Source organism: Sphingomonas prati (assembly GCF_014643515.1).
Lineage (GTDB): Bacteria > Pseudomonadota > Alphaproteobacteria > Sphingomonadales > Sphingomonadaceae > Sphingomonas_R > Sphingomonas_R prati.
In genome coordinates this window covers 454,337-512,007 of record NZ_BMJP01000001.1, presented here as the reverse complement: position 1 = coordinate 512,007, position 57,671 = coordinate 454,337, and the positions used below count along the sequence as shown (strand labels likewise).

General features: G+C 62.7%; 50 protein-coding genes, 2 tRNA genes and 1 pseudogene (2 of these 53 running past the window's edge). 23 read left to right on the top strand and 30 right to left on the bottom strand.

What is annotated here, in order from left to right; genetic code table 11:
• The 9 genes and pseudogenes from IEX50_RS02265 to IEX50_RS02230 form a co-directional block, all read right to left on the bottom strand.
• Window positions 1–153 carry the beginning of a head-tail connector protein gene (locus tag IEX50_RS02265; RefSeq protein WP_157177308.1) on the bottom strand. It extends 387 nt beyond the left edge of the window, so the window shows 153 of its 540 coding nt (coding positions 1–153); its start codon is at window positions 151–153; its stop codon lies beyond the left edge, outside the window.
• Window positions 154–218: 65 nt separating this feature from the next.
• Window positions 219–515, bottom strand: coding sequence for a hypothetical protein (locus IEX50_RS02260; RefSeq protein ID WP_157177307.1), 297 nt, complete (start codon window positions 513–515; stop codon window positions 219–221).
• Window positions 516–565: 50 nt separating this feature from the next.
• Window positions 566–1,822 (bottom strand): phage major capsid protein, encoded by a 1,257-nt coding sequence (locus IEX50_RS02255; RefSeq protein ID WP_198350700.1) that lies wholly within the window; start codon window positions 1,820–1,822, stop codon window positions 566–568.
• A 10-nt stretch (window positions 1,823–1,832) separates the two neighbouring features.
• Window positions 1,833–2,696: a head maturation protease, ClpP-related gene (locus IEX50_RS02250; protein ID WP_157177306.1), complete on the bottom strand. Its 864-nt coding sequence runs from the start codon at window positions 2,694–2,696 to the stop codon at window positions 1,833–1,835.
• The gene (locus IEX50_RS17770) at window positions 2,693–3,055 is read right to left on the bottom strand and encodes a phage portal protein (RefSeq protein WP_373285271.1); all 363 of its coding nucleotides are present in this window, start codon (window positions 3,053–3,055) and stop codon (window positions 2,693–2,695) included. Before IEX50_RS17770 ends, IEX50_RS02250 begins: the two co-directional genes overlap by 4 nt.
• A 22-nt stretch (window positions 3,056–3,077) precedes the next feature.
• Window positions 3,078–3,791 (bottom strand): annotated as a pseudogene (locus IEX50_RS02245) (phage portal protein); the annotation flags it as partial.
• Between the two features lie 219 nt (window positions 3,792–4,010).
• Complete coding sequence (locus IEX50_RS02240) at window positions 4,011–5,825, bottom strand: terminase large subunit (protein WP_157177304.1); 1,815 nt, start codon at window positions 5,823–5,825, stop codon at window positions 4,011–4,013.
• The gene (locus IEX50_RS02235; RefSeq protein WP_157177303.1) at window positions 5,818–6,249 is read right to left on the bottom strand and encodes a P27 family phage terminase small subunit; all 432 of its coding nucleotides are present in this window, start codon (window positions 6,247–6,249) and stop codon (window positions 5,818–5,820) included. Before IEX50_RS02235 ends, IEX50_RS02240 begins: the two co-directional genes overlap by 8 nt.
• A gap of 123 nt (window positions 6,250–6,372) precedes the next feature.
• Entirely contained in the window at window positions 6,373–6,678 is a 306-nt protein-coding gene (locus tag IEX50_RS02230) for an HNH endonuclease (RefSeq protein ID WP_157177302.1), read from the bottom strand.
• A gap of 102 nt (window positions 6,679–6,780) precedes the next feature.
• On the opposite strand from IEX50_RS02230, the gene IEX50_RS02225 reads away from it, so the two are divergent.
• On the top strand, window positions 6,781–6,978 hold the full coding sequence (locus tag IEX50_RS02225) for a hypothetical protein (protein WP_157177301.1): 198 nt from the start codon (window positions 6,781–6,783) through the stop codon (window positions 6,976–6,978).
• Window positions 6,979–7,452: 474 nt separating this feature from the next.
• Here IEX50_RS02225 and IEX50_RS02220 read toward each other — a convergent pair whose 3' ends face one another.
• From IEX50_RS02220 to IEX50_RS02200, 5 genes are all read right to left on the bottom strand, one after another.
• Entirely contained in the window at window positions 7,453–7,698 is a 246-nt protein-coding gene (locus tag IEX50_RS02220; protein ID WP_157177300.1) for a hypothetical protein, read from the bottom strand.
• A 529-nt stretch (window positions 7,699–8,227) separates the two neighbouring features.
• Entirely contained in the window at window positions 8,228–8,809 is a 582-nt protein-coding gene (locus IEX50_RS02215; RefSeq protein WP_188699409.1) for a hypothetical protein, read from the bottom strand.
• The gene (locus tag IEX50_RS02210) at window positions 8,796–10,280 is read right to left on the bottom strand and encodes a YfjI family protein (protein WP_157177298.1); all 1,485 of its coding nucleotides are present in this window, start codon (window positions 10,278–10,280) and stop codon (window positions 8,796–8,798) included. Before IEX50_RS02210 ends, IEX50_RS02215 begins: the two co-directional genes overlap by 14 nt.
• Window positions 10,281–10,318: 38 nt before the next feature.
• Complete coding sequence (locus IEX50_RS02205) at window positions 10,319–11,308, bottom strand: DUF7146 domain-containing protein (RefSeq protein WP_229673598.1); 990 nt, start codon at window positions 11,306–11,308, stop codon at window positions 10,319–10,321.
• Window positions 11,305–11,778 (bottom strand): hypothetical protein, encoded by a 474-nt coding sequence (locus tag IEX50_RS02200; protein WP_157177297.1) that lies wholly within the window; start codon window positions 11,776–11,778, stop codon window positions 11,305–11,307. Before IEX50_RS02200 ends, IEX50_RS02205 begins: the two co-directional genes overlap by 4 nt.
• Window positions 11,779–11,831: 53 nt before the next feature.
• Between IEX50_RS02200 and IEX50_RS02195 the strand changes: the two genes are divergently transcribed.
• The 7 genes from IEX50_RS02195 (at window position 11,832) to IEX50_RS02165 (ending at window position 16,642) form a co-directional block, all read left to right on the top strand.
• The gene (locus tag IEX50_RS02195; protein ID WP_184075078.1) at window positions 11,832–12,029 is read left to right on the top strand and encodes a hypothetical protein; all 198 of its coding nucleotides are present in this window, start codon (window positions 11,832–11,834) and stop codon (window positions 12,027–12,029) included.
• A gap of 373 nt (window positions 12,030–12,402) precedes the next feature.
• The gene (locus IEX50_RS02190; RefSeq protein WP_157177295.1) at window positions 12,403–13,056 is read left to right on the top strand and encodes a helix-turn-helix domain-containing protein; all 654 of its coding nucleotides are present in this window, start codon (window positions 12,403–12,405) and stop codon (window positions 13,054–13,056) included.
• A gap of 117 nt (window positions 13,057–13,173) precedes the next feature.
• Entirely contained in the window at window positions 13,174–14,757 is a 1,584-nt protein-coding gene (locus IEX50_RS02185) for a hypothetical protein (RefSeq protein WP_157177294.1), read from the top strand.
• Window positions 14,754–15,047, top strand: coding sequence for a hypothetical protein (locus IEX50_RS02180; protein WP_157177293.1), 294 nt, complete (start codon window positions 14,754–14,756; stop codon window positions 15,045–15,047). Before IEX50_RS02185 ends, IEX50_RS02180 begins: the two co-directional genes overlap by 4 nt.
• 11 nt (window positions 15,048–15,058) lie before the next feature.
• Window positions 15,059–15,562: a hypothetical protein gene (locus IEX50_RS02175; RefSeq protein WP_157177292.1), complete on the top strand. Its 504-nt coding sequence runs from the start codon at window positions 15,059–15,061 to the stop codon at window positions 15,560–15,562.
• Window positions 15,563–16,061: 499 nt separating this feature from the next.
• Window positions 16,062–16,433 carry a hypothetical protein gene (locus tag IEX50_RS02170; protein WP_157177291.1) on the top strand — a complete coding sequence of 124 codons (372 nt, stop codon included), beginning with the start codon at window positions 16,062–16,064 and terminating at the stop codon, window positions 16,431–16,433.
• Window positions 16,430–16,642, top strand: coding sequence for a helix-turn-helix transcriptional regulator (locus IEX50_RS02165; protein ID WP_157177290.1), 213 nt, complete (start codon window positions 16,430–16,432; stop codon window positions 16,640–16,642). Before IEX50_RS02170 ends, IEX50_RS02165 begins: the two co-directional genes overlap by 4 nt.
• Window positions 16,643–17,087: 445 nt before the next feature.
• Here the strand turns inward: IEX50_RS02165 and IEX50_RS02160 are convergent, their stop codons facing one another.
• From IEX50_RS02160 to IEX50_RS02145, 4 genes are all read right to left on the bottom strand, one after another.
• On the bottom strand, window positions 17,088–17,846 hold the full coding sequence (locus IEX50_RS02160; RefSeq protein ID WP_157177289.1) for a phage antirepressor KilAC domain-containing protein: 759 nt from the start codon (window positions 17,844–17,846) through the stop codon (window positions 17,088–17,090).
• A 463-nt stretch (window positions 17,847–18,309) separates the two neighbouring features.
• Complete coding sequence (locus IEX50_RS02155) at window positions 18,310–19,071, bottom strand: metallophosphoesterase (RefSeq protein ID WP_188699408.1); 762 nt, start codon at window positions 19,069–19,071, stop codon at window positions 18,310–18,312.
• 79 nt (window positions 19,072–19,150) lie between these two features.
• Window positions 19,151–20,548 (bottom strand): tyrosine-type recombinase/integrase, encoded by a 1,398-nt coding sequence (locus IEX50_RS02150; RefSeq protein WP_157177287.1) that lies wholly within the window; start codon window positions 20,546–20,548, stop codon window positions 19,151–19,153.
• Between the two features lie 114 nt (window positions 20,549–20,662).
• Window positions 20,663–20,753: transfer RNA gene (locus tag IEX50_RS02145), tRNA-Ser, on the bottom strand.
• Between the two features lie 72 nt (window positions 20,754–20,825).
• Here IEX50_RS02145 and IEX50_RS02140 point away from each other — a divergent pair.
• Window positions 20,826–21,716, top strand: a complete 891-nt coding sequence (locus tag IEX50_RS02140) for a peptidylprolyl isomerase (RefSeq protein WP_157177286.1) — start codon at window positions 20,826–20,828, stop codon at window positions 21,714–21,716.
• A 418-nt stretch (window positions 21,717–22,134) separates the two neighbouring features.
• On the opposite strand, the gene IEX50_RS02135 is transcribed toward IEX50_RS02140, so the two are convergent.
• A complete protein-coding gene (locus IEX50_RS02135) occupies window positions 22,135–22,770 on the bottom strand; it encodes a hypothetical protein (protein WP_157177285.1) in 636 nt (211 codons plus the stop codon).
• A 241-nt stretch (window positions 22,771–23,011) separates the two neighbouring features.
• Between IEX50_RS02135 and acnA the strand changes: the two genes are divergently transcribed.
• Both acnA and IEX50_RS02125 read left to right on the top strand, forming a co-directional pair.
• Window positions 23,012–25,708 (top strand): aconitate hydratase AcnA, encoded by a 2,697-nt coding sequence (gene acnA / locus IEX50_RS02130; RefSeq protein ID WP_157177284.1) that lies wholly within the window; start codon window positions 23,012–23,014, stop codon window positions 25,706–25,708.
• Window positions 25,709–25,923: 215 nt separating this feature from the next.
• On the top strand, window positions 25,924–26,148 hold the full coding sequence (locus tag IEX50_RS02125) for a hypothetical protein (protein ID WP_157177283.1): 225 nt from the start codon (window positions 25,924–25,926) through the stop codon (window positions 26,146–26,148).
• 648 nt (window positions 26,149–26,796) lie between these two features.
• Here IEX50_RS02125 and ygfZ read toward each other — a convergent pair.
• Window positions 26,797–27,498 carry a CAF17-like 4Fe-4S cluster assembly/insertion protein YgfZ gene (gene ygfZ, locus IEX50_RS02120; protein ID WP_157177417.1) on the bottom strand — a complete coding sequence of 234 codons (702 nt, stop codon included), beginning with the start codon at window positions 27,496–27,498 and terminating at the stop codon, window positions 26,797–26,799.
• A gap of 68 nt (window positions 27,499–27,566) precedes the next feature.
• Between ygfZ and IEX50_RS02115 the strand changes: the two genes are divergently transcribed.
• A complete protein-coding gene (locus tag IEX50_RS02115) occupies window positions 27,567–28,898 on the top strand; it encodes a dihydroorotase (RefSeq protein ID WP_157177282.1) in 1,332 nt (443 codons plus the stop codon).
• Between the two features lie 133 nt (window positions 28,899–29,031).
• Here the strand turns inward: IEX50_RS02115 and IEX50_RS02110 are convergent, their stop codons facing one another.
• Window positions 29,032–29,856 (bottom strand): DUF1134 domain-containing protein, encoded by an 825-nt coding sequence (locus IEX50_RS02110; RefSeq protein WP_229673596.1) that lies wholly within the window; start codon window positions 29,854–29,856, stop codon window positions 29,032–29,034.
• Between the two features lie 161 nt (window positions 29,857–30,017).
• Here IEX50_RS02110 and IEX50_RS02105 point away from each other — a divergent pair.
• From IEX50_RS02105 to IEX50_RS17765, 6 genes are all read left to right on the top strand, one after another.
• A tRNA-Ser gene (locus tag IEX50_RS02105) sits at window positions 30,018–30,110 on the top strand.
• Between the two features lie 456 nt (window positions 30,111–30,566).
• Window positions 30,567–32,480 carry a type I restriction-modification system subunit M gene (locus tag IEX50_RS02100; RefSeq protein ID WP_229673594.1) on the top strand — a complete coding sequence of 638 codons (1,914 nt, stop codon included), beginning with the start codon at window positions 30,567–30,569 and terminating at the stop codon, window positions 32,478–32,480.
• Window positions 32,477–33,811 (top strand): restriction endonuclease subunit S, encoded by a 1,335-nt coding sequence (locus IEX50_RS02095; RefSeq protein WP_157177280.1) that lies wholly within the window; start codon window positions 32,477–32,479, stop codon window positions 33,809–33,811. Before IEX50_RS02100 ends, IEX50_RS02095 begins: the two co-directional genes overlap by 4 nt.
• On the top strand, window positions 33,808–34,743 hold the full coding sequence (locus IEX50_RS02090) for a GIY-YIG nuclease family protein (protein WP_157177279.1): 936 nt from the start codon (window positions 33,808–33,810) through the stop codon (window positions 34,741–34,743). The genes IEX50_RS02095 and IEX50_RS02090 overlap by 4 nt, the downstream gene beginning before the upstream one ends.
• Entirely contained in the window at window positions 34,740–38,024 is a 3,285-nt protein-coding gene (locus IEX50_RS02085; RefSeq protein WP_157177278.1) for a type I restriction endonuclease, read from the top strand. Before IEX50_RS02090 ends, IEX50_RS02085 begins: the two co-directional genes overlap by 4 nt.
• Complete coding sequence (locus tag IEX50_RS17765) at window positions 38,008–38,370, top strand: DUF6883 domain-containing protein (RefSeq protein ID WP_373285269.1); 363 nt, start codon at window positions 38,008–38,010, stop codon at window positions 38,368–38,370. The genes IEX50_RS02085 and IEX50_RS17765 overlap by 17 nt, the downstream gene beginning before the upstream one ends.
• Window positions 38,371–38,969: 599 nt before the next feature.
• On the opposite strand, the gene IEX50_RS17355 is transcribed toward IEX50_RS17765, so the two are convergent.
• Complete coding sequence (locus IEX50_RS17355) at window positions 38,970–39,443, bottom strand: hypothetical protein (protein ID WP_198350698.1); 474 nt, start codon at window positions 39,441–39,443, stop codon at window positions 38,970–38,972.
• Between the two features lie 60 nt (window positions 39,444–39,503).
• Window positions 39,504–41,558: a DEAD/DEAH box helicase gene (locus IEX50_RS02080; protein ID WP_198350697.1), complete on the bottom strand. Its 2,055-nt coding sequence runs from the start codon at window positions 41,556–41,558 to the stop codon at window positions 39,504–39,506.
• Window positions 41,559–41,711: 153 nt separating this feature from the next.
• Between IEX50_RS02080 and IEX50_RS02075 the strand changes: the two genes are divergently transcribed.
• Genes IEX50_RS02075 through IEX50_RS02070 form a run of 3 tightly spaced genes read left to right on the top strand, consistent with a single transcriptional unit; the run spans window position 41,712 to window position 45,431 of the window.
• A complete protein-coding gene (locus IEX50_RS02075; RefSeq protein WP_229673592.1) occupies window positions 41,712–42,983 on the top strand; it encodes an ABC-three component system protein in 1,272 nt (423 codons plus the stop codon).
• Window positions 42,898–43,500, top strand: coding sequence for a three component ABC system middle component (locus IEX50_RS17350; protein ID WP_308419281.1), 603 nt, complete (start codon window positions 42,898–42,900; stop codon window positions 43,498–43,500). Before IEX50_RS02075 ends, IEX50_RS17350 begins: the two co-directional genes overlap by 86 nt.
• Complete coding sequence (locus tag IEX50_RS02070) at window positions 43,497–45,431, top strand: DUF3732 domain-containing protein (RefSeq protein WP_157177277.1); 1,935 nt, start codon at window positions 43,497–43,499, stop codon at window positions 45,429–45,431. The genes IEX50_RS17350 and IEX50_RS02070 overlap by 4 nt, the downstream gene beginning before the upstream one ends.
• Before the next feature lie 464 nt (window positions 45,432–45,895).
• Here IEX50_RS02070 and IEX50_RS02065 read toward each other — a convergent pair whose 3' ends face one another.
• Entirely contained in the window at window positions 45,896–47,122 is a 1,227-nt protein-coding gene (locus IEX50_RS02065; RefSeq protein WP_229673763.1) for a HEPN-associated N-terminal domain-containing protein, read from the bottom strand.
• 520 nt (window positions 47,123–47,642) lie between these two features.
• Here IEX50_RS02065 and IEX50_RS02060 point away from each other — a divergent pair.
• Together IEX50_RS02060 and IEX50_RS02055 are read left to right on the top strand one after the other, a co-directional pair.
• On the top strand, window positions 47,643–48,380 hold the full coding sequence (locus IEX50_RS02060; protein ID WP_157177275.1) for a hypothetical protein: 738 nt from the start codon (window positions 47,643–47,645) through the stop codon (window positions 48,378–48,380).
• A gap of 76 nt (window positions 48,381–48,456) precedes the next feature.
• Window positions 48,457–49,851 carry an AlbA family DNA-binding domain-containing protein gene (locus IEX50_RS02055; RefSeq protein WP_157177274.1) on the top strand — a complete coding sequence of 465 codons (1,395 nt, stop codon included), beginning with the start codon at window positions 48,457–48,459 and terminating at the stop codon, window positions 49,849–49,851.
• Window positions 49,852–50,400: 549 nt separating this feature from the next.
• Here IEX50_RS02055 and IEX50_RS02050 read toward each other — a convergent pair.
• The 6 genes from IEX50_RS02050 to IEX50_RS02025 form a co-directional block, all read right to left on the bottom strand.
• Complete coding sequence (locus IEX50_RS02050) at window positions 50,401–50,646, bottom strand: helix-turn-helix domain-containing protein (RefSeq protein ID WP_157177273.1); 246 nt, start codon at window positions 50,644–50,646, stop codon at window positions 50,401–50,403.
• A 905-nt stretch (window positions 50,647–51,551) separates the two neighbouring features.
• Window positions 51,552–52,244, bottom strand: coding sequence for a rolling circle replication-associated protein (locus IEX50_RS02045; protein ID WP_157177272.1), 693 nt, complete (start codon window positions 52,242–52,244; stop codon window positions 51,552–51,554).
• Between the two features lie 176 nt (window positions 52,245–52,420).
• Window positions 52,421–52,582: a helix-turn-helix domain-containing protein gene (locus IEX50_RS02040; protein WP_157177271.1), complete on the bottom strand. Its 162-nt coding sequence runs from the start codon at window positions 52,580–52,582 to the stop codon at window positions 52,421–52,423.
• Window positions 52,583–52,658: 76 nt separating this feature from the next.
• A complete protein-coding gene (locus IEX50_RS02035; RefSeq protein WP_157177270.1) occupies window positions 52,659–53,315 on the bottom strand; it encodes a hypothetical protein in 657 nt (218 codons plus the stop codon).
• Complete coding sequence (locus IEX50_RS02030; protein WP_157177269.1) at window positions 53,312–54,502, bottom strand: tyrosine-type recombinase/integrase; 1,191 nt, start codon at window positions 54,500–54,502, stop codon at window positions 53,312–53,314. The genes IEX50_RS02035 and IEX50_RS02030 overlap by 4 nt, the downstream gene beginning before the upstream one ends.
• A 330-nt stretch (window positions 54,503–54,832) precedes the next feature.
• A protein-coding gene (locus tag IEX50_RS02025; RefSeq protein ID WP_229673590.1) for a TonB-dependent receptor crosses the window boundary here: on the bottom strand, window positions 54,833–57,671 show its 3' portion. 5 nt of this gene lie beyond the right edge of the window; 2,839 of the gene's 2,844 nt are visible here — the last part of the coding sequence; its start codon lies beyond the right edge, outside the window; its stop codon occupies window positions 54,833–54,835.

The following is a 57,671-nucleotide window of genomic DNA, read 5'->3' as shown; positions in this document are numbered from 1 at the left end:
CTCGACGACTTCACGGCGCACCAACAGGTGACCGGTGTATTTCTCGACCCATTCGCGGGCCGCAGTGATCGACTGCTCGATCAGGGCATTCTCGGCCGTGCCGCCGAGGCGCAGCTGCAGTTTCGCAAGTTCCAGCGAGACGGGCTCGGGCATAGGTCACCTCGCATCGCTGGGTTGCCCGGGGCGGGCCAGGGGGAACAACCCGCCCCGAACGTCGGTCAGGCTTCCGCCTGATCCTTGAGGTTCTTCGCGACCGCGTCTTCGCTGCCGAGGATCGGATCGTTAAAGTCGATCTGGTTCGCGATGCGGGGCTGACCCTTGCGCGGGTTGTTGTCGACGGCTGGATGATCGACATCGATGCGCGCGACGATCTCGGGTTCGATGAAGGCGCCGCTCGCCGCGACATCGGTGGCAGGCGTCAGATTGTCCTCGGTCATGCCGGTCGTATCGGACACGCCAGGAACGCCAGAGGGAGCGATGTCGGTCGTGTCGACCGTGGCTTTGGTGCTGGCCATGATAATTTCTCCGGGGGGAAGGGGCCGGCGTCCTAGCCGGCCCCGGTGTATCAGGCAGCGATGCGCAGCGCGCGCATGGCTGTCGGGTTCTTCACGCCGCCACCGACCCGCTTGGTCGTGTAGAACAGCACGAAGGGCTTGGCGGTGTACGGGTCGCGAAGGACGCGGACGCCGGTGCGGTCGATGACCTGATAGGTCTCGACCATGTCGCCGTAGAGCGCCGCGACGTTGCCGGCCGCAACGCCGGGCATGCCGGGCATATCAACGACCGGCTCACCCGCGAGGGTCGGCGGCACGCCAAGCGCAAGGCTGGGCTGCCAGAGGTAGCTACCGTCTGCCGTCTTCAGCTTGCGAAAGGCCGCCTGCGAACCGCGGTTCATGTAGAACTTGGCGTTCGCGAGGAACTCGGCTTCCAGGCTTGCCTGCAGATCGAACAGCGCGTCGCTGGTGACCTTCGTGGCGTCACCCGAGTTGAGCGCGAGGATCGCGCCGTACGGATGCTTGGCCGCATTGCTGCCGCCCGTCACGTAGGTCAGCACGCCGTCCGGCTTGTTGGACCCATCACCCGACAGGAAGGCGATCCCTTCCTGCTTGTCGAACTCGCCCGACACCTCGTCAGCGAGCCATGCCTCGATGTCGATCTCGGCATCGTCGATCAGTCCCTGCGACGCCGCTGGGTTGGCATAGAGCTCACCCATCGTGAAGCCGAGCGAGGTGAGGCCGGGGGTGACGGTCTGCGGGCGGGCGGCGGTTTCGCCGACCCAGCCGCTGCCGACCACGCCGTCGGAATAGACTTTTTTGAAGCCCGCACCGCTGATCGTGATGACCGAGCTATTCTGGCGCATCGGGGAGATCACCTTCTGGCGCTTGCTGATCGAGCGATCCCACTCGATCGGCGCCAGATAGCCGCCTTCGCCGTCGGTTTTCGTTGCCGCGGCGCGCAGTTCTTCCAGCTTCGCGGTCGGCGCGCCGCCCTTGAAGTAGGCCTGGAACTGGCCGGTATATTCCGGGTCGCGGATCTTCTCACCGTTATCATTGCCGACGGCGGCCTTCAGGTTGACGCTCTCGATCGCGGCCTGGAGCTTGTCCAGCTCGCCCTCGATCTTCGAAAGCTTCTCCGACGTAACGACGTCGGTCTTACCCGCCTTGATCTCTTCGAGCTGGTCGGTGTGCGTCTTCTTGAACGCCTCGAATGCGACACCGAGGGCTTCGATGCTGTCGGGCTTCTTGGGCTGGGCTTCCGCGCGCACGGCGATGAGGCCCCCGCCCGCCGCGGGGGTGCCGCGCAGGTTGGTCATCATGTTCATGTCTGTTCCTTCAGACGGTTAGGGCAGCAAAGAGGCGCGAGAGATCGGCCTCCGGTTCATCACCAGCGCGGGGCGTGGCAGGGTCGGCAGCGTTTCGCGTGCCCATCGCGCGATACAGGTCGCGCCGCTCGGATCGCGGCATGTCCAGTTTCGCGAGAAACGTGTCGAGCGACTCCTTGTCGCTCGGAAACTTGGTGGCCTTGGCATAGACCGGCATCTCGGCCTGCCGCTCCATCAGCACATCCGCGAGGCCGGCGTCGATCGCCTCCTGTCCGCGGAAATAGACATCCTTACCTGCGATCAGCGCCTCGAACTCCGCGACCGGGCGGCCGGACCGCGCCGCGTAGGTCTCGCACATCGCGGTATCGACGTGCGCGAGCGTCTCCCAGGCGTCACGCATCTCGGATTTCGTGCCAAGAAACAGCCCGCGCGCCTCGTGAATCATGATCTCGGCGTTCGCGGCGATCGCGATCTCGTCGCCAGCCATCGCGATGACGGAGGCCGCCGACGCGGCTATGCCCACCACTTCGACACGGACCGGTGCATCGTGTCGGCGCAGCAGGTTGTAAGCCGCGACGCCCTCGAAATAATTGCCGCCCGGCGAGTTGATCTCGACGGTGATCGGCTTGCCTGCCACCGAGCGCAGCGCGCCGGCGATACGGCTGGTCGAGATGCCGCCGCCATCGCCGTCGTCGCCGATGTAACCGAAGATCGAGATCGTCGGACGGTCGGACGCCAGCGCGGTCACCTCGACCTTCTCGAAGTCCGCGGCCAGGGCGCGGGTCTCGAACCTCCAGTCCGAACCGGAGCCGATGTTGCCGATCTCGGGCGGGCGCTGGGCGGCCATCACGGCCCGGAGACGGGTATAGATCATGTCTCGTCCTCGACTATCGTTGCGGCGCTGGTGCCGGGGCGGGGGAGGTGGTCGCCCCCGGGCTTGGGGTTTGTGTCGAAGGACTCACGCGCTTCGTTCTGCGTGACCCAGGGAAGCCCGCCGCCGGAGCCCAGCGCGCGTGCCATCACCTCGGCCTGATCCTTCATCGAGCCGCGCAGCAGCGCGCGCTCGTTGAACTTGGCGTAAAGCATGGTGCCGTTGCGGGCGCGTTTCTCGCTGACCGACAGCAGCCGCCACACGGCCTCTTCCCAGATCACGAACCACGGCAAGAGGCAGTAGACGACGAAGTAGAGGCCGAGCTGCTCGATGCCGCTGCCCCAAGCCGTCTCGTCGAACATGAGCAGGGGGCGGGGGGACGCCGGTGAAGCGCGATCCTTCCTCGGCCTGGCGCTTCATCAGTTCGACAAACTGTGTGTCTCGAGCTGATCCGGAGAACGGTTTTGCTTCGAGCCCTTCTTCCAGGACCATCCACTCGCCGGCGTTGTCCGCGCCGGAATACTGTTCCCGCATGTCCGCCTTGAGCCGGGCATAGGCATCGTCGGACAGGGCCTCTTTCGCCTGCAGTGCGCCGCCGGCCATCACGCCGCTACGCAGGAGCTTCGACATCGCGCGATCGGCCAAGTGGGCCAGCCCGATCGTGTCGGCCGCGACGTTCAGAAGGCCAAGCCCGTTCAGTCCATCGAGCGAAACCGGCGCGCGGAAGTGGAAGACGTCCTGGGGGTCGAGGTACGTCGTTCCACCGGACTTCGGCGTATGCTTGAATCGGAGCGTCGCGCCCCGGCGCTCCTTCGTCACTGTTCCGCGGTCGTACGGCACCAGCGCCTGCACCTCGCCGTTCAGCCGCACGACCTGCGCAAAGGCGTTCCCGTCGAGCACTGCCGCCAGCTGCATGTAGCTCTTGAACTCTGACGGCGACTGGAACCCGTTCGGGTCGAGCTTCAGCGTCTGGTACAACCGGTGGTCGGTCGCCTTCGACGTGGTGCCGTCCGGCGCCCGGCGAAAGAGCGAAAGGGGCAGCATGCCCATCGATCCTGCAATGAGCGACGTTGCCCGGAAAAAGACCGAGTTACGCATTGCCATGCGGTCGCTGACAGCGACGCCGGCAAGGCCCTCACGCCCGCCGCGAATGAACGATGCAAGGGCGGGATCATCACCGTCGGTTAGGCTGTGCGCCTGGTAGGCGGCGATTGGCGGCCCGCGCCGGCCACCGGCGATCTCAGCCCCGCGTGCGGTTGAACGTCGGAACGCAGCAGCTGCTCGGTATGCGTCAGGCGACATACGCAATCACCCCCCTCATACCCTGCGCACCCCGCGCGATTCGTAGACCGATTTCTTTTTCGGCTTCACGCTGGCGGTCGCGGCGCCAACGGCCATCGCCGTTGTGACCATGCCGTCGATCCGGCCCCGTGATCGCTTCTTGTCGAAGGCGCGGTTGCCCTGGCCGTCGACGTCGATCGCGGCGTTCGCCGCGCAGCTGTAGGTCACTGGTGAGTTGTCGATCAGGATCCGCTGGTCGAGGATGGCGTCCTCAGTCCGCGTGATCGAATGCGGCATGCACAGCTGCCGGTCTTCGAACATGACCCGCTTGCCCTGGGCATGCGCAACGATCTTCAGACCGCGTCCAATGGGTTTGTCAGGACCGCCGTAAAGCCAGACCTCAAGTCCGACTTCAGCGCACGCGTCCATGAAACCGGAAATGAAGGCTGGGTCGACCACCAGCTCCTGGACATTCTGTTCGGCCATCAGCTTTGCAACCTGCATGGCCACGAAGGTGTAGTCGATCGTCGAGCCCGGGGTAGCGACCAGGTAGCCATCCTCGACCCAGTCGATATACGGAGCTTTGTCGTTGTCGGCACGCTCGCGTAGCCCGTCTTTCGTCGTCCAGTACCAGCTCTTTACGGCGATTGGTTCGTCGCCGATTGGCTCCCAGGCGGCCGACAGCGCGGTAAGGTCGTTCTTCTGCGACAGATCGAGCGCCAGCCGGCAGAACCGGTTGCGCATCACCTTCTCGTCGACTGGGCCCTGCACCGCGGACCACTTTTCCTCGTCGATCCAGAAGTCGGCCGAGGCGGTGTCGATCCCGAAATACAGCCGCTTGACGCTCGACTTCGTCGACGGTCGCAACAGGGCGGAGGCTACCGTCTCGCGGATGTTCGTAATCGGAAAGGTTTCGCCGAGCGCGGGCAGGGATTTCTGCCAGCACTTCTCGTTCTCGAACACAGTCTCCCGGTCCGCCTTGTCGACCCGGGCAACGAACGCAAATGCGCTGTCGTCTCGCGCCTCGCCCTTGGCGATCGCTTGATACATTTCCGACCAAGCGGTGCCGACGTGCTGAGATGTCGCCGGCGTGTTGGTGCCCAACAGCATCAAGGCGTTGCCCGCGACCTTGTCGATCCCGCGTTTCCACGTCTGCAAGACGTTCTCGTCGGTCAGCTCATGGATCTCGTCGCCGGCAACGAAGTTGGGCCGGGGCCCCGACTTGCTCTCGCCACTGGCGATCGGCATGAAAAACGAGCCGCTGTCCGGGTGTTCGATCTTCCAGGCATTCTCGAGCTCGCCGCGGATAACGACCTCGCCCAGTGCCTCGAGGCTTTCTCCCTCGTCATGGTCCGGGATGGTGGCGCGGCACATGGCCGCGGCGTCACGAAAAAGGACGTTCGCGGTCTTCTTGTCCTCGCCGATCGCGTAGCACTGCGCGCGCGCGATGTCGCACCAGCCCATGATGTAGACGCCGATCGCGCCCATCAACGGGGACTTGGCCTGCCCCTTGCCCGTCTCGAGCCACCCAGTCCGAAAACGCCACCGGTTGGCGTCATTGCGCCAGCCGAACAGCGAGCCGACAACGAACGTGTGCCACTCCAGCGGATAGAATGGCCGGCCGGCAGATGGGCCGTCCGTCACCTGGAAGACTGACGGCAGGAACTCCAGCGCGTGCGCCGCCTCCTCCGGCCGCCAGTATATGCCGCGACGCTCGCCATCGCGGATATCGCGCAGGTGACGCTCGGCTGCATGCTTGACCAGTTCGCCGGCGGTGAACAGCTTGCCCTCGAGCGCGGCCTTTGCCCACGCCGTGGTGGGATCGGGTTCGGCGAGGAATCGGTTAGCCACGCGGTTTTAGATACCGATCGGCGCCGGTCGTGCGGCGCGCGGCCTTCACGACCTTGGCGCCGGCCCCGCGCTCACGTGGCGAGATGCACAGTTCCTTTTCGAGCGCCTGCGCCTGGCTTGCCGCGTTCGACATCGTCGTCCACCACGGATTGTACGTCAGAACCTTGGTCCGCGGTGCGGGCACCACCGGGCCGAGCTTCAGCACTGCCTTCGCGGAGATGTCGTACGTGACGTAAGCAACGACCAGTCGCTGGATCGCGTGAGTGTTGGCGACTGCCAGCTTTTCCGCGCCGCGCATCTCGCTGACGACCCGCTTCCAGTGCTCGGACGCGGCTTCGCGGTCGGCTTTTCGACCGAAATAACGCGTCCAGTTCGGTTCGGGTGGGACGCCGTCGCCGCCGTTGATTGCAATAACCTCGGCCATCACGACCCTCCCGGCGGCGCGGGCCGAAACCCTCCCCCCTCAAAAACTGCTCGCAGTGCGCATGGGGGACGGTGTCGGTGTCCTGCCGAGCGGCCCCCCAGACTTATTGGAGGGGGGTGGAGGTCAGCGACCGCGGTTCCATGGATGGTCGGCCGACGTCGGTCGACCTGACCTTGAGATGCCTCGCCCCTCAATCGGTGGGCGGTGGCCGAACTGCTCGGCCGTGACCTCGAGGTGGCACGACTTACACAAGTTGCGCGTGTTGCTGTCATCGTCCGTGCCGCCCTTGTCGAGCGGCACGATGTGATCGACCTCAACCGCCAGCGTGGTCCGTCCCCGATCGGGGCAGCGCTCACACAGGCCGTTGGTGTGAGCCAATCGGCGTCTGCGCTGGGCGACGCCGGCAGAGCCTCGCAGGCGTTCAACCATAACGTACTCCGGCCATACGGCCCTCGCATTAGCGTTTGATTAACCTTTAATCGGCAACTCTTGTCGATTGAGGTAACCAATCCTGCCGCCGAGGACTCGGGCATGGAACACGTTAAGATTGTCCCGCCGGACCCAAATGAAACCGAAGAGGACCGGCTGCGAGAAAAGCATCTTCGTGCATTCGTGGCGTGCATGGAGCGCGGCCGGCTGGACAAGCTACCCGATTATAGAATCTTAACTCCCCAGCCGCCGCTGCCGCGCGGACTAGGCTTACTCAACCTCGTTAAAAATATGGACTGATGGCCGCGTAGCTGATCACCATCGCGCTGCCTATACCGGTGTCTTTGGTCATCAAGCCTAGATTTGCGCGAATCAATTGCTGTCTATTACGGACGCCACATGACCACCCAGCCACACATCATCGAGCGCGCCTACCAGATTGCCCGCTTGGGCAAATGCAGAGATGTCGATGACATCTCGCGTACGCTGATGCGGGAAGGTTACGACGGCGTCAGCCAGCACCTCTCCGGGAAGGGATTCCGACAAACATTGCGCCATCTACTAGCCGACGCACGGTGCCCACCGGCCGGGGCTTCAACTAGCGCGGGCTAAACCCGATCGCTTCTACTGCATATCCGTAGGACAACCTCGGAAGCGTGGCTTCCGCAGGGGGATGGCGAGGGCGGTAAGGTCAGTCGACCAACCGGCTCTATGCTCGCACTCAGCCGCTTGAGCGGCGGTGCCCAACGTCACAACAACGTCAGGATAGGTGTCCTATACCTCGTTCGTCGCCAAGAGGAAAGAGGCAACTTTAACTCGCATCTTGCCTCCGAAGCATACCAGCGCGAACTTGCCGTCGCCTCCCTCGACGATGCCGGTGAGCCCCGCGAACCCGCCATCCGGCATCTGCACTTCCGACCCAACGGCAACGTGGTAGCGCTTGGCACGCCGCGTAGCGTCGGCCTCGCGATCGCGCGCACGCTGCCGCTCCTGCTGCCCCTGCTCCTCGATCGCACGCACGCTACCGATCTCCCCGTCCGCGATTAGCGGGATGCGACCAGTATGCCGGAAAATGGAGAAAGCGGGATGGGGGTTACTCGGTAGGCTAAGGCACCTACGGAGTTCCGCCAGGTGTCGGGCACGCACGAACACGAAGGTCGGCATGATCGGAAAGTCGCGCTCGCGCTTCGCCCTGCTGCGTGGGATGCGGATCAGGCGCGTCGTCGTCGGCGTCCACGCCTCAATGCCGGCTGCGGCGAGGGACCGGGTGAGGGGGAGGGTACGCGGCCCGCTAGTTCGCAGGATGCACCAGGCGGAGGCGTAGCAATCGGGGGTCATGGCCGGGTCGCCTTGTGCTGTGTAGCAGGTGTAGCAGGAGTAGCAGAGGGGCCTGCTACAGGCCCTCCAAACGAGCCTGGAATGGAATTATAACTCCCTTTTCTACAGTGAAGACAATAGCTTAGCCGCCCCAACTCTCTAGCTATAGAGGTAGGTTTTAGGCCGATCACTGTCGACGTGTAGCAAAGGTGTAGCAGGGTCATTGCTACACTTACGGACCGCTGCCGAACGAGTAGGCGGTCCAGAGCAGGGACTGTCCGGCAGGCTTGCGTGAGCGGAACCGCATAGGCGGTCCGCTGATAGGCTGGAGCGTAATGCAGTCGGTCTCGACGGCGGTAATACGGACAGGGGACTTGAGGCTGACGATCAGTGCCACCAACCCATCCCTGCTGCCGTCGGCAACCCAGGGTGTCGGATGGCACCCGAACAGGTCGTGTTGATCCCATCCGAGATCAAGCGCCTGCTGACCCCAAACGTCATCGACCTGGATGGCTTCCCAGACCAGCTCGTCCCACGTTTCCTCGACGATAAACTGGGGACGTGGGGCTTCGGCGAAGGCAGCGAGCGGGGCGCTCCATGGCCGGGTAGATGTCTCTACCCCTGCTACAGCTGCTACCTCTGCTACACCACCAGCCCGAACACGCTGAAAACCGCGGAAATCCGCGCCTTTGCCCCAGTCTGCGAAGTCGTCGAGATCTGCTACAGACGCTGCTACAGGGCTGCTACACTTGGCCGTAGAGGCCGAGTTCAGCATCGATCCGACGTCGAATGGGGCGAAATCAAGCGCGGACATTGATCTTCCACGCCTCCTTGCAGTGCTTCCCCTGGACCGTTGCGCCGGTCCCGATCACGGTGAGGTGGTCATTGCGCACCAGCAGCGCGCAGATCTCGCGCAGGTCGTCCGGTGGCAGCTTGCGCAGCTTGCCGGGACCGCTCTGCCGAATGTTCCGGAAGCCGATCTCGGGAGCGTCCCACTTGTCGCGGAGCCAGTCGGACAGGACCTGCGCATTGTCCGCCTTCTCGTCTGCCGGGGCGGTGTCAGCGAGGCGTAGAGCCTCGCCGATGTAGAAGTTCATCAGTTCGATGCCGCGAGCCATGGCAGGGGCGCTGACCGGGCCGGCGTTCATGCCGTCCTGGAACACGTGGATGATGACCGCCAGGCGTGCCGCCATCTCGGTCGACTTGCCGGCGAACCCGCGGATGCCGGCCAGCGTGCCTCCGGGCGACTGCTGCGTCTCGATATGGTTGTAGAAGGCCCAGAACAACGCGGCAGCGTCCGGATTAAACCCGACTGACCTGCGGCCAGTCAAACCATTCTGCGGGTAGGTGGGGTCGATGGGCAGCGCCGCCCTAACGACGCGCGCAAGACGCTCGTGATAGGTCAGGATCGCCTGCTCGACTTCGGGTGGCTCGACCGCGTTCACGTCGCGCAGGCGGGTTCCGGCGAGGCTGGTCGGCTGGGCGGCGAGCACGCGGCTCAGGAACCCCTGACCGCGCATCTCGGCATCGCCGAACATCTGCTGGACGTAGACCGGCTGGAACATGACGTGGAACGAGAAGGCGCGGTTCGGCATGAACCGGAAGCCTTCGCCCTTGGTGAGCGTCTTGATCGGCTGACCGTCCCACATCTCGGAATAGGCGCTGATCGTGGCCGTGCGGTTCTCGTCCGACATGCCCCAGCTGCCCAGCCACGATCCGCCCTCGTTGATGAACAGGCCGATTGATGGCCGGCCCTTCTCGAGCATGTCGATCACGCCCTGCGTGCTGCCGGGTGGAACGAGGATTGCGGGGCGCGGCGGCTCGGTAGGTGGGTTGCCCATGTCGGCAACGGCCGCTGCGACGGTAGCCGCGTCGCGTCCCTTGTTGTCCTTAGCCAGCTGTGCGGCGTCGCCTTTCCAGATGGCGTGCAGCGCGTTGTAGACCTGCTTCTGGGTCTGATACTCTTCGTTCAGCTCGAGCTCGTAATCCTTGATCGGCTGGATCGCGATGTTGTCGGACGTCGTCTTGCGGTCGCCGGAGTCGGCGACGGTCGCGAAGAACAGCGACGGTGGCTTCACCTCGCGGGTCGGCAGCTCCATCAGGACATGCGCCTGGATGGCGACCGAGACGGCCGCCAGGACGGAGTGGGCGGCGATCGCGTCCGGAACCTGGACCCGGTGCATGATCGCGCGGATCGCGCCAGCGAGGGTCGCGCCGGTGGCATCGATCGGGAAGGGGGCGGAGACGGTTGCTTCCCCGCGCAACGGGATGGGCTCGATCGTCACGCGACGCGCGGCCGCTAGTTCCTGGGCGAATGCGCCCGTCACATGCGTACCCCGCGCAGCTGGTCGTTGTAGTCTTTGAAGCCGGCGGCCGGGTACATTTCGACGACGTCGATGCCGCGATCGAGATAGACGGTGCGCGACTGCTCGACCGCGGTCCGCCCGGCCGCGTTCTTATCGCCGGCCAGCGTGATCTCGCGGACCTGCGACGGCAGATCCAGCCGCGACAGAAGTGCGGTGCCGCATGCGACCAGTACGGGGCGGTCCGGAATTTCCTGCGCCAGCGAAAGTCCGTCTTCGGGACCTTCACAGGCGATGACCTGCGTTGCGCTGCCGATGTCGTGACCTGCGGCACGGAATGCCGACCCGACGATGATGCCGAGCGACATCTTCGGCTTGGCCACGTCGAGCTTCCCGCGTCCGTCCGGCGCCAGATAAATTCGCTGGACCCCCACGACCAAGCCGGCCGCGTCCTGCAGCGCGCAGACCATCGCTGGCACGCGCGATGCGATGACATCGCCGCTCTCTTGGTCACGGTAGTTCAGTTCGGCGAACCGGACGGTGTTCGGCAGGGGGGCGGTGATGCCGCGGTAACGTATATACGCTTCTGCAGCTGTGCCTTCCGAAGGCAGGGCTCGGCGCCAGCAGTCCTGTCCGATCCGGATGCGCCGCGCCGTCGCGTCGGCCGCGTCCTGCTTGCGCTTAGTCCGCTCCTCGTCCGAGATGACGGGGAAGGTGTCGCCGGCCAGCATTTGGAAGGCATCGCGGAAAGACAGCCCTTCGCCTTTCGTCAGGAAGGTCATCGCATCGCCGACCGCACCGCAGCCCCAGCAATGGTACGTGCCCTTGTCGTCGTTCACCTCGAACGACGGCGACCGTTCTTCATGGAACGGGCACAGGCCGACCATCTCGCGCTTGCCGCGGGGTTTTAGCTTGGTCTTGCGACCGATGATCTCGGAGAGCAGGTGACGCGCTTTGGCGTCGGCAACTGCTTGCCGGAAGTCGTCCTGACCTAGGCGCCGGTGCATCATCGCGCAGCTTGCCCCTTCTCGGCCGCGATCATGTTGAGCCAGCATGCCGTCAAGGTATGGACGCGGCGGATCAGCACCTCGTGCGGCGTCAGTTCGTGCGCCTCGGTCAGGTTGTCCGCTTCGATCGCGATAATCGCCGGCAACAGCGTCGCAAGCGTCAGTGCCGCTTGGTCGTCGCCGGTGCAGACGGCGTTGGCATCTGCCCAGCGCCCGCCGACCAGACCCAGCAGCGGATCCGCGAACCGTCCGCCCCATTCCTTGCAGCCGAAGAGGAACGTCGGCAGGTCGATCGCCGCTGCGGTATTGGCATAGGCGGCCGCCCGGTCATCGGACTTGCCCAACACCCGGCCCATGTCGGCCCAGGTCGTTCCGTCCTCGATCTTGATGTCCGTCAGGATGGCGTTCTGCGCATCGACCGCGCTTGACGCGGAAAACGTGCGGCGCTGGCCGTGGATGTTCGGTGTGCTCATGCGGCAAAAGCCTTGTCATGACGAAAGACAGGAAAGCCCGGAACAACAACCGCATGACGGTCATCGCGATCGCGAACCTGATCGCCGTGCTGGTCGACACGATGCGGAGGACGGATATGCCGAACGACATCATCCACGGATTTCTCGACGGGCTGGATCGGCTGAACGGGACAACGCTCTACGGCGCGGCCGGCGCGATGCTCGACGAGGTCGTCGATATCGTCCGCGTGACGGTGCCGGTGAATGACTGAGGGGGACGTCACGATGCTTCTGTGTCCGCTTTACGTTGCCCCTGCGTCGGAGACGGAGACCCGTCGAAAGGACGCGCCATGGGGGACTGGGCAAAGAAGTCGTTCGCAGTGACCTCAGCGTTTGTGACCTCGCTAATCCTCCGCATCATTGTGCGGTTTGGGACTGATTGGCCTTTCGCGTATCTCTCCACCGTGCGTGCATGGTCACTTCCGATACGCTTAGCGAACGCCAGGTACGTGTACCCTTCACGGGCGAGATAGGATGATAGCTGCATGCGCTATTCTTATGCCGGCGCGTTGTTAGCCGCAACCGCTAATCCTTGTTCAATTCCCTGTTTTGGCTAAAACGGCTTTCCTGAGGTTAGGAAGTGCAATGCTACAGAATCGTATTCGAGAACTTCGTAAGTCGCGCGGCCTTACATTGAAGGCGCTGGCGGATAAAATTGGGGATGGAGCACACCTGTCCACGATCCAGAAGATTGAGAAAGGCACTATGGCGCTCTCCGGGGCTTGGATGCAAAAACTAGCTGGTGCCCTCGATGTGTCCTTGTCAGAAATATTCGAAGACATGGGTCGACTACGACCGGGCGATCAACCTGTACCCCTAGTCTACCTTTCGAAGCGCGTTAAACCGGAGGACGCCAAGATAGGTGAATTTATTAACGTGAACATTTACGGGGAAGGTGTGTTTGCAGTCGATAAACAGGAGTTCACCGGATTTGGAAAGACAACCCAATTCCGATCATTCGTTTGCATTGATACAAACTCGAAGCTTTTGTTTGAAGGCTGGCCTTTTGCCTATTACGCGGACGATTCGCGACCGTTTCTTGGCGTTTACAAATCTGATCCACCAAGATTTGCACCTTATCCGAATTGCGAGACTAATCTCGAATTCTATTTCGGCGTATACGACATCGTCGTAATCGGCGAGGTGCGTTGGGAAGTAAGCACGATGTGGCGCCCCCCCGAGCAGGATTTGCCTGAAGCGCTAAAAAGAGCGTTTGACGATATTAGCGAGAACGGCTAATTCTTGCTTCGTCACCTGAGCACCTTAGCGGTCGCCAGACGGTGATCGCAGGCTCGTAACGCACGCTCTCTCCGGAGGCCTCTGCTGCACCCCTGCGTCCTCGCAGGGAGATGCACCATGGCCACGCAGTTCAAGCACGCCGACTTCACGCAGACCGCCGCCCCCCGGCCCAATATTCGTGTCGCTTACACCGACGGTCTGACGACCACTGCGGTCAACCGCGCGCTGGCGGCGTCGCCGGCGGCGATCCGCGACGCCACGCTCGACGAACTGGACACCGACACGTCGTTGCGGGGGCTGCTCGCGCGGCGGAACGCGATCATCGAGCTGATGGATCACGAGGACCTGACCGACGCTCGGCAAAGCGAACTCTTCTCCGTTGTGCATGTGTGCGAAGACAAGGTCCTGAAGACCAAAGCCGGGACCGTTGATGACGCCGTGGTTAAAATGATCGCGGCCTTGCAGGTGGCGGCAGAAGGTCACGAGCTGGGGGAGGGCGAGGCGGCCCAGGCAGTTGCCGAAGCGCGCAAGCATTTCGGGATCGGTTACGTCCAGGATCATCATGGCCTGATGCCGGCCAGTCCGACCGGCGCCATCGCGGTCGCACCGTGGATCGACGCCGGCCCGCGCCTTGATGAAACACCGGGTAGTCTCGCCGCAGCCGTCCGCGACGACACTGACGGCGCGGTTCCACTGCCGCCGCTTCCGGTCGGCATCACGGACGCGATGGCGGACCTCTTCCAAGCCTACTTCGCGGCATACTTCTCACACGCAGAGGAGGCAGGGGACGAAGTGGTCGGAGCTGCCGACAACGTTCGCCTCTTCCCCGCGATGACCGTGCCCGATCTCGCGGCCAAACTGCTGGTCGCCGTGCATCACGCGCACCCGCGGTCGACCCCCGACGGCTGGCTCGCCGTGGATCCTGCGGACTTCCAATGCACACAGGCGGGAGAGATGATGCTTTCCGCGCTGACCGACGCTCTCCGCCTTGCCGAGAGTGGAGGCCCGACCGGGACTCGCACCCCGACCGATACGTCGATGCGGCGCACCTGGGATCGTAATCTTGCCGCTTATCGGGTGGCGAATGCCGCCTTCAGCGCAGCCAACGCCCCGTTCGCCTGTATGCACCCGGCAGACCCCGGCTATGCGGCAGCGGAAGCGGCAGTCGACCTTCCGATGGCCGCAGACACCGCGGCAGAAAACGTCCTGTTCGTCACGCCTGCGCCTGATCTGGCCGCGGCGCGGATCAAGTTCGGGATCGCTGTGGATGCGAATGTCCACACGGACGAGGTGCGTTCGCTTCTCGATGATCTCGAGCGGTTCGAAAGGGCTTACGCGCCATTGCAGGTGTCGGATAACGAGCAAGGGGCTTGGCCGGCCGTGTTGGCCTCGTTCGTTGCTGCCAAGACTGCCGAGCGGATCTACGACGAGACGACGTACCTTCCGGCGTTCGCGCGCTACGCGGCGAACGAGGCTGACATTCCGGGGGATATCGAAGAGCGCTCCGACGCTTTGATGAATGCCCGCTTTGCCGCCGAGGAAGCTTTGATGAGCGTCCCGGCACCTGACGCCGCAGCGTTCGCCTTCAAGTACCTGGTTGCTTACGCAGATGGACGTGAAGCCCACCAGTGGGACGCAGCGCTTGCTGCAGAGGCCGCGCGCTTTGTCCCCTACTTCCCGCGGGAGGCGGCACGGGCATGACCGAGAAATGCAATCGCTGCCGCTTCTGGCAGGTGGACGGCGCAACTGCGGTGTCGGGCAACCCGGATGAAGCTTTCGGTTCCTGCCGGCGGCATCCGCCTGTGATCGTCGACGCAATCGCCGATCTCCTTGCGGGTCTGTTGGCGGTCGGCAGCTACCAAACGAGCCGGGTACTGCCAACCGATCAGCTTGCCCAAGCGTCGAGGCAGCCCGCGACCCGCGCGGACGACTGGTGCGGCCACTTCGAACTCCCGCCGCATCGCAACCCCGCCAACCTGCCAATCTGTTGAGGATCTTAGCTATGTTATTTCGTAACTCACGCCAGACGCATCGCTATCCGGTCGCCAAGATCAAAAGCATCGGCCCGTACCTCGGAGGCACGGTAGAGTCGCGCCGGTATATGTCGGCAGTCCAGATGGACGACGGTAACGAGGTAATCATCTACGATAACGAGATACCTGAGGTATCGTACCTTGGGGTCATTCCGGCTACTCCCGGCTATTCCCTCGCCCGCTTTTTCTTGGACGAAGATCCCGTTTTCGTCAGACGGACGCCCATACTGGCGTGGTTCGCAACGCCTGATGGCAAACTCGTGCCTGCGACTGCCGAGGGGGTCTGGGACGGCGTCCAAGAGGACCAGCCGATCGAGTATCCCGACGGACGCGTGACGGACGGTTGCGACGGTGAGTATCCGAACGCTGATGAGTTCGCTCAAGCGAAACTACGGAACCAGAAGGTTCTGGCTGACATGAACCGCGCGCAGGCGTTCACCGCCGCAGCCGATAAGCCTGAGGCAGCTTCGTGATCGCCGGCATCCCCACTCAGGACGCGATCGCGGACGCCTGGGCTGAGTACAGCGCCGCCACGCAAAGACTGGTCACCATGGAACGGGAAGCTGCTCCATCCGCCGCGCGAAGGGTTGCGGCAATCAAGGCTCACCGCCTGCAGCGCGCTTTTACCCTGATGTCGGAGTTGGCGGAGATTGGGGTGAAGCTGGAACCGCCTCTGTCCCTCGTGCGGACAGCCGGAGGTCTAGGCGCAAAGGTCGGTAGCGCCGACGCTCGGCCCTGTAGGCCGCAGTCAGGCGCAATCACCAACGTTGAGCTGGTCAATAGCCGACTGGAACACCCCGTAGACCAGCTTCCAGATCAGACGGTCAGTGTAGTCTGCGATCATCGTACGAATCTCCCAAGTCCCCAAACCGTATCCGGCGCTGGTAGACACGGAGCATCACATGCGATGCTCAAAACGCTTAACGGTGATTTAACTGTAACTGATCCCGAAATGGGACGGAGTAAGACGTTATGACAATGTCCGATCGGCAGGCGGCGGGGCTGACCAGCGGGCATGGAAGGGCGGCCGGACCGACGTTCTTCAAGCTCTGGATGCCGTACCTGTTCCAGCGGGTCGACCATCCGAAGCGCAAGAACGCGTTCCTTCCGCTGAACCGCGACTATGTGCCGCTCGGCATGACGCGAGGCGAATGGATCGATTACGAGAAGGTGATGCCGACACACGGCGTCTTCTTTGCCCGCGACCCGGCCCACCTCGACGTCTGGTGGAACACGCGGGATGGCAAGCAACTCTGGCTGTACGACGACAGCGTCGCCAGCCGGCTGACGTATTTCGAGCGCTTCGAAAAGCTGATGCTTCGGCAGGTGGAGGTGATCCAATGACCGACAGCTTGGACAGGCTGCTGCCGATCGCGCGCGTCAGCGAAGTCGTCGGGCTTAGCCGTGCGATGATCTATCGGAAGATCCGCGAGGGGACCTTCCCGGCGCCCCACAAGCCGGGCGGGGTCGCGTCGCGCTGGTCGGAGACCGAACTGCGCGACTGGCGCGAAGAAGTTGCGCAGGCACGTATCGCTAGGTTGAGGGCGGCCTGAGACGACGCATACGGATTGGAAGGCGCGGGGCTCAAAAACCCGGCACCAGTTTATTTTGCTCCGGGCAAGGACTCCAGTTCGAACTCTGGCGCGCTGGTGCTGTTCCAATCTTCTAGAACTACCCCACACCCGCACTTGAAATCGTCTTGGTCCCTTGCTGCGTAATCATGCAGCGTGCGTCGGTAGATCCGGCCGCAATTCTGACATTCCGCATTGCCTCTGTCGCTCGTAGTCCAAGCTCTACCCACCATCTCTCTCCACCGGCTTATGCTTAACGAGTTTCGCTAAGTGCTCTTAAGCGCACGGGGTCGTCATCGGTTGCAAGGGCGCGCGCGACCTCCTTGAACGTTCAGATTTGGTAGGCTCGTAAGACATAGACCGTCGTTACGAGCGAAAAGGGCAGTCTGTTAGGGCCGCCCAAGTTTCTCCGCCGTCGGTGGTAAAGCTACGCTGCCATGGCGATCGGCGGGAACTCCTTCGCCAGCCGGATCAAACCCTTCGGCGTCACACGGACCTGCGTGATGGTCTTCTCTGACCCGTCCGAACGGCTGACGACCGTGGTCTTGTGTTCCAGCAACCCGCGCTGAAGCTGGATCTGGTAGGCGATGCTCTCGTTGCTACCGGCGCGGGTGTATATCCAGCCGTGCGACCGCAGGAATGCGAACAATGCTTTGGGCTGGACCTGCAACGTCTTGGCAGCGTCGGTGACACAGAGCGAGCCGTCCGAGATCGCGATGCGCTCCAAGGCCTGAACCTGGGGCCGCATCTCTTCGACCTCGCCTTGCAGTTCCAGCACCTTCTCCGTGTACGACAGGAGAATGCCGCGCATCGCCGCGGGATCGTTCAGCGCGGCCATGGGATCGACCACACCAAAACTTCCAGTTTTGCGGATCGCCGGAATGACCTCCGACGTGATCCACTTCTTGAACGCCTTAGCTTCGGGTTTCCGGCTAGTCAGAACGAGCGACCAGAGGCCGGACTCGTTGATGATAGTGAAAGCCTGAACCTGCGGGCCGGCGATACCCTCATCATTAGTGAGGGTATCCTTTTCATCATCGTCCAGCCGGGTTGCCGCCTGCGACGGGTTGCCCATGCCAAGAACGGCGCACACGTCTGCCAGCATGAACCACGGATCACCGTTCTGGTCGATCACACGAACAGGCTGGTCGCCAAAGGAAAACGGGATTAGATTGGAATTGGGCATGTCAGATATGCCTTATGTAGCCTGCGTCGGTGACGAGGCGGGTTGCCGGAAGAGGTGGACGGAAGGGATCGCTTCCAAGGGCTAGGCCCTTCCGTCCTCTCACGCGGCTGGTGGTCCCTGCCGCGGTTACCTGCCGCCGATGGCGGGGCGTTCACCGGTCCTTCGTCATCCGACGATGGTAGACACGTACTTACCGTGCTGTTGAATAGCAGCATAGTTGGCGGTTAGGACCAACCCCAAGCGCAATAAGTAGCCAGCGGCCAACCGTTCGTCGCATTGGCTGTTTTGCGTCGTCTACCAACTCGGTATTTTGCGAACTTCCTCGTTGGCGTAGATGATGCCTAATTGCACTCGTTGGTTTTACCGCCGTCAGACTCGCCAACAATGCTGAACGGTTTCGGTTTTTCGGGCAACTAGCAGACAGGGGGTGTGAAGATGTTGCCGGCCTACCGGTCCGCCAGCCTCAAGTCTGGATCACCCAGCTTTCTGTGCCTTCCAACCCAACCGCGCTCAGCCGCTCACTCGTGTAGGCGCCGGTATCAACGCCTATCCGGTTTGGCAGTATCTCGACCTCCTTGCTGGGGGTATGGCCGTGGACGATCCGTTTGCCATGCCAGCGTTTGCTCGTCAGAAACTCGTCGCGGATCCATAACTGGTCCTGCGCCGTCTGCTGCGTCAGCGCGATTCCCGGGCGTACACCGGCATGGACAAACAAATAATCACCGCATGGGTATCTAAGAGGCAAGCGGCTCATCCAGTCGATGATGCTGGGAGGCACATTGGCGAGCAGCGCGGCAAGCTGGTCTTCCTCGGTGCCCGCCAATGCTGCTTTGGTTACGCCAAACCCGCTGAGGGTCGCGGTGCCACCATGTCTCAACCACATTCGCAGCGCGGTGCGGTTGCCTTTCCACGCATCCACCATCGCGGCTTCGTGATTGCCACGCAGGCAAATGAGTCCAGGCTGCATATGCGAGGACAGTGTAGAAAGCAGCGGCGCCGCATAGGGGCCACGATCGATAATGTCCCCGAGCAGGATCACCGTCACGATCGCGCGCACACGTAATGCATTGTCGCACTCTATCTGGCGCAGCAATACGTCTAACAGGTCCGCCCGGCCATGGACGTCACCGATGGCGTAGATACGCCTGCCGTCGGGTATTGCGGGCGAGCGCATATGCTCAATGCGCAATTGTCTCGAGAACAAGCGGGACAATGTGCGCCACATCCGGCGCAGGTTATTCGATACCGTTAACCAAAGCGATCAGCGGTTTTTACAGAATTGCTCTTCCTTGTCCGGAGTCGTATTAGTTGGCGAGCGGCTTTGGATTTCCGATCGAGTACCGGATCGGCTGTCCCAGATGCACCTCCGGTGGCCACATGTCGGCCACGAGCATATCCGCCCAGGTCTGCGCCAACTCACGCCGGCGGGGCATAAAGGCGGCCCGGTTGTACGCGCTCTCGACCTTGTCCTTCGGCACGTGCGCCAGCATAAGGTCGATGACGGCGCGGTCGTCGGGATTGCCGGAATGCTTCGCCCACTCGTTCATGATCGTCGAGAACGCGGCGCGCCAGCCGTGCGGAACGTGCCGGTGGTGGTAGCCGGCACGGTTCAGCAGGTAGCCGATGGCGTTCTCCGACATCGGTTTGCGCACATGCCTTTCGTTCGGAAAGCAGAGCGGACCGGTTCCGGTCAGGCGGCGCAGGACGTCCAGCACCTCGACTGCCTGGTGGGACAGCGGGACGAGATGGTCACCGCCGGTCTCGGCCTTGCGTGCCTTCTCGCCCTTCATGCGCGCGCCGGGGATGCGCCAGAGCGGAGCGTTGATCTGCACGCGCTCGCCGGCCTTGACCGCGAACCGCGGTTCCAGATCCTCCATCTCGTCCCAGGCCGCGCCTCGTAGCTCCCCGGGGCGAACAGCCGTAAGGGCAAGAAAGCGCAACGCGAACTTCGTGACAGTGCGCGACCGCTCTGCCTCGGCATCGATCAACACCTGCCGGACGCCGGTCAGGTCGGTAATTGCAGGTTGCCGGCCTCTAAGGACGATCGGCTTCAGCGCGCCGCGTACAATCGCGGCCGGGTCGTTCTCAGCGATGCCGGACGCGATCGCGTAGACGAACACGGCGGACATGCGTTGGCGCAGTCGCTTGGCGGTCTCGACGGCGTCCCGGTCCTCGATCTTCTTCAGCACCTCCAGTACCTTCGACGCCGTGATGACTGACAGCGGCAGGTTGCCCAGCTGGGGGAAGACGTCGCGTGCCAGACTGGTGATCACGTCGCTGGCGTGGTGCGTCGACCAGCGCGGCACATTCGCTTCATACCATTGCCGCGCGATGCGCTCGAACGTGTTGCCGTCGGATAAAGTCCGAGCCTTCGCTGCGATCCGTCGCTCGACCGCAGGGTCGCGGCCATCACGCAAGAGATCCTTCGCAACATCACGGCGTTTCCGCGCCTCGACGAGTGTGAGAGCAGGGTAGGGGCCGAACGTCAGGGTCTTCTGGGCCGGCTTGCCTGACGCACCCACGCCGTAGGTGTAGTTCATCCGCCAGTGGCGTCCGCCGGTCGGAGTAACGTGGAGATAAAGCTGGTTGGAGTCGGTCAGCTTGTAGGGTTTCTCCCTGGGCTTCGCGGCCTTGATCTTAGCATCGTTCAGCACGCAACCCACATACCATGGATTGGCGTTTTGATACCATGGATTATCCATGGAAGTGAGTAGACGCCGGTAGACGACTGTCGATACCGCAGGCGTCAGAAACAGCAGAAAAGTGGCTTAAATCAAGGCCCTGTAGACGGGCATACATCGCTGGATATGGTATATTGGCGGAGCGGGAGGGATTCGAACCCTCGAAGGGCTATTAACCCTTACACACTTTCCAGGCGTGCGCCATCGACCACTCGGCCACCGCTCCGCGTCCTGGAAAGCGCGCCCTATCGGGTGATGTGCGCTTCCGCAAGCGCCATTGACATGGCATGCTTCAGAGATGATCCTGCCCTTGCTCTTCATGTTGGCGATGCAGTCGCCGGTTGTGGCCGCCCCGGCCGCTTCGGATGCCGCGAAGCCCGTGACGCCGGGGAGTGTGGTGGCGGGCGCGCCGGCGTCGGCGTGGGTGGACGTGCCAGCGGACCGCGTGCTGGTGATGGAACTGACCGGCGGGCGGCGGGTGACGATCGCGTTGTCGCCGGATTTCGCGGGGCCGCATGTTGCCAACATCGTCGCGCTAGCCCGCGCGCACTGGTGGGACGGGACGAGCATCAACCGGGTGCAGGACAATTATGTCACGCAGTGGGGCGACGCGACGGAGGCGAAGCCGCTGCCGCCCGGGATCAAGGCGCCGGTTCGTGACTATGACCGTCCGGCGGCGGGTCTGGCGTTCCGGGCGATGCCGTACCGCGACAGCTATGCCGCGGCGGTGGGGCATGTCGGCGGCTGGGCGGTGGCGGAGGACGCCGGGCGGGCGTGGTTGCCGCATTGCTACGGCATGGTCGGGGTGGGGCGGAACCCGGCGCCGGATACGGGGACGGGGGCGGAGTTGTACGTCGCGGTCGGTCATTCGCCGCGGCAGCTCGATCGTAACATCGCGGTGGTCGGACGCGTGTTGTCTGGGATGGAGGTTATGGCCGCCCTGCCGCGCGGGACGGGGGATCTGGGGTTCTACACCGATCCGGCGCAGCGCACGGGCATCGTCCGGGTGCGGTTGATGAGCGAGCTGCCGACGGGGGAACGGCAGGTCTGGCAGGTGATGGACAGCCGGTCGCCGACGTTTGCGGACTGGATCCGGGTGAAGGCGAACCGGAAGGACGATTTCTACGAGCGTCCTGCGGCCGGGCTGGATATCTGCAACGCTTTGCCGCCGGTACGGGTGCGGCCTTGAAACAGGCCCAAGCCGTGGCAGGATGGCAGGATGGCAGGATGGCAGGATGGCAGGATGGCAGGATGGTGAGTAGAGCCGGAGCGCGTTCCACACTGTCCACCTAAGGGGCGCTGTTGGCGTCTCGGCTGCGTTCGACGGGTCCCTCGACTTCGCTCGGGATGGACGGGTTGAGTAACAGCATCATGGCGTTCGGATGATCGGCTGCGACTAGGTTTGGTGAGAGCTTGTCGCTGACGTTGCGCAACGTTCTCGACAGGCTCGAACCGAACGGGATTTGCGGTTCTCCGAGTTGGTTCGGGAAGTGGTAAGCGCGGCAGGATATCATTCCGCCGCGCTACCCGATGTCCGTACCGACGCGGCACCCTGTCAGCGTACCGCGACATCCAGTGGCGGGGAGCGACACTCCCCGCCGTCATGGTCAACGCTGCCGCTGGACGCGGTTCTGGATGCGGCCCACGATGCCGTCGCGGCGACCGCCGCCGCCACCGTTGCTGAAGTTGCGCGGTGGGCGACCGCCCCCGTCGGCGCGGGGAGGGCGGGCGCCGCCGTTGTTCTGGCGGAACTGCTGGCGGTCCTGGCGGCGTTCCTGACGGAAGTCCTGCCGATCGCCGCGGCGATCCTGGCGGAACTGGTCCTGCGTCACGGTACCGTTGCGCAGCCCGCGGCGATCTTCGCGCCGTTCCTGGCGGAAGTCCTGGCGGTCATCGCGACGATCGCCGCGATAGGCCTGGCGCTGCTGCTGCCAGTAACGCTGCTGACCGCTGTTCCAACGCGAACGACGTCCGCCGCGGTCATAAACGTAGTAGCCGTTGCCCGGATAATAGTAGTTGTTATACCAGCCCGAGCCGTAGCCGCCGGCCAGACCATATCCCGGTCCGCCGTAATAGCCGTCGTTGAACCCACCGTATCCGCCGCCGTAGCCGCCATAACCACCCGCGACGCCGTAGCCTGCGTTGATACCGCCATAGCCATAATCGTCATAGGCGCAGCCGCCGAGGGCAAGCGAGGCGACCATCAACGCGCCGGCCGCAAATGTCTTTATGGAAAAAACCATGTCCGCTCCGTTCGTCTTCTATCTGTGTGATGGGCACTTCTTCGCACATCCGCGTTGAACCGCCGCTGAACTACGATTGAGCGATCGGTTGCGATATCGGTTCCGCTTTTGTCCGCGGCGGGGGCGGTACGCGGAGCGGGTGGCGAGGAAGACGCATTGACCCAGTGCGCCCCGCGCCCTTCCCCAAACGCCCCCCCCTTGCTATGCGCCCCCTCAAACGTCGCAGATCAAGGATACTTGCATGACCGCCATCGGCCAGGACACGCTCGGCACGCGCACCACGCTGGAGGTCGGCGGCAAGACCGTCTCCTATTATTCGATCCCGAAGGCGGCGGAGAAACTGGGCGACGTGTCGCGCCTGCCATTCTCGATGAAGGTCCTGCTGGAAAACCTGCTGCGGTTCGAGGACGGCAAGACCGTCACGATCGACGACCTGAAGGCGATGGTCCAGTGGCTGACCAACAAGACGTCGGAGCGCGAGATCCAGTATCGCCCGGCGCGCGTGCTGATGCAGGATTTCACGGGCGTCCCCTGCGTCGTCGATCTGGCCGCGATGCGCGATGCGATGAACGCGCTGGGCGGCGACGCGCAGAAGATCAACCCGCAGGTGCCCGTCCACCTTGTGATCGATCACTCGGTCATGGTCGACGAATTCGGCACACCCAAGGCCGCCGAGCAGAATGTCGAGCTGGAATATCAGCGCAACATCGAGCGTTATGAATTCCTCCGCTGGGGTTCGATGGCGCTCGACAATTTCAAGGTCGTGCCGCCCGGTACCGGCATCTGCCACCAGGTGAACCTGGAGAACCTCGCGCAGACCGTCTGGACCTCGGTCGACGCGAATGGCGAGACCGTCGCCTATCCCGACACGCTGGTCGGCACGGACAGCCACACGACGATGGTCAACGGCCTGGGCGTGCTCGGCTGGGGCGTCGGCGGGATCGAGGCGGAGGCCGCGATGCTGGGGCAGCCGGTGTCGATGCTGATCCCCGAAGTCGTCGGGTTCAAGCTGACCGGCACGCTGGCCGAGGGCATCACCGCGACCGACCTGGTGCTGACCGTGACGCAGATGCTGCGCGCCAAGGGCGTGGTCGGCCGCTTCGTCGAATTCTACGGCGAGGGGCTCGATGCGCTCAGCCTCGCCGATCGTGCGACGATCGCCAACATGGCGCCGGAATATGGCGCCACCTGCGGCTTCTTCCCGGTCGACGATGCGACGCTCACCTATCTCCGCCTGACGGGCCGCGAGGACGACCAGATCGCGCTGGTCGAGGCCTATGCCAAGGCGCAGGGTTTCTGGCGCGATGCGGCGGCGCCCGATCCGATCTTCACCGACACGCTGGAACTCGACATGTCCGGCGTGCTGCCGTCGCTGGCGGGGCCGAAGCGTCCGCAGGACCGCGTGCTGCTCGATGCGGTGGACGAGAATTTTAACGGCGAACTGCTCAACGGCTACAAGAAGTCGGGTGACAGCGACGTCCGCGTCCCCGTCGATGCAGATGGTGACCGCGCCGCGCATGACCTGGGCCACGGCGACGTCGTGATTGCGGCGATCACCAGCTGCACCAACACGTCGAACCCGAACGTCCTGATCGCGGCCGGTCTGGTCGCGCGCAAGGCGAACGCGCTCGGCCTGATGCCGAAGCCGTGGGTCAAGACCTCGCTCGCCCCCGGTTCCCAGGTCGTCACCGACTATCTCGACAAGGCTGGGCTCAGCGCCGATCTCGACGCGCTCGGGTTCAACCTGGTCGGCTATGGCTGCACCACCTGCATCGGCAATTCGGGGCCGTTGCCGGCGCCGGTGTCGAAGGCGATCCACGACAATGATCTGGTCGCGGCGTCCGTGCTGTCGGGCAACCGCAACTTCGAAGGGCGCGTGTCGCCCGACGTGCGCGCCAACTTCCTGGCATCGCCGCCGCTGGTTGTCGCCTACGCGCTGAAGGGCACGGTCCGCGAGGACATCACCACGACGCCGCTCGGCCAGGGTCGCGACGGGCAGGACGTGTACCTGCGCGACGTGTGGCCGACCAACCAGGAAATCACCGACATGGTGACGTCGCACATCGACAGCGGCATGTACCGTTCGCGCTATGCCAACGTGTTCCTGGGCGACCGCCATTGGCAGGGGATCGCGGTCGAAGGGTCGGACACCTACAGCTGGGCCGCCGGCTCGACCTATGTCCAGAACCCGCCTTATTTCGAAGGCCTGTCGATGACGCCGGCACCGGTCGCCGACATCGTCGAGGCGCGTCCGCTGGCGATCTTCGCCGACAGCATCACGACCGACCACATCAGCCCGGCCGGATCAATCAAGGCGGACAGCCCCGCCGGCAAGTATCTGTCGGAGCATCAGGTCAGCCGCGGCGACTTCAACAGCTACGGCGCGCGGCGCGGCAACCACCAGGTCATGATGCGCGGCACGTTCGCCAACATCCGCATCAAGAACCAGATGACGCCGGGGATCGAGGGCGGTGTCACGCGCTACATCCCGACCGGCGAGACGATGGCGATCTACGACGCCGCGATGCGTTACAAGGAAGACGGCACGCCGTTGGTCGTGCTGGCCGGCAAGGAGTATGGCACCGGTTCGTCGCGCGACTGGGCGGCGAAGGGCACGATGCTGCTTGGCGTGCGGATGGTCATTGCCGAGAGCTTCGAGCGGATCCATCGGTCGAACCTGGTCGGCATGGGCATCCTTCCGCTGCAGTTCGCGGTCGGCGAGAGCCGCGAGACGCTCGGCTTCGACGGGACGGAGACCTTCTCGGTCGAGAACGTCGCCGGCCTGCGCCCGCGTCAGCAGGTGACCGTGACGGTCGGGCATGCGGACGGCCGCACCTCGACGTTCGAGGCGCGTTGCCGGATCGATACGGTCAACGAGCTCGAGTATTTCCTGAACGGCGGCATCCTGCAGTATGTGCTGCGGAAGCTGGCGGCTTAAGAACAGACGGCGGCGGGCGTGGGGCAGGGTGCCTCATGCCCGCAGGCTTGGGAGTGTTTCTCAGCGACGGAACAAATCCGCTCATAGTCCGTAACAACTACCCCCTCGCCAGCCGGGACGTCATGCGCTACGCTCCGGCTATCGTCGCAGTGTCAAAGCAAGCATCCGGCGACTGAGAGACGGTTCGTGCTCCCGCTTGAATCAGGAGCAGCGCCATGAGCACCGTCGAAGATTATAGCGCGAAAGCCGCCGAGAGCCTGGCCGCTGCCGAAGCCGCGACCAGCGAGCGCGACCGCGCCTTCCATCGCCGCGCCTACAGCATCTATCGCAAGCTCGTCGCCAATGTCGGCGAAGCCGAAGCGCGCGCCGCCGAGCGCGTCCCCGCCCGCGTCGAAGCCGCCAAGCGCGCCGCCGCCGCCAGCGCACTCCGCCAGCGCTGAACCAAGGAACATCGAAATGGCCAAGGGTCAGAAGAAGAGCAACAAGGAAGTCCGCAAACCGAAGAAGGAAGCGGACAAGAAGATCGTGCCGTTGGGGACCGCGATCGGGATGAAGGATTGATTTGAGGCGGTGGGCCTGCGGCCCGCTGACTTGAAGTCCGGAGCTTCCATTTAACTCCTTACGATTGACCGGACCGCTGCCCGTTTGGTTCGAGCCTTTCGAGAACTCCGCACGAGATTCTCGACAGGCTCGAACCAACGGGTTTCTTGTTAGAAAAACATAGCGTCCTCTGCCCGGCATTACTTCAGGCTGCGCGCGGCCGCTCGACCTCCGACTAGTCGGTCTTATTTGGACGGGTGCCCGTAAGCCGTCCGCGTCTTCGTCTTCTGATGGGATCCAGACGAAAGGCGTGTGATGCGGTTGATGACCTCGGCGTTTCGCCGGGGATCGGTTCGGCCAAGCCACTCCCCCTCTCCCAACCCTCTCCCCAAGGGGGAGAGGACTTTCTGTTCGTCATGAAAGAACGAGCGCGTCACCGGCGCAGCAGGCTCCCTCTCCCCTTCGAGGAGAGGGGTTTTGGGTAGACCGAAGCCCGCCTCAAGCCGCTTGCGCCTCGAACAACGGTGATGCCGACCAGCGAAGAGATATTACTCTTCCGCCAATACCCACTCCGGCAACGCCCCCTCCGGCAACCCCTCGACCCGCCGGTGCATCACGGCCAAACCAAGCTCTGGATACCAAGCCCGAGCATCCGCCGGCTTCGCGTCGCGCCGTTCCACCAGCAGTCGCCGGTTCACCTTGCTTCGGTGATGCATCCGGGCGGTATTCTCCTGCCCAACATAGCAGCCCTTGACGAAGCTTACCCCGTTCAGCTCGCGGGCATTGGCCTCCAGCCAGAGCGTCCGGTCGCTGCCGAGTTCTGCGATTCCCTCCGTCACGCCGAGCGACAGGCGGTGCGCCAGCCAGCCTGTCGCGGGTGCCGTCGGCGGCGCGATCCAGCGGTGGCCGAGCGCAGCCAACCGCGGATCGGGCACGCCCGCATCCCCATCCAGAGCCCAATGCACGGCCAGCCCTTCGTCCCGCCCAATCGTGATCGGCCGGCGCAGGCGGTAGAGCGACAACCGCCGGACTAGCGCGTCGGCTTGGTCCGCCTCGACATCGAGCAGCAGGTCGTCGCCGTCCGCCCAGACCATGAAATCGAACAGCGCCTTGCCCTGCGGGGTCAGCAGGCCGACCCAGACCGGCAGCGGTCCCATGACGTCGCCCGTCACAAGCCCCTGGAGGAACCCGCGGACGTCGGTACCGGACAGGTGGATAACGGCGCGGTCGGACAAGGTGGTAGGATCCATCCCGAACAGGTAAGGCGCGAGCACGGCATTTGTAACCCGCATCGCGCACCGCCCGAGGAGACCACACCATGGCCCATTACGACATGATCCTGCGCGGCGGCACGGTCTGGACGCCCGGCGGCCCGGCCGAGACGAGCGTCGCGGTGCAGGACGGCCGGATCGCGGCAATTGGCGTCGACGGCGACGCGGGCACGGTGATCGACTGCACCGGCCTGACCATCCTGCCTGGCGTGATCGACAGCCAGGTCCATTTCCGCGAACCCGGCCTCGTCGCGAAGGAGGATCTCGAAAGCGGCAGCCGCGCGGCCGTGCTGGGCGGCGTAACCGCGGTGTTCGAGATGCCGAACACGAAGCCGAACACCGACAGCGCGGCCGCGATCCAGCAGAAGCTCGACCTGGCGCGCGACCGGATGTGGTGCGACCATGCGTTCTACGTCGGCGCGACCAACGCGAATGCGGCGGAACTGGCCGAGCTGGAGCGGATGCCCGGCACGGCGGGGGTCAAGATCTTCATGGGCGCATCGACCGGCGACCTGCTGGTGTCGGAGGATGCGCGGCTGGCGGCGGTGCTGGCGTCGGGCAAGCGCCGCGTCGCGATCCATGCGGAGGACGAGGCGCGGATGCAGGCGCGGCTCGACGAGCGGGTGCCCGGCGATCCCGCGTCGCACCCGGTCTGGCGCGACGACGAGAGCGCGATGATCGCGGTGAAGCGGATCGTGGCGCTGGCCCGTGCGGCTGGGCGGCGGATCCACGTGCTGCACATCACGACGCCCGCGGAACTGGAATATCTGAGCGCGCACAAGGATCTGGTGACGTGCGAGACGACGCCGCAGCACCTGACGCTGGCGGGGGAGGAGGCCTATCCGCGGCTTGGCACCTTCGCGCAGATGAACCCGCCGATCCGCTCGGGTGCGCACCGCGACGGGTTGTGGCACTGGCTGGAGCAGGGCGTGGTCGACGTGCTTGGTTCTGACCATGCGCCGCATACGCTGGCCGAAAAGGCGCTGCCCTATCCGCAGTCGCCGTCCGGCATGCCGGGCGTGCAGACTCTGCTGCCGCTGATGCTGGACCATGTCGCGGCGGGCCGCCTGACGATGCAGCGGCTGGTCGAGCTGACCAGTGCCGGGCCGCAGCGGATCTTCGGCATCGTCGGCAAGGGGCGGATCGCGGTCGGTTACGACGCGGACTTCTCGATCGTCGACCCGCAGGCGCGCTGGACCGTGACCGAGGACTGGCTGGCGTCGCGTTGCGGCTGGTCGCCCTACACGGGCATGGAACTGACGGGCAAGCCGGTCGGCACGATCGTCCGCGGCGAGCGCGTGATGTGGGACGGGCAGCTGGCGGAGCGCGCGACGGGCCGGCCGATCCGGTTCGAAGGGACGATCGCGCCGCAGGGGTGAGGCTTGTTTCGCGGCCTACCGCGCGACGAACAGTTGCTCGGTAGGTCGGTGCAGACCCAATCGTCATCCCGGCCTACGCGAGGATGACGATTAACGGGACGCTACGCCGACCCGCGCCGTCGGGCGGCAAGCCTCAGAACGGCAGGACCTTCGCCTTCTCGCTGAACTTCATGTAGCCGACGTTCGCGCCCAGCCGCCAGCCGACGCCCAGCCGGATCGGGATCAGCACGACGTCGCCGCGGCGCAGGTAGCTGATGTTGAACCCGCCGACGAGATAGGCCTGGCCCTCCACCGCGGGGAAGCGCTTGTAGAGTTCCTGGCTGTCGTAGAGGTTGTAGACCAGCACGAAGGTCTTGGCGCCGCTACCGCCGAAGTCGATGCCGAGCGACGGCCCCGTCCAGTAGACCGGGCGATCGCCCTCGATCTTGTGGTGCATCGTGCCCGATCCGTAACGCAGCCCGACGACGAACGCGCCGCCGACCTCGCGCCCGGCGATATAGGCGTTGGGGCGGCCCTGCTTGCGCAGCACGCTCTCGATCGCCTTGGCGAGGCCCTCTGCACCGCGGCCGAACACGCCCTCGGCTGCACCCAGGATGTCGTCGTCCTGGTACACGCTGGTCGGGTCGGTCTTGGATGCCTCGCCGGCGATCGCGGCGTCGACCGGGCCCTGCGGTCGGCCCGACCCGCTGGTGTCCCCGCTCGTGGTGGTGGTGCGGAGCGGGACGGTATCCTCGACCTGCGCGGAGTCGGACGTGGGGACGGTTTCGCTGCCGTAATCCGCGACTTCGGCGCGCGGGGCGGGCGCTGTCGTCCGCGGCGTACCGCGCGATCCGGCGACGGACGGGGCGGACGGATCGACCGTGCGGATCTGCGCGGCGATGCCGGCCGTCGGCAGGGCGACCGGCAGCACCGCCAGCCCAACCATCGCCGCACGCATCATCTTGGCCAACATCGTCATCGCGCGCTCCCCCGGGGCATCCGGTCTGTGTTGCGGTATCTAAGGCGCAATATGGCTGTCCCCGCAATGAACATCGGGCGATTTTCGATGAATCATGCCCATTCGCGTACGACCTGTTGATCCGCCGCAGGACACTGGCTATAGCCGCCGCTTGCCGACCCGGAGACGTGGGTGAGTGGCTGAAACCAGCGGTTTGCTAAACCGCCGAGCGGGGTTTACTCGTTCCGAGGGTTCGAATCCCTCCGTCTCCGCCAGCTGTCCTAGAAAACCGTCTATTTAACAGAGGGTTCTGTGGTTTGCTGTCGCGCCTCCCCACCCTCAGCCCCACTGGCCGCTGCGACTAGGTTTTGTGTTGCTGGGATTTCCTGTAGCCCAGAGCGGCGCGCGGGTTAGCGCTTACCTATCTTTACCCGTCGAATGGGTAATGTGGTGGGCAGCGGCCTGTCCTCTTTCGGGGGATCCGGCGAAGTAAGTCGCCGTTCGTTCAGGTGAGGGGGGGCAGGGGCCGCTGGAGCATGCGAATGGTGGGAAACGGCCGGTTCACTATCAGGCGGCGATCGACGATGAGTAGCCGTTCGTTCGACGGCAGGGTGCGGGCCTGATCTGCATTGCCTGGTGAAGAAGGCTTGGCGCGATCGGCCGAAAAATCTTCATGAATAGCCGTTTGCTTTGGTTGAGAGGCGGTAAGCTAAAAGGCCGCTTTCGCTATCGTGCACTTGCGCCGGGTCAGGGTTGCCAGGCGGCAACGTGCCGGTGATAGAGATCCTGGGAATTTGAAGGAACGTTTGTTGAACCATCAGGCGCTGTCGGCTTTCATCTGGTCTGTGGCCGACCTTCTGCGCGGCGATTACAAGCCGGCCGACTACGGCTCGGTGATCCTGCCCTTTACGGTCTTACGGCGGCTCGACTGCGTCCTGGAGCCCACCAAGGCGGACGTGCTGGCCGAACTTGAGAAGCGGTTGAAGGCTGGATTCGACCCGGAGCACTTTTTACGACGTAAGTCCGGCACACACTTCTTCAACACCTCGCCGATGGACCTCCAGAAGCTGCTGGGAGACCCGGACAATATCGCCGCGAACCTGACGTCGTACGTCCAGGGCTTCTCGGAGGAGGTGCGGGACATTTTCGAGAAGTTCGAGTTCCACAACCAGATCGACAAGCTCGCCCGCGCCAAGCTGCTGTTCCTGGTGACCGAGAAGTTCGCCGGGATCGACCTGCACCCGGACAAGGTGGCGAACAGCCAGATGGGCCTGGTGTTCGAGGAGCTGATCCGCAAGTTTGCCGAGGCCTCGAACGAAACCGCAGGCGACCACTTCACCCCGCGTGAGGTGATCAACCTGATGGTCAACCTGATCTTCGTCGAGGACGACGCGGCGCTCTCCAAGCCCGGCGTGGTGCGGACGATCTACGATCCCACCGCAGGCACCGGCGGGATGCTCTCGGTTGCCGAGGAGCATCTGGCGGAGCTCAACCCCGGCGCGCGCCTGACCATCTCGGGGCAGGAGCTTAACCCGGAGTCCTACGCGATCTGCAAGGCGGACATGCTCATCAAGGGGCAGAACGTGTCCAACATCGCCTTCGGCAACACGCTGTCCGAGGATGGCCACCCCGGCCAGACCTTCGACTATATGCTGGCCAACCCGCCGTTCGGCGTCGAATGGAAGAAGGTCGAGAAGGAAGTCCGCCGCGAGCATGAGCAGCAGGGCTTCAACGGGCGCTTCGGCCCCGGCCTGCCCCGCGTCTCGGACGGCTCGATGCTGTTCCTGCTCCACATGCTGGCGAAGATGCGGCCAGCGACCGAGGGCGGCTGCCGTTTCGGCATTGTCCTCAACGGCTCCCCACTGTTCACTGGCGGCGCCGGCAGCGGCGAGAGCGAGATCCGGCGCTACATGTTGGAGAACGACCTGGTCGAAGCCATCATCGCGCTGCCGACCGACATGTTCTTCAATACCGGCATCGCGACCTATATCTGGATCGTCTCGAACCGGAAGCCGGCCGGCCGCAAGGGGCAGGTGCAGTTGATCGATGGCTCGGGCTTCTGGCGCAAGATGCGCAAGTCGCTCGGCTCGAAGCGCAAGGAACTGGGAGAGGCGCATATCCGGCAGATCACCCAGCTGTTCGGCCGCGCGGAAGCGGCGGAGATTGCGACCGTGCTCGACGCCGCTGGCAAGGAAGTGGCGCGCGAGATCGTCTGGGCCGGCGAGAAGGCCCCGGAGGCACCGCAGGGCGGCAAGGTGAAGCGCGCGCCGCTCTCCCGCCTCTTCCCCAACAGCGCCTTCGGTTATCGCACCATCACCGTAGAGCGGACGTTGCGGGACGCGGCAGGCAAGATCGTCCTGGGCGAACGTGGCAAGAACAAGGGCAAGCAGCAGGCGGACAGCGCGCTGCGCGATACCGAGAATGTGCCGCTGGCTGAGGACGTCGACGCCTATTTCAAGCGTGAGGTGCTGCCGCACGCGCCGGATGCGTGGATCGACGAGAGCAAGACCAAGGTCGGCTTCGAGGTGCCGTTCAATCGGCAGTTCTACGTGTTCGAGGCGCCCCGGCCGCTGGAAGAGATCGACGCGGACCTCAAGGATGTTACCGACCGGATTAAGGCGATGATCGAGGAACTCGCAGCGTGAGTTTTCCGCCTTACCCAAGCTATCAGGATAGCGGCGTCGAGTGGCTGGGAGCCGTGCCACGTCATTGGAGGGTCGAGAGGCTCGGCAATCTCTATCGCGAAGTTTCGGAGGCTGGATCCCCCGAACTTCCCGTGCTCAGCGTATCGATCCATTCGGGCGTGTCGGATGAGGAAGCCGCCCCCGAGGACAACGAACGCAAGATCGTCCGCAGTGAGGACCGCTCGAAGTACAAGCGGGTGTCCCCCAACGATCTCACCTACAACATGATGCGTGCATGGCAGGGCGGCTTCGGTACAGTGCAGGTCGAAGGCATGGTCAGCCCTGCGTATGTGGTCGCACGGCCGCGCACTGAGGTCCCGTCAAAATACATTGAGCTGTTGCTGCGGACGCCCGGTGCCGTCGAGGAAATGCGGCGCCACTCGCGCGGTGTCACCGACTTTCGGCTCCGACTGTATTGGGACCAGTTCAAGGACATCCGAGTTGCGCTGCCGCCACAGGAGGAAAGGAACGCGATCCTCGCTTTCGTCGACCGGGAGACGAGCAAGATCGATGCGCTAGTGGATGAGCAGAGACGGCTCATTGGGCTGCTTCAAAAGAAGCGACAGGCCGCCATCTCGCATGCGGTAACTAAGGGGCTCGATCCGACGGCACCCATGAAAGACTCCGGCGTGGAATGGCTGGGTGAAGTGCCGGCACATTGGGTAGTCACTGCCCTCAAGCGCTACAGCATGAAAGTCACAGACGGTGCACATATCTCGCCAGAAACGGAAGGAGGCATTCACTGTTTCGTTTCGACGCGAGATGTATCGGACCAAGGAATCGATTTCGAAGGATGCCTGCGGACGACGCCACAAAGCTTCGACTATTTGGTGAAGACTGGCTGTAATCCGGAGTTTGGTGACGTTTTGTTCAGTAAGGATGGGACGGTGGGAAGGACGACTGTTGTTCGCGATGCGCCAGATTTTGTTGTTGCATCATCGCTAATTATCATTCGACCCAGTCCTGAAATCTTGAATGCCGAATTCCTGGACCTCCTGTGCAAATCTGATGCAGTTCAACAGCAGGTCGCCAGCTACGTGAAGGGTGCAGGTCTTCCTCGCTTGTCTATTCAAAATTTGTTACGAGTGATTGGTGTTTTTCCTCCGATTGACGAGCAGAGCCAAATCGTTGCAGCCACTGCCCCGCAGCTTGATGCTATCCGTCAACTGCATGCAGCTGCTGACGCTGCAACGGCTCTGCTGAATGAACGACGCTCAGCATTTATTAGGGCGGCAGTTACGGGCAAGATCGACGTGAGATATGTTGACGTGCAACAAGCAGAGGCAGCATGACCCGTACCGTCGGGCGTTCTCTTGAACTCTACTACATCGATGGTCGGCCGGACGGGATGCTGACGGCTGAGCTGTTCAACTGGACCGGCCACGTCCTGATGGCGCCGCGTACCCAAATCGCCGAAGCGCTGGCGCGACTGGAAGCGAGCTATGCGGGCGTCTACCTGCTGATCGGTGAGCAGGATGGCGAACCGCGCGCCTATGTCGGCGAGGGCGAGGACATTTCCGCCCGCATCCGCAGCCACGACGTTCGCAAGGAGTGGTGGACGAGCGCGGTCCTGATCACCGCAGCCGCCAACAAGCTTAACAAGGCCCATGTCCGCTATTTGGAAGCGCGGCTGATCGCCGAAGCCCGCTCCATCGGTCGCGTACCGCTGGATAACGGCACGAACCCCACCCTGGCCGCGCTGAGCGAAGCGGACGTGGCAAAGATGGAAGCGTTCCTGGAGAACCTTTTCATTGTCCTGCCGGCTGTCCGAGTCGACATGTTCATTCGACGCACCCGCCCCACAACGAAACCCTCGACGCCCGAGGTTTTGCTTCCAACGAGCACGATTGCCGATGCATTCTCTCCCAGCCCCCGCTTCGTCTTGGAAACCCGCAAGCACGGCCTGCGCGCTTCGGCAGTCCTCCGTGATGGTGAGTTCATCGTCGAGGCGGGCTCAATCGCGCGCGGCAACTGGGCTGGGCCAGCGTCTCACAATTATGCCAATCTCCATGCCGAGTTGATCCGCAGCGGCGTGCTCGCACCAGAGGGCGCTCATTGTCGCTTCACAGAGGACTACGCTTTCCGAAGCCCCAGTGCTGCGGCAGCGGCGGTGAACGGACGCCCGGCCAATGGGCAAGTGGAGTGGAAGACAGATCCAGGCGGATTCACCTATCGCGATTGGGAGCAGAGCCGGCTCCAAACATCGAAGGGTACCCACGAATGAGCCGCCTGCACGAGGAGATCAGCTTCGAAAGCGAGGTCTGCACCATCCTCGATTCCAAAGGCTGGCTATATGAGGCGGGCGATGCGCAGGCCTATGACCGCAAGCGCGCGATGTTTTCGGCCGATCTGCTCGCCTGGATACAGGAGACCCAGCCAAAGGCTTGGGAGAGCCTGACCAAGCTGCACGGCGCCTCGGCGGAGGCGCTGCTGCTCGACCGCGTGCGCAAGTCGCTGGACGACCGGGGGACGCTCGACGTGCTGCGCAACGGCGTCGACACCATCGGCGTGCGCGGCACGATCCTGCTCGCCCAGTTCAAGCCGGCGATGGGCATGAACCCGGACATCGTCGCCCGCTACAGCGCCAATCGGCTGCGGGTGGTGCGGCAGGTCCGCTACAGCCTCGCCAACGAGAACTGCATCGATCTGGTGCTGTTCCTCAACGGCCTCCCCGTCGCCACCGTGGAACTGAAGACCGACTTCACCCAATCGGTGGAGGACGCGGTCGACCAGTACAAGTTCGACCGGCTGCCGCAGCAAAAGGGGCACGAACGCGAGCCGTTGTTGAGCTTCCCATCGGGGGCGCTGGTGCATTTCGCCGTTTCGAACAGCGAAGTGATGATGACGACCAAGCTCGCGGGGCCGGCCACGCACTTCCTGCCGTTCAACCAAGGCGACCATGGCGGCAGGGGCAACCCCACGCTGCCCTTCGGCCATGCCACGTCGTACCTGTGGGAACAGGTGTGGCAGCGTGACAGCTGGCTTGAACTGCTCGGGCGCTATCTCGTCACGCAGCGCGACGACAAGAAGGCCATTCGGGCGATTATCTTCCCGCGCTATCACCAGCTCGACGTGACGCGAAAGTTGCAGACTGCAGTCCTCGAAGAAGGGGTGGGCGCCAAGTACCTCGTCCAGCACTCGGCGGGATCGGGCAAGACCAACTCCATCGCTTGGACCGCGCACTTCCTATCCGAGCTCCATGACGCGAACGACGAGAAGCTGTTTTCGACGGTTATCGTCGTTTCCGACCGGAGGGTGATCGACGGACAGCTCCAGGAGGCGCTGTTCGATTTCCAGCGCACCACGGGCGTTGTCGAGACGATCAAGAGCGACAGCGGCAGCAAGAGCGCGCAACTGGCCGACGCGCTCAAGGCCGGCAAGAAGATCATCGTCTGCACTATCCAGACCTTCCCCTATGCGTTGCAAGCCGTCCGCGACCTTGCGGCAACCGAGGGAAAGCGCTTCGCGGTGATCGCCGACGAGGCGCACAGCTCGCAGACGGGCGAGGCAGCGGCGAAGCTCAAGGAAGTGCTCTCGCCCGAGGAGATTGCGGAGCTCCAGGACGGCGGTGAGATCGACACCGAAGACCTGCTGGCGGCACAGATGGCGGCGCGGGCGAGCGACACCGGCGTGACCTACGTCGCCTTCACGGCAACCCCGAAGGCGAAGACGTTGCAGCTATTCGGGCGCCCCAACCGGCCGGGCGGCCTGCCGGAGCCGTTCCACGTCTATTCGATGCGGCAGGCCATCGAGGAGGGCTTCATCCTCAATGTGCTCAAGAACTACACGCCGTACAAGCTCGCGTTCCGGCTGGCGCATGACGGCAAGGAACTGGAGGACGCCGAGGTCGAGCGTTCGGCGGCGACGAAGGGGATCATGCAATGGGTAAGCCTGCACCCCTACAACATCGCGCAGAAGGTCCAGATCGTCGTGGAGCACTTCCGCGAGAATGTGCAGCCACTGCTCGACGGCAAGGCCAAGGCCATGGTGGTGCTGGCGAGCCGCAAGGAAGCGGTTCGGTGGAAGCTAGCCATCGACCGGTACATCAAGGGCAAGGGCTATCCACTGGGCACGCTCGTTGCCTTCTCGGGCGAGGTGAACGACCCCGACTCTTCGCCTGAGCCGCTGAGCGAGACGAGTAAGGAGCTCAACCCGAACCTGAAGGGCCGCGACATCCGCGACGCCTTCAAGGTCAACGAGTATCACCTGCTGCTCGTGGCCAACAAGTTCCAGACCGGGTTTGACCAGCCGCTGCTGTGCGGCATGTATGTCGACCGGCGCCTGGCTGGCGTCCAGGCGGTGCAGACGCTGTCGCGCCTTAACCGCGCCCATCCGGGCAAGGACACGACCTACATCCTCGATTTCGTGAACAGCTCTCAAGAGGTGCTGTCCGCGTTCCGCACCTACTATGAGACGGCCGAACTCGAAGGCGTCACCGATCCCAACCTCGTTTACGACATGCGTGCTAAGCTCGATGCCGGCGGCTGGTACGACAGCTTCGAGGTGGATCGCGTGGCGAACGTCGCGATGGACCCGAAGTCCACTCAGGGGGACCTTGCTGGGGCGCTGGGGCCGGTCGCAGATCGCCTGCTGAAGCGCTTCGCTGCAGCCAAGGCGGCCAAGGGGGCCGCTGAGGCGCTTGGGGACGACAAGGCTGCGCAGACGGCAAGCGACGAGATGGGCACGCTGGCGCTCTTTAAGACAGACGCGCAGACCTTTATCCGCATTTACACCTTCCTCAGCCAGATGTTCGACTACGGCAACACGGATATCGAGAAGCGCTTCCTGTTCTTCAAATACCTCGTACGGCTCCTCGATTTCGGGCGGGAGCGCGTGGCGGTGGATGTGTCGCAGCTGCAACTCACGCACCACTTGCTGAGCAAGCTTCACAAGCAGCCAATGCAGATGGGCGGAGAGACCCCGAAACTCGCGCCAGTAGGCGACGCAGGGTCGGGGTCGATACAGGAGAAGCAGAAGGCTCTCCTCCGCGAGATCATTCAGCGCGTGAACCACCTATTCGAAGGCGAACTTACCGACGGTGATCAGCTCGTCTATGTGAATGACGTCATCAAGGGCAAGCTGCTGGAGTCCGACGAGCTCGTCACACAGGCCTTGAATAATAGCAAATCGCAGTTCGCCGCGTCGCCGACCCTGGATAATGAGCTGCTCAACGCGGTTATTGAGGCGCTCGACGCCCACCAGAAAATGAGCCAGCAGGCGCTGGGTTCGTCCGCGGTCCGAGCAGGCCTTAAGGATGTCCTGCTGGGCCCTGGCCAACTGTACGAACTGCTTCGAGATCGCGCTCCTGAGACGGGGGGAATCAGTGACTTAAGCCGAGTCAGATTGAGGGTACCTAAACGTGCTGGTGAGCAAGACATCCCTGCAGGAAGCACCGGCACGGTAGTCTACGTTTATAAAAAGTCGCTCGCCTATGAGGTGGAGTTCTCCAGTCCCTTCCACGCTGTTGTAACCTTGGAGCGCTCAGACCTTGACGTCGTCCACTAAGCTCCTCGGTGAGCGTGACATCCCGCCACAGAAGATCACCGGCTATCTGCTTGACCCCAATCATCCAGAGGGCGGTGGGAAAGCAAAGTTTTTGATGGCTCATGGATTCCATGCTAGGCAACCACAACTCTTGGCGAATGCCATCCACGCACATGCTGAATTAAATTACATCGAAGAAACTGTCCACAACAACTACGGTACGAAGCACATCGTTCGGTGCCGCATTCCGACACCAGATGGTCGAAACCCATGCATTCAAGTAATTTGGATCCGTGAACACGGCTGCGAGACGCATCGCCTCGTGACCGCCTATCCTTCCGAGCTTAAAAGGGCACCGACGAGCTAAAAGAGGCAAACCTTCGTTTGCCGGAACACGATAGAACGGCGCCAATCCTAATAAGGTCGTCTATTTTATTCTCAACCGAACGAGGGGTGCAAAACGGCAAATGCTATGCAACAGCTACAGTTGCGTGCCGGATAAACCGGTGGCTGACCCACGGTTCGCCACCCCTACACCCTCCATCACTGCTCGACGTCGTGGAGCGTTGAGCGGCGCAGAGGTCACAGGACAGCGCTTCGCTCCGGGCATTCGCCGGTGTCGCGTCTGCGCTATGGCTTTGCGACGCTTCGAACCAGGCGCAACCCGACTAATATGTTGCGAGGCGCGCTCACAGTCCTGCGCCTTTAACCCGATGCTGCGATCATCGAGCCGAGGAAGCCCGACGAACGGCGAACTGTTGCGTGCCATGCACTGCGATAACCCATTTTCGATCATCTGCGGGAAGGGGGGCTCCAACTGGTGGATTACAGCCTGACCGCTTCGGGCGGCAATCGCAGGTAAGCATCCGTTCGTTCAGGTTGTGGGCAGGGGGCCTAATCAGCTAATTTCTGGTGGAAATCGGACTGCACGGTGTCCCGGATCCGCTCCCTGATCGCTCTCGCCGATCAAGGAACCGCCTGCAGGATTCCGCTCGCCATGCGGTTCTTCAGCCAATCATGAATGGCGTCAGCGCCCATGCCTTCCTGTTCGAAGCGTTCGGCAGCGTTCGCCCTCCAGACCAGATCGCCGGCCTGTCCGAACGTTCGCCTAAGATCGCGCAGCGCGCTTAATGCCTTAACGGCCCAAGTCCGGAACGATGCGATTTCCCAGAGGGCCACGGTGTGGAGGTGCGGCACGGCGCCAGATTTCGCTTTTGTCACAGGCGAGACAAGCACAGGCATGATCGTGGCAGAGTCAGGCAGTACGACGTGTTCGCGGATCCAATTTGGATGCGAGAAGGCCTGCCTCGCCTTTGTTGCGTCGAGTACGTCGTTGGTCGCGCCCGCATGATCCTCGAAGACGAAGCACAGATCACCGACTGCCCACCAGGGATCTGGCGACGCATCGACCTCGCGTTTACCCGAAAGGAAGCCGAGCATCTCCCCTAGACGCACTTGGGCCTGCTCGAAGGCGTCCGGTGAGGCGAGACCCTCCAGGATCTAACGCTCGCGTTTGTTGAATTCTCGATCGGTCACATTTCCTAAGCGCTCGAGCACGCCTTCGACGCGCTCGATCTGTTCAAGCAATCGCGGACTCCGGCCGGATGATGGCTCGCCAGGCGTCTGATAGCGCGCCAATTTTACGAGCCACGGCAGATCCACGGCAGCCCGCTTCGCCAGACTGAAGTGGCTGCGCGCCTTCATGCCTAGCGAAGCGATACCGGCACGCTCCCCATACCAAGCTGCGGATCCAGCGAGGTAGTGCCAGAGCGCCCGGTACCCCCGCAGATCCGAATCCGTGAGATTGCCCAACGCGGATTCTGCTGCCTCGACGGCGCCCTCGTAGTCCCCCTGCCAAAGCCTCGCCTGATAATCGATCTCGGAGCCGACGATAGTCTGCAGTTCTCCGAGAGCCGGGAACGGCAGCTGGACAGCAACTGCACGCTTGCGCAGAATGTCGTTGTTGGCCGCATCCCAGCGCGCGTCGTTCGCTAGGAAGATCTCGAAGTTCTCGATGATGTCAGCCATGGTTGTGCCGGCCGACTGCTCGCTGCCGAACTCGAGCTCGGCCTGAAGTTCGGGATGGAGGTGAACCCTTCGTCGTCGATCCGCGAGATAGTCGGGAAGCTCCTCACCCGACACCACCACAGCGGAGTAGTCCTGTAGAGATCGCGTGCAGCGACCTATGGCCTGCAGCACTCGGGTCTGCACGCGTTCGTTGAAGAGTTGCGACGCACCCATCCGAAGCATGATGAAGCGTTCCTGAAGGTTAGCCGCCCGCGGAAGACCCTCTATGAATAAAAGCCGGCAGTCGTTGCCCGGGAAGTCGATGCCATCATAGCGGTTCGCGATGACCGCCACGGCCTGCGCCATCGCGACAAAGGGCTCTTTCGACTCCTCGATGGCATCGGCCCCAAAGGTGTCAAAACCGAGATTGGTTTTCACATCCTCGCGGATCTCGTCAGCCTGCTGTTCACTCGGCACCAGTACGAGGCTCCTGCCCGCGCGTTGCATCAACTGGTGGCGCAGTGTCACAGCGTCGTCTGCTTCAAGAGAGCTGTCGGGGAAGATGAAGAAGCGGCGCCCGATGCCTTGACGGTCCCAGCCCTCAGGCACCTGCAGCCGCTTGATGCTGCGCCGACCGGTCAACCGCTCGAGATCGCCACCAGAGCCAAGTGTCGCGGACATGAAGATCCGCTGTCTGGCATTCTGATAGGGTGCGTGTTGCCACGTCGGCGACAGCAGCGGCCGGACGAGCAGTTCGGTGGCCGAGATGTAAAGGTGGCAGGCCGCGAGGTGGCTGCGGATCATTGACCACGGCCATCGTATGTCCAGATCGTCCGCGTGGGCATCGATCACCGCGGAAAATTCGTCGGCGATTTCCGCAAAGACCGGCGTCGGTAGCTTGTCGACCCATCGTCGGTCTTCGGGATTGCTGTCCCACCGGCCAGTGAGGCGCGAAAAGTCGTGGCCGTCCAAATGCGGCCTGAGGACACCTGTGAGCGCCTCGAAGAGTACTCGATGCTGGAGTCTGGTCCTTTGAACGCGAACCGTCCACATCTCGCCGATGTAATTTTCGGCCGCGTGGGCGTCATCAATAATGACGATGTCGGGGTTCGAGAAGAACGGGTTGGTGTTGAAGAGCGAGTTGTATGTCGTAACTGCGACACGGTCGGCGTTTTGATATTCCGCCTTGGCCTGCGGATCATATTCCCGCTTACCTCCCGTGAATCCGTTGACCGTCAGTCCATACTGGTCCCGCGCTTGGCCCACGGCTTGATTTACCAACTGTCTCGTCGGGCAAAGGTATACGACCCGTTCCCTGAACTTGCGGCGCCGCCATTCGGCGATCATCAGTCCGACCAGTGTCTTTCCGCTGCCCGTAGGGAGCTGCAGCGCGACGTCAGGCTCGGAGACAGCTTGGCTTGCATAGCTCCTCATGATCTCGCCTTGATGCAGGAGCACACCGGGGATCGTGCGGCGGGGAAGCGTTAACAAAATCTCCTCGGGGCTCGTGGGCACGATTTCGGCTGGTGCCGCACTTTTGAATGCCATCGTTCGCTCTCCTGCCGGACGTAACCCTTACCAACTATCCGCGGAGGGCTCCAGCCGCGCGCCTGGGTATGTGCATTTGCCCACGGCCTTGGCGGGGCCAATGAAGGCCGCCGAAACGGGTAGCACGGTCGTTGGCAGTTAATCCGCTCGACCGTGCTGCTCGACGGTGCCTTGTATTTGGCCAGAGGATTGGCATACCTTAATTCATGGGGGGTGTCATTGAGCAACGGGGCTAACCAGTTTACGGCGGGAGCGTCCGCAGTCGGCTATCTATACCAAGCTCGGCTCGCGCTGCTCTTATGTATTCCGCATGTGAACACGGGTGTAGAGGTCGAGGTATCGATCGAACGCTTTGATGATGTGTCCTTTCAGAAGGGCACCGCATTGGAGCTGCTGCAAACAAAGCATCACATCGATCGTGTGGCCAGTCTGAGTGACTCGAGCGAAGATCTCTGGAAAACTTTACGTGTTTGGTCGGTCGCCGCAAAGGATGATCCGTCATTGCCATCTCGGGCGAGATTGGCATTGATAACGACTGGATCGGCGCCCGTGGGGTCCGCCGCATCTCAGCTCCGACCGGCTGGTGCATGTGCCCCGGGTGCGAACCGTAATCCGAAGTCCGCCAATGAACGGCTGACTGAGGTGGCCCAAACATCCAGGAACAAGGCGTTGGAGCCGGCGTTTGCCGCGTTCTTAGCGCTCTCGGAACCAATGCGGTCAGCCCTGTTGAGCGCTGTGGAAGTGCTCGACAATCAGCCCTTAATTACCGATCTAGATGGCGAGCTGGAGCACGCCTTGCGTCTTGTCGCACCTCCTGGAAAAGCCGCATCTGCGCGCGAGATGCTGGAGGGATGGTGGTGGCCGTTGGTTTGCGGGGCCCTCATGACGAGCCCGCCTACACCCATTGCAATCGGCTTAGTTGAGGCCAAGCTCGACGACATTCGTGAAATGCTCAGGAGGGGTTCCCTCGTTGCAGACTTCGAACATGCTGAACCCGATGAGCTCGAATACGCAGGATACGACGGATTTCGTTTCGTGCAGCAGCTTCAGGTCATCGGGCTCGGCGGTAGCCGTATGCGCTTCGCCAAGCGGGATTTCTACAGAGCGTTTGCTCAGCGGTCGAAATGGACGCGCGAGCATGTTGTGCTTGACGATGAGGTCGAGAAGTTTGAGCAGCGGCTGGTCGAAGAATGGCAACCGCGGTTCGAGGCTATGTGCGATGGCCATGCTGACAGCGCGGAGGATGAGGCCGCCCTGAAGCAGGGCGGCCAGATCCTATATCAGTGGGTCGAGAACGAAGCGAGATTTCCGTTTCGCTCGCTCACGGCCCGCTTCCTGAATGTTGGATCCTACCACATTCTGGCCAACGACCTTCGAATTGGCTGGCATCGAGATTATGTCACCATCTGCGTGGGGGAGCCCTGAGATGCCGGGCCAAACGCGGTATGAGCTCCTGTGGCGCGACCGGCCGCAAGAAGAAGCTGCTCACTTCAATCCCGCATTCTGCGGTGAGCTTCTGGCCCGAACCACCAATGAGTTTCGCAAGCAGGCAGGTCGGACGATGCCCCTGGCCTACGCTTTTCTAGTCGCGCCGCTGGTCCTGCACCCCAGCGCTCGAAAAGCACTCCCCGGCAGGGCTAACACCGCCTTCGCGTCTTGGGCTGGAGACAATGCCGACACCGTGAGCACGCTCGCGGACAGGACCTTGCGGCTCCGGCCAGTGACCCGGGAGGCGCTGTTATTCCTTGTTCAAATTGGAGCTGTGGAGATCAGCGGCGATGGCGTCGGGAACGGCAACCGCCCGCTAAAGCTGAGTGCCAAACCTTCGGTGTCAACGGATGAGGTCGATGAGATGCGACGGGCTTCCGGAATGCTTGGTAGGTGGTTTGGCAACCAGGCCGATCCCGCGGCTGTCTTGCAAACTATGGGAGTCCGGGTGTGACCCTTCAGATCAGAGCGATCGCAATCTACTCTCATGACGGCGAACGTCGCGATGTCCGCTTCAATCTAGGCGCGCTGAACATCGTCACCGGCGCATCCAAGACCGGCAAGTCCGCGCTGCTAGACATCGTGGACTATTGCTGGGGTCGTTCGGAATGCACCATTGCTGAGGGTGAGATCCGGCGTGGTGTTTCATGGTTCGCGGTGATCTTCGACAATGATGGCGAAGGAATTCTCGTCGCAAGGCGCAATCCCGGACCGGCCGGCAAGGCCAGCGACGAGATTTACTTCGAACGGAATGTTGAGGACTTCCCAGAAACAACTATTCCTATCGTCAAAAACTCCACCGCTGATGGACTTCGCCAAAGGCTGTCTGCGATCCTCGGCGTGGCGGAAAACCTCTATATCCCTGAGCCGGGCGCCACCCGTCGCCCGCTGGACGCATCTGCCAGCCAAGCAATCTTCTTCTGCCTCCAGAACCAAGACGAAATCGCCAGTCGCCGCCTCCTTTTCCATCGGCAGGGGGAGGAGCGGATCCCCCAAGCCATCAAAGACACCCTTCCATACTTTGTTGGCGCCATGGGTGAGGATCACTTCCTCAAGCAGAAACGGTACGAGGACGCTCGTCGCCGATTGAGGGCCCTTGAGCGAAACTACGCGGACGCGCTAGCCCTGACCGATGAGGCCTCGGGCACTGCGCGTAATCTCCTTCAGGAGGCGAAGCGCATCGGATTGCTAGACCTCGATGCGTCGGCCGATTCCCTTGAAGGTGTTCGGGTCTTGTTGGGGCAGGCTGCGGGGCCCAGGAGCCTGGAGTACGCTAAAACCGACGATCCAGCAGCGGATCTCACCGACTTGGAAGAACGACGCCGTCGTATTCGGATTGAGCTCCAGGAGCTGCGCGACGACATCAAAGATCTCCAACGCCTGACGAGGGAGGCCTCAGAATTTGAAACGGAAGCTCGGGAGCAGCAGGCCAGACTGGCCTCTATCGAACTGGTCGCCCACGATGCGGCCGGCCATGAAACCTGCCCGCTATGCAATAGCCATCTCGCCGTAGCGGTCCCTGCGGTAGACGAAATTCGAAAGTCACTCGGTCGCTTGGACCGTCAGCTGAGCACCGTGCGCCGGGATAACCCTCGACTCCAGGGACAAATCGCCGAGCTGGAAACGAAGCGGACAAACCGTGAAGTTGAGCTCGCGATTGTTCAGGGAGACATCTCTACCCGGATTGCCGACAATGAGCGGCTTCGTATTGAGCAGGATCAGTTTACTGAGCAGGCCCGCGTTGCTGGCCGCATTGGCTACTATCTTGAGAACGCGCGCGCGCTCTCTGACGGTGAGGGCCTCCGCTTGCAGTTGGCCCGGGTTAGGGCAGAAGTTGGAGAGCTCGAGGCCGCCCTGGACCAAGAGGCCATGGAGGAACGGCTAACGACCGCCCTCGGATTGATCGGTCGCGACATTACCGACTACGCTGGGCGGCTGGAGCTTGAACATGGCGAAAACAGCCTTCGCCTTGATCGCAAAAATCTTACTGTAGTGGCCGATACGATCAACGGACCGCTTTTCCTCTATCAAATTGGCAGTGGCGAAAACTGGGTTGGCTATCACGTCGCCGCGCATCTCGCATTGCATAAGCTGTTCCGCAGGCTAGATCGCCCCGTGCCAGCCTTCGTCATGCTCGACCAGCCTTCCCAAGCTCACTATCCAAAGGAAAAGGACGTCGGCGAAATATCTGGTGCAGAAGATGAGGACCAGCTTGCGGTCGCCCGTCTGTATCGATTGCTGCTTGATTACTGTGTAAGCATGGCGCCCAGCATGCAGATCATTGTGGCTGACCATGTCGATTTACTCCAAGAATGGTTTCGAGAAGCGACAGTTGAGCGCTGGAGAGACGGGATCAAGCTCGTTCCCATGACTTGGCTACGCTAGTGGCAATCGTGCTTGGTACATTGATTGATAGTCGGAACTCTACGGCCGCAATTAGCAACGGTTTCGCGGGACAGCCGTCCAAATGTGCGCACAGGCGGCCAGCTAAACAAGCGGCCGGTTCTTCCGATTGGACGCCTAAAAGCCGCTGATCAGCAACCCGCCCAGCCTTGGCGGCCGGACAACACCTGGACCAACGGCCGGTTTGAGGGCAAATTAAAGCTGCCACGGCGTCGCATCGTGGGTCGGTTAGGTCAGTGCGTTCGCCGGTGTCCACTGGGGCACCTGCTGATCTTGCCATAGTCGCAGGCGTCGCCAGTCCAGCGCATCGTAGACAGTTGCGGTCCCTACAGCATCGTTGAGTGGCAGTGCCGCAGCGGCCTCACGCAGAAAACGAGGTCGAAGCGCGTCATTCTCCAGATACGCTGTCTCCCACCAGCCGATGATGCGATTCCACGCATTCGCCATCAGCCCTGTGCGATGGCCCCTGTCTTCGTGTCGAACGTCAACTCCTCGTAGGCCGTCATGGCCAGCCAAGGATCATGCAGATCATCTGCCTCAGCGTCGTCGTCGACGACGTCCTCGTTCTCGGCGAATAATACGACGGCATTCCCACCGTCCTTCGTGCTCGCATAGATGACGCCTTCAATTGGAGCGTCGTCGAAGAGGACCATAGTCCTGAAATACTCAGTGATGATCTGGGTCGGTAAGTAGTCAACGTGCGGCAAGCGTTTGCGATCGATGGGTGCCTGAAAATCGGCAATGAAGGAATGCATGAACATGGCGATCGAGCGATCGCGCGCGTGCTCGGAGTCGAAGAGGCTTGGCACCGGTGGAGCCGCGCGCACATCGAGCACAATCACGTCCCGTTGCGCCGCGAACCGTCCCGCCGCGAAGCGCCCGGGCTCTTCCGCCACTTCGGCAAGCGCAGTTTCCCGCGTTTCGGCCCCGTAGAACATCGGCACCCCCGCAGGGCTCATGCGGTTGGGGAGCGTGGCGAAGCCATATGGCGGCGGACCCATGCGGCGAGGGCCGAAGGTGCTTTCACCTTCGCCCATTTCCTGGCACCTGATCCAGGCCGTCCCCGCCGGCATCGCCGTCAACATGCCATGGGTCTTGGCGAACTTCGCAATCCGCTCAAGCAATTCAGGGATCTCGTAGGCTGCCTCGCCCCACGCGAGGTCGCGCTCGAGCGCGCGATCGGGCTGTGCTAGAAAGAAAAACCTACGCCTGTGCTTGATGACCTGCTTAAAGGCCGCCCAGCTATTGCCGATCGCCTCGCCTTCCGGTGTGCCCAAGGGATTCAGCAGGCACCAATCCTGCTCGGGCAGCGTCTCGGCGAGGTGGGACATGAGCGCGCCGTCGTCATTCGGCAGCTCCAGCTCGATGTGGTTCTCGAGCAACTCGGCGGTGTCGAACTCGTCTTCCGGGAACATCCGGTCCTTGGTCTCCGGATCGTTCGGCAGTGACTGGTCGGCACTCGCATACTCGGTGTCGATCTGCATGAGCATATACTCGGCGACGTCTTCCAGCGGGGCTGCTCGCACGGCTTCCCCTTTGGCGCCGCAATAGTCGCAGGCATGGCTGTCCGCCTGCCTTTCGATTTCTTGCTTCAAATGGGGGTCGGCGAAGCAGTTCGAGCAGACGCGCCGCCCATCAGCGCCCTCGGGACGGATGCGACGCTCATCCATCATGATCGACAAGTCGCTGAAGTGTCCCAACCTCTAAAATCTCCATTCCGGCGATACGTGCCCGACCCTAGGCGGTTGCCTTTGCCCCGTACCCTACCTGCCCGCCGGTCCCGAGTCCGCCAACTTTTTTGTCAGTCGCAGCAATCGCGGCGCGTCATATCTCCGCAATAATAGACTGGAGGCGACCTCAGTTCGGCTAAGATCTTGCGGTGATGAACGAACGGCGGGTTTGGGGCATCGGGAATGGGCGGTCGAATGACCGCAACTGGGTCCGAGCAGACGTACCGCGATTCCGCCACTCGGCCGCGCGCGACGCGCTGATCGGCACTGCGGACACAGTCGCGGCCCTGGCCGCCCTCGGCGAGGCGGAGCCGGGTCGCGTCTTCGTTAGTTTCATCGACGGTCGCATTGGCGATCAGTCGAACTAGGATGCCGTCACCGGGCATACCAGCTATCGTGTCGGTGGCGCACGGCGGCGACGCCGCTGATTGCCATCGCGGGACGCCAGTCTAATTGAGGCTACATGGAACAACACGATCACGCGAAGTGCCCCGCGATCGAGGTGACGATTGAGACCAAGCAGATCGTGCCGGCCTCGGTCGCCGGCGAACTGCTGGAGGAGATCGCTCGCGGTTTTGAGCGGCACGCCCGCGGGAAGGGGCGTCGCGACCTGCGGCTGGGCGTCAGGCGCGTCGACATCGGCAGCCTCATCATGGAACTGGCGGTGATCGGCGCGGCTCCAGGTGCGCCGTCCGCGGAGGTGGTGACGCGCAGCTTCCTGGTTGCGACCGGCGAGCTGCTCCGCTCCGCCCAAGGCCTGGCGCCCGGAACAGTCAGGAAGAGCGACGCGCGCCTGATCGACGCCCTGCGGGACCCGGTTGCGGACGGCCTGGCCGACAGGGTGATCCTCGGTAGGCGCGGCGGAGCGGCGGAGGCGGTCGTCGACCGTGAGGCCGTGCGCCTGATCGACGCCTCACGCAGCCGACCCACGGCCAGATCGGAAGTTCGCGTCTCGCGTTCGCTGCCCGCACCCGACGACGTACTCCCGCCTCCGCCGGCGCGTCGCGAGTTGCGTGGCGCGAACGGGACGGTGCTGGACGTAAAGGGCCGGTGGTACGTGCGCCTCGAAGGCGAGGGCGGCGTGCTGAACCCACTGGAGCCCGGGCCAGGCGTCGCGGTCGTGGACGAGGCGGTCTACGAGTTCGACGGTTCATGGGAGGGGAGGAGCTACCGCATCCGGACCGCCCGCCGCATCGCCTAGCGGCTGCCGCGAACGATCCAGCCGACGAAGGTTCCGGGCCACGCGTCCGAGAAAGACATCGCACAGGAGTCCTCAAGTGTTCTCGCCTTTCGACACTTCCCTGGAAAGCCTCGCCGCCCCCGATCTCGAGCGGCTGAGGGACGTGGCGGAGGGCTGGTACGTCGAGTACAAGTCCGAGCTGTCGAAGGCCGTCGACATCGCCAAGTCGATCTCCGCCCTCGCCAACACGCACGGCGGCTGGGTCTTCTACGGGGTCATGGAGAAGTCGAAGGAGGAGTCGGTCGCGGGATCCTTCCCCGGCATAGTCGCCAAGGACGCCGACGGGTCGCTCCAGCGGATAAGGCAGGCTGTCGCCCAGCACATGAATCCCGCCGCCCACTTCGACGCGCGGTCGGTGGCCGGCAACGGTGGCAGCGTGGGGGTGGACCGCGTCGTCATCTGCGTGCGCGTGCCGCGGAGCCTCGCTGCCCCGCACGTGCACTCGTCAGGCAGGATATACCGCCGGGTCGCGGACGGCTCCGAGCCTGTGCCGGAGAACGACCGGCACCTGCTGGAGCAGCTCTTTAGGCGGGCCGACGACCTCAGAAAGGACTTCGCCGACTGGGTTGGCAGAGACCCCGAGTTCTCTGAAGGAGAGAGGAAGGCGCCCTACCTCCGGCTAATGCTGATCGCCGATCCGTGGGGCGACGAGCTCCCTTGGCTGGAGACCAGCGTGGCCAAGCTCAAGCCGATGTTCGCGGAGACCACCGGTCTGGTGGGCTCTGCGCCATTCGACACGATCTACACCTCGTCCCGCGGCTTCGTCGCCCGGCAGGCGCGCAACAACGATCCTCACAACCTTGGACTCACCTGGCGTCTGCGGGAGTCGCTGGTGAGCGACATCTACCTGCCGCTGAACCTGCACGCGGCCGACAGTCCGGAATGGCTGCTCGACGTCCTGCGAGGATACGAGCAGGCCGAGCGGTTCGTCCGACTGCTGCAGGCGAAGAGCTACTCGTCCCCGAGGGTCGTGGACCTGAACTTCGTCTTCAGTCTGCTCGTAGGGGTGGTCGAGATACAGCGTCGGCTGCTAGCCGCGGCCGATTGGACGAAGCCGTACTTCGTCAAGGCGAGGCTGCTCAACGTCTGGCGGACAGTCCCCTTCCTGGACGTCGATGCCGTCCTAGAGGGCTTCGAGGCCGACGGGCTGCCGGTCTGCCTCGACGACGTGGTGACGGCCCCTAGCGGCACCGACCCGGAGACGTTCCAGGAGATCTCCCAGATGGCCGAGGTCAAAGGCGAGGAGGCGCGCATCCTCCTCCAGGCGCTCGTCATGCTGGTGCCGATAGCGCGGGCCTGGGGGCTGCCGCTGCAACTGGATCGCCAGATGGAACCTCCGCTCTTCCAGCGCCTCCAGGAGGCGGGGAACCGGGCCACGGCGGTGCAGGCGCGCAAGGCGAACGAGCAGGGGGATGGCGCTCGACGGGTCTGACCGGGGGCCAGGGTTGCGCGTCGGTGCGGTCGCTCCGCGTCCGCCGGCAGAGGGATGCGCGGTCGTCCATGATCCAGTACCAAGGTGCGAGCACGTCTAGGGGGATAGGTCGCCACGTCAGACATTGCGGATCGCCAACGGCAAGAGGAGGTCGCGTTCGCCGCTTGCGCCGCGCGCATGCTCGGAGAGGTGTGGCATCTTACCAACCAGACCCATCCCGATTTCGACGTGGACGGTCCCGACGGGTCCTTCGGTCTCGAAGTGACGAGCTGCCATGCTGGTCGGTAAGCGTGGCGTAAAGACCTCCACCCAACCAGTCGAACCAGCACTCGTACGACCTGTGTCAGACCGGAAAACGTCTCACGCTACCGACCACGCGCTGATCGACATCAAGCAGGCGGTCGCGCCCTTGGCGCCCGCCGTGAAGAATGTGGCTATTGATCACTCAGTGCTACTTGAGCAGACCCGACAGGAGCCCCGTCAGGTGACATGGAAGGTCACTCGCGAAGACTCTCGCCGCGAGTCTTGTCAGGAGTGCTTCAGCTCAACCTACAGTTCGGCCCGGCTCAGTATGTCGGACGTGCGTAAGCCCAAGCCATCTGCGATTCTGACAAGGTTGAGCAGCGTGACGTTGCGCTCCCCTCGCTCGATGCGGCCGAGGTGAGACCTATCGAGACCTGCCTCGTCAGCTAACGCTTCCTGGGAGATCCCGATACGCTGACGCTCATCACGGATCGCCTCTCCCAGCCGGACGAGCCTGCCGTTTGGATCCAGTTTGCCGGAAATACGTGCCACTCAGGCCACTTCCCGCAGCCGACCACCTGCGACCACGGCATTTACGGCCCATCTTTACTGTGCCATCCCTGTTCGTGACCTAACGGGAGAGGCCTATGGAACAGCGATACGTACGAGGAACGTCTCCTTCGCCGATCCGTGTCACGGCACCACCGCCAGCGCTTTCTTCACGGGCAGCGACTGGCTGGGCAGCATTTCGCGTCCGGGCTGGCGGTGTGGCCCGATGACCGGGGGGGGACGCCAACATGGCGCCGCCGCTTCTTCCCGTGGGGCATCGGAGCGGCCTGGCTTGGCTACGCGACGCTCCAATATCGTATCGCTGGTGACAGGGTAGAGGAATGTATAGACTTCCTATCAGGGGCCGAGCACGACATCTGCATCCGTCACGCAATGGAGCAGCGCGACAATGTGCCGCTGTGGGCGATTGGGATACCACTCGTCCTTCTCATTATCGTGGGAGCGCTTCAGCACGCAAGGCAGCAACCGTGAACAACGACTTACCGAGTAACGACGACAGCGCCGGTCCACGGCAGGACCACTGGGAGCGCTAGCCCGCGTTCATCGACGTCTGGCCGAGGAGTGTGCAACTTCGGAGGAAGCCACATACCGTCAATCGGTCGCCGTTCACCTTGACCGGCTCGTTGCTACGAACAGGACTTCCGAACGAGGCGAGAGCGAGACGACGCGCTGAGCCAGGATCCGCGGTAACCAGTGGGGCGCCTGGTCGATCGGCGGGGCGTATGAGAATGTCACTCGTATGCGATTTTCGGTAATAACCGATAGAAAACCTTGGAAATGCGTCGCTGCAGGTGCAAATTACCGGAAACTTTTGGCGGAAACGTTTCAGTCTGCGGGAGGGTAAGCGACCCTCAGTCCTACGTGACACCCTCCATGGCCGATGGTAGCTAGCGGGTCGCAAGACGCGCCTGCGGAGCCAGGTTGCGCGAGCACCCGGTGCGCTGGCCGACCACCAGACCAGACCGGGCCCGCTCTGTGAAATTGAGTTCTCGCGCAGTCTCAAAACTACAATATTTAAGGATGTAATTCGAGACAAACCGATGATGGGCTGCGAACGCACCGCTGTCCTGCGCTCGGCGGAGATACGCGGTACGGTGCTTGCCGACATGCTTGGTCTTGCGAATGCCTTTGGCTGACCGGCCACCGGCCTTCTTCACCCAGCCACCCTGAAGCTGCGAGAACCGCTTGGCGAGATCGTGATCCAAGTGCATCAAAATGTGCACGTGGATGCCGACCGTTAGACAAGGCTCGATCACCCAAATGTAGGCGAATGCCCGGTCGTGGGAACGGCAAAAATCGGTCGCGAGCTTCAGGAAGGTCCGAGTTGCCGCTGCGGCATCGTCGACGCCCGCCCGCTCCCAGTCGATCGTGACGAACCGGTTGAGCGGCAACTCGGCAAGAGCATAGTCGGCTTCTGCAATCACCTCATGAACCTGTTTGTCGCTCAGCCTCTCGGATGTGCCCCCCTGTCGAAGCTTGGAATCAGCGGGGTTGAGAGATAAACTAGAAACATACGCGCGTGAGGCCGTACGTTCCAAATCGCTCGGAATGGCGGTTTTCTTGGGATTCTGCTTTTTCATTTGGCTCGATGGCTCCATCGGCTTTCGCGTTCTCGAAGGTGGCGTTCAAGACCCACAGTTTTGGGCTCGCTCAACAGGGCGAGCGCGAACAACCAGCTGATAACGGGGGGCAGTGAGCGTCTGGTCGACTGCCGTTAGGCAGTCTGGTCGACTGCCGTTAGGCGCGGCGCCTTGCTCTAGGCAGCAATCAACTGCTCGAGCGAGTCCAGCCGGACAAGCCGGCGGCGACCAATCTTGACGGTTGCCAGCTTGCCGCGATCGATCAGACGGTAAAGCGTTGCCTGGCTCAGGCCGGAAATCTCAACGGCGTCCGCGATGGAGATAGTGACTGCACGCATAATGTTTGTTCCCAGAACGAATCATGACGTGCCGGGAGCTAGCAGTGATGTTCAGGAGAGGACTCCCGGCTAGAATTCAGAACGACGTTCGCCGCTCTGAACGACCATGGATTGTTACTCCAGGGCTGTAAGCCTCCAGTTCGATCCTCAGTGCTTCCTCTGCGACGCCGTGCAGCGCAGTACAGCTCTTTCTGCCAGCAGCCTTGGCAACGGCTTGAAGCAAAATTACGAACGGCCGTTCTTTCTCCGAAGTTGGCGTACCCGGCACATTGGCACTGAATATTCGAGCGAGCGCTACAGCACTCAGCACTAAGGAATCGTCGGGCGGGCGACGACTTCCTACTTTGGGCAGGGCAGATTTGAGGGTAGTTAGACGGGCTCGATCGCAAACATTCGGCATCTGTTCGCGAACATACGCCATATGATTCAGGCCAATCTGGCTCAGCCTCGGCATCGGTTCACCTCGGTCCAGAGCGTCGATTGCCGCCTTTGCCTCTGCTAGACGGGCTTTGTTGGTACGCTCGTAATCAAGAGTTTGCATGCAACGGAGTGCACGCACTTCCCAAACGATATCTGCGAAGAAGGCATTGGGATCTTCCGCACCCTCAATAATTGTTTGAACGTCATCGCGCAGCCGTCGCCGTTCAGAAGGCACCAAGTCGTCCGAGGAGACCACGTCGACGACACCGTGAAATCCAGGATACGACTGGTTGAAATTGGAACCGCTGGTCACGGCAACGCCTCTGGCTCGCCGAAAAGGAACTTCGCCCAATCCTCCATCAGTGCTCTGCGCTTTTCCAAAAGGTCGCCGCGTCGGTAGGCGCGTTCGACAGCATTAACGACCTGGTGGGCTAGTGCCTTTTCAATAGTATCCTTGTCGACACTGGTTTCTTCGGCGCCCCAGTCGCGAAAGGTCGACCGCCAACCATGGACGGTCGCGGTACTACCCATCTCCCGCATGACTTTCGAAACTGCTACGTCGCTGATGGCTCTGCCAGTGTACGAGGGAAAGATCAGATCAGCCTCGGTTCGAAAAGCGTGTAGGCGCGACAGCAAGGCATGCGCTGGAGCTGACAGAGGGACCCGATGCTCCTTACCCATCTTGATACGGTCGGCCGGGACCGTCCAGATTGCGCGATCGAGATCGACCTCGCTCCAAGTCGCACCGCGGATCTCGTTCGAACGCCCTGCCGTCAGAATGACGAGCTGCAGGACTTGCCGGCCCAGCGTATCCTCTGCCCCACAAAGTGCCGTCATGAATGCCGGAGCGTCGACATATGGTATCGCCGCATGGTTCTTCTTGGTCTTAGTTTGTGGGGGAAGACCCATGAGGATCGACTTCATCGGAGCCTCATTGTCGCAATAACCATGTGCAGCCGACCACGCGATCACAGTCCCGATACGTTGCAACGTCCGGCGCGCGGTTTCCGGCTTCTCCGACCAGATTGGTTTCATGGCCTGAACGATCATCGGCCCCGTCACCTTGTTGACCGGCAGGTTGCCGAAGTGCGGATAGGCATAGTCCCGTAGCGTCGTGATCCACTGCGCTGCGTGCTTCCTGTTCCTGAAGCCTGCGGTGCGCTCGCCATGAGCCTTTTCGGCGGCGTCCTTGAACGTTGGCGTAACTTCGCGTGCCTTGCGCTTCTCGACGACTGGATCGAGGCCGTCACGTACCTGCTTGCGTAGCGCCGCACCGCGCTCACGCGCTTCCTTAAGCGAGATTTCCGGATACTGACCCAGCCCGATATCCCGTCGGCGTGAGTTTGCGTCACGTATGCGCGCCAGCCAGGATCTGGATCCGCTTGCCCCCACTACCAGCAGTAGCCCGTCACCAACGGAATGACGACCGGGCTCGCGCAGCGCGTTGAGCTCCGCGATGGTAATTTTGGACTGGCGGCGGACGGTGGGGTCAGGTGTCATAGCCCCACCAGAACTCCCACCACGCGGCTGCGCTGTCAAGATAATTCAGGAAAGCCCCAGCGACAGAAAGAGGCCGTTTCACCTCTGTGCTGAACCAGATGTGCGCCGCCGGGATCTGTCCAGATGATTACGTTAGGCGGACTCCGTCTCCGCCAATACTTACCGTTTTACTAGTGAACCTAGGAAAACTGGTGTCTCGCTGCAGTCCCGAAGTGTCGCGTCGGACCAGCAGTATCTCGGTACAGACGTTCGGATTTATGCGGTCATGCTGCCTGCCGGGAACCGACCGGAACCAAGGTCCGGCCGACTCCCGGCACGTAATTCGCCCGATCAGAACGTGATGCGCGCGACACCGCTGACCTGCCGGTCGCTCATGATCAGATCGCGCGGCCGGGTGGTGATGCCGTAATAGGTCGACCGCACCGTGTTGGTGAGGTTGGTCCCGTTCAGCGTCAGCGAGAAGTGCGGCGTGATGTTGGCGGTGATCGAGGCATCGAGCTGCCCCGACGCTTTCTGGAACTGCGGCAGGTTGCCCGTGCCGTTCGCGGAGGTCGTCACGAGGAACTCGCTGCGCCAGTTATACGCCACGCGGGCCGAGATCAGGCCGCGTTCGTAGATGCCGATCAGGTTGTAGTTGTACTTCGACAGCCCTTCGAGCGACAATTGCGTCACCGGACCGTCGCTGGCCGGGCTTGGCGCCTGTGAATCGACATAGGTGAAGTTCGCCTGGACCCCGAGACCGCCAAGCGGACCCGGCAGGAAATCGAAGAACTGCTGATACGCGATTTCGGCACCCTTCACCTTGGCCTTGCTGGCGTTGTTGTAGGTGGTGACGTCGTAGGTGGCGGTGACGCCGTCGGTAAAGGTGACGTCGCGTTGCGTGATGACCGTCTGGATGTAGTTCGAGATATCCTTGTAGAAGCCCGCGACAGTCAGCGACCCGCTCTTCGCAAAATACCATTCGAGCGACGCATCGAAGTTCGTCGACTTCATCGGCTTCAGATACGGGTTGCCGGTCGACGTCACGTGCTGCTGGTCGATCTGCGCGGTGCCGGGCTCGGTGATCGTCAGGCTGGGATTGAGCTGGTTGAAGTCGGGCCGCGAGATGTTCTTCGACGCGGCAAGGCGCAGCTGGAGCCGGTCGGTCAGGCGCCCGCGCAGATTGAGGCTCGGCAGGACCGACGTGTAGCTGTTCGCTTCGTTGATCTCGGTAAAGGTCGGAGCCGCCGTTGACTGCGTGCCGTCGGGCGCGGTGATCAGGTCCACCTGCTGATAAAATCCCGAGACGGCGACCTTGCTCTGCACCACCCGCACGCCGACGTTGCCGTCGATCGGCACCGGCAGGTCGTCCGCCTTGAAGAACGCCGCGGCGTAGCCGGTGTAGGTCTTCTGTGCCTGCGTATTGGTGCCGCTCGGGACATAGTCCGGCGTCGTCGTGATGCCGAGCGCCGCTCGCGTGGCGTCGTAGTCCAGAACGGTCGGAAGCGAGAAAGCCTGGATATCACCGAACAGATCCGCCTGCCCGCGGAAGAAGCCGCTGAGGTCGACATATTGGAGGTTGGTCGCCGCGCCCGTCAGCCCGGTATATCGGTAGCCGGTATCGCTCGTCCGGTTGCGGCGATCCGCGAACCGGAAGCCCGCCCTGATCGAGCTGAGGATACCCCCGTCGAAACGATATTCGGCGTCGAGGCGACCGACCTTGTCGGTGCCCTTCGAGTAGTTGAGGTTATCAAGGTAGAAGGCGTTGCTGTACGTTGCGGCGTTCGTGAGGCCATCCGCCGACGTGATCTGGAAGGAGGGCACCCCGCCCGAGATATCCTGCGTCAACGTGGTCGCGACACCGCTTAGCCCGACGATCGAGTTCAGGTTGTCCGTCTTTGAATCGACATATTGAAGATCGCCCGTGACCGTCAGGTTGGTGTTCGGCTTCCATTTGGCGTTGAGTGAATAATCGGTCGTCACGGAATGGCGCGTGCCGATCGAGGTGTTGTTGCCGATCGGTACGTCGGTGAACGTTCCGCTCTGAAAATCACCGTTGGGCGCGTACGTGAACGGAGCCCCCGCTTGCGGCGTGATCGATGCGCCGCTGGTGTAGGCGAAGTAGCTGTAGCCGTAGGACCACAGCTTGTAATCGTTGCGGAAGAGTTCGCCGGTGAATTCCAGCGTATCGCTCGGGCGCCACTGCAGCGAGACGTCGATCCCGAGACGTCGGCGGTCGCCGAACACTTCGCCGATGCCGGTGCCGTGCGGCAGCGTGGTGGTCTGGCCGGTCCGGCCCAGCAGGGCTGCGGTGGCGACGTCCGACGGGCTGTTCGGCGTCCCGTCCGCCTTGAGGCTTTCATCCAGCGTATAGAATGGCTCGGTCGAGATCGTATCCTGGCGGAAACTGGTCTTCTGATATGAAGCGCTTGCGAGGATGCCGATTTCACCGATCCCGGTGTCCCAGCGATTGCTGACGAGCAACGATGCCGCCGGCTGGCTCTTCTTGACCAGGTCGTAATAGGTGTTCGCCACCGAACCCGAAATCTTGAACCCGTCGAAGTCGAACGGCTTACGCGTGCGGAAGTTGATCGTCCCGCTGAGCTGGCCCTCGATCAGGTCGGCGGAGGGGTTCTTGTAGACGTCGATCCCGGCGAGCAGCTCCGAAGGCACGTCTTCCAGGCTGAGCGAATTGCTGGAGTTGTTCGCGGTGAAGATGTCGCGCCCGTTCAGCTCGGTCCGAACCTGCGTGAGACCGCGGATCGCGACCGAACTGCCTTCGCCGAAGTTGCGTTGGATCTGGATGCCAGAGATACGCTGCAACGCCTCCGCAATGTTCCGGTCCGGCAGCTTGCCGATATCTTCCGCGACGATCGAGTCGACGATCTGCGCCGAGTTGCGCTTGATGTTCTGGGCGGACTGGAGGCTCGCGCGAACACCGGTGACGACGATATCGTCGCCGGCCGCCGCTGCGTCAACGGGTGCGGACTCGACCGCCTGACCCTGATCAGCGCTCGGAGCGGCGGTGCCGCTGGTCTGTTGCGCAGTGACCGTGCTTGCCGGCGGCACCGGCGTCGGCGCACCATCTTGTGGCGTCGCAGCCTGCGCGGTCGAACCGACTGCTACGAGTGCTAGCAGTGACACGGTCGTGCTGAGACCCTTGATGGGGCCATTGTAAGTCATGAAACGC

Excerpts from the sequence above, each read along its gene's own strand:
- IEX50_RS02230 (WP_157177302.1), bottom strand. The coding sequence starts at position 6,678 with ATGGTTGAACGCCTGCGAGGCTCTGCCGGCGTCGCCCAGCGCAGACGC.
- IEX50_RS02110 (WP_229673596.1), bottom strand. The coding sequence starts at position 29,856 with ATGACGATGTTGGCCAAGATGATGCGTGCGGCGATGGTTGGGCTGGCG.
- IEX50_RS02150 (WP_157177287.1), bottom strand. The coding sequence starts at position 20,548 with ATGGATAATCCATGGTATCAAAACGCCAATCCATGGTATGTGGGTTGC.
- IEX50_RS02155 (WP_188699408.1), bottom strand. The coding sequence starts at position 19,071 with ATGTGGCGCACATTGTCCCGCTTGTTCTCGAGACAATTGCGCATTGAG.
- IEX50_RS02085 (WP_157177278.1), top strand. The coding sequence starts at position 34,740 with ATGAGCCGCCTGCACGAGGAGATCAGCTTCGAAAGCGAGGTCTGCACC.
- IEX50_RS17770 (WP_373285271.1), bottom strand. The coding sequence starts at position 3,055 with ATGTTCGACGAGACGGCTTGGGGCAGCGGCATCGAGCAGCTCGGCCTC.
- IEX50_RS02260 (WP_157177307.1), bottom strand. The coding sequence starts at position 515 with ATGGCCAGCACCAAAGCCACGGTCGACACGACCGACATCGCTCCCTCT.
- IEX50_RS02200 (WP_157177297.1), bottom strand. The coding sequence starts at position 11,778 with ATGAGCACACCGAACATCCACGGCCAGCGCCGCACGTTTTCCGCGTCA.
- IEX50_RS02065 (WP_229673763.1), bottom strand. The coding sequence starts at position 47,122 with ATGATGGATGAGCGTCGCATCCGTCCCGAGGGCGCTGATGGGCGGCGC.
- IEX50_RS02180 (WP_157177293.1), top strand. The coding sequence starts at position 14,754 with ATGACCGAGAAATGCAATCGCTGCCGCTTCTGGCAGGTGGACGGCGCA.
- IEX50_RS02060 (WP_157177275.1), top strand. The coding sequence starts at position 47,643 with ATGGAACAACACGATCACGCGAAGTGCCCCGCGATCGAGGTGACGATT.
- IEX50_RS02140 (WP_157177286.1), top strand. The coding sequence starts at position 20,826 with ATGATCCTGCCCTTGCTCTTCATGTTGGCGATGCAGTCGCCGGTTGTG.
- ygfZ (WP_157177417.1), bottom strand. The coding sequence starts at position 27,498 with ATGGATCCTACCACCTTGTCCGACCGCGCCGTTATCCACCTGTCCGGT.
- IEX50_RS02170 (WP_157177291.1), top strand. The coding sequence starts at position 16,062 with ATGACAATGTCCGATCGGCAGGCGGCGGGGCTGACCAGCGGGCATGGA.
- IEX50_RS02090 (WP_157177279.1), top strand. The coding sequence starts at position 33,808 with ATGACCCGTACCGTCGGGCGTTCTCTTGAACTCTACTACATCGATGGT.
- IEX50_RS02185 (WP_157177294.1), top strand. The coding sequence starts at position 13,174 with ATGGCCACGCAGTTCAAGCACGCCGACTTCACGCAGACCGCCGCCCCC.
- IEX50_RS17355 (WP_198350698.1), bottom strand. The coding sequence starts at position 39,443 with ATGCTCGGCTTCCTTTCGGGTAAACGCGAGGTCGATGCGTCGCCAGAT.
- IEX50_RS02115 (WP_157177282.1), top strand. The coding sequence starts at position 27,567 with ATGGCCCATTACGACATGATCCTGCGCGGCGGCACGGTCTGGACGCCC.
- IEX50_RS02160 (WP_157177289.1), bottom strand. The coding sequence starts at position 17,846 with ATGCCCAATTCCAATCTAATCCCGTTTTCCTTTGGCGACCAGCCTGTT.
- IEX50_RS02250 (WP_157177306.1), bottom strand. The coding sequence starts at position 2,696 with ATGATCTATACCCGTCTCCGGGCCGTGATGGCCGCCCAGCGCCCGCCC.
- IEX50_RS02135 (WP_157177285.1), bottom strand. The coding sequence starts at position 22,770 with ATGGTTTTTTCCATAAAGACATTTGCGGCCGGCGCGTTGATGGTCGCC.
- IEX50_RS02175 (WP_157177292.1), top strand. The coding sequence starts at position 15,059 with ATGTTATTTCGTAACTCACGCCAGACGCATCGCTATCCGGTCGCCAAG.
- IEX50_RS02255 (WP_198350700.1), bottom strand. The coding sequence starts at position 1,822 with ATGAACATGATGACCAACCTGCGCGGCACCCCCGCGGCGGGCGGGGGC.
- IEX50_RS02190 (WP_157177295.1), top strand. The coding sequence starts at position 12,403 with ATGCTACAGAATCGTATTCGAGAACTTCGTAAGTCGCGCGGCCTTACA.
- IEX50_RS02040 (WP_157177271.1), bottom strand. The coding sequence starts at position 52,582 with ATGCGTGCAGTCACTATCTCCATCGCGGACGCCGTTGAGATTTCCGGC.
- IEX50_RS02205 (WP_229673598.1), bottom strand. The coding sequence starts at position 11,308 with ATGATGCACCGGCGCCTAGGTCAGGACGACTTCCGGCAAGCAGTTGCC.
- IEX50_RS02235 (WP_157177303.1), bottom strand. The coding sequence starts at position 6,249 with ATGGCCGAGGTTATTGCAATCAACGGCGGCGACGGCGTCCCACCCGAA.
- IEX50_RS02225 (WP_157177301.1), top strand. The coding sequence starts at position 6,781 with ATGGAACACGTTAAGATTGTCCCGCCGGACCCAAATGAAACCGAAGAG.
- IEX50_RS02125 (WP_157177283.1), top strand. The coding sequence starts at position 25,924 with ATGAGCACCGTCGAAGATTATAGCGCGAAAGCCGCCGAGAGCCTGGCC.
- IEX50_RS02080 (WP_198350697.1), bottom strand. The coding sequence starts at position 41,558 with ATGGCATTCAAAAGTGCGGCACCAGCCGAAATCGTGCCCACGAGCCCC.
- IEX50_RS02165 (WP_157177290.1), top strand. The coding sequence starts at position 16,430 with ATGACCGACAGCTTGGACAGGCTGCTGCCGATCGCGCGCGTCAGCGAA.
- IEX50_RS02030 (WP_157177269.1), bottom strand. The coding sequence starts at position 54,502 with ATGACACCTGACCCCACCGTCCGCCGCCAGTCCAAAATTACCATCGCG.
- IEX50_RS17350 (WP_308419281.1), top strand. The coding sequence starts at position 42,898 with ATGTTGGATCCTACCACATTCTGGCCAACGACCTTCGAATTGGCTGGC.
- IEX50_RS02215 (WP_188699409.1), bottom strand. The coding sequence starts at position 8,809 with ATGTCCGCGCTTGATTTCGCCCCATTCGACGTCGGATCGATGCTGAAC.
- IEX50_RS02045 (WP_157177272.1), bottom strand. The coding sequence starts at position 52,244 with ATGAAAAAGCAGAATCCCAAGAAAACCGCCATTCCGAGCGATTTGGAA.
- IEX50_RS02195 (WP_184075078.1), top strand. The coding sequence starts at position 11,832 with ATGACGGTCATCGCGATCGCGAACCTGATCGCCGTGCTGGTCGACACG.
- acnA (WP_157177284.1), top strand. The coding sequence starts at position 23,012 with ATGACCGCCATCGGCCAGGACACGCTCGGCACGCGCACCACGCTGGAG.